Below are 53,972 nucleotides of genomic sequence, written 5' to 3' on the forward strand. Positions count from 1 at the left end.
TCGGCATCATGAACATCATGCTGGTCAGCGTCACCGAACGCACGCGCGAGATCGGCATCCGGCTCGCGATCGGCGCGGTGGCGAACGAGGTGCTGCTGCAATTCCTCGTCGAGGCGGTGGCGCTGTCGTGCCTCGGCGGGCTGATCGGGCTGCTGATCGCGCAGGCGGTGATCGCCGGGCTGACCCCGCTGCTCGACGTGCCGTGGACGTTCGATCCGCAGATCAACATGATCGCCTTCGCGATCTCGGCGGTTATCGGGGTCGTCTTCGGCTATTTCCCGGCCCGGCGCGCCGCGGCGCTCAATCCGATCGACGCACTCCGCCACGAATAGAGCGATCCGAAAAGCCCTTCGCGTGAGGTGATTGTGCTCCTGCGAACGCAGGAGTCCAGAGCCAAGTAGAACAACGCCTTATGGTGTGTGCAACCCTGTGCTCCTGCCGTCGCAGGAGCACAGAAGAGGAAGTCGCAAGCACCGCATCGATCCCCCGGCCCATGAAGGCGAGGGGAGACGTAGCACTCACGCCGAAGCGCGGAGCGCCGCCACCCCCGCACGCTCGACCCGGTTCCGCCCGTCGCGCTTGGCGCGATACAGCGCGGCGTCGACATGGCTGAACAGGTCGTTGGCGGGCTGCGGATCACGGAAGGTGCCGACACCGATCGAGATCGTCACCTTGCCATGCGGTGAATTGCCCTCGTGCGTCAGGTCGAGGCCAGCGACCGCGGCGCGCAACGCCTCGAAGAAGGCGACCGCATCGCCTTCCTCCGCCACGCGGCACGCGATCAGGAATTCCTCGCCGCCGATCCGGAACGCCATATCGTCGACATGCCCGATCCGCTTGCGAAGCAACGCGCCGATCTGCCGCAGCACCAGATCGCCCGCGGCATGGCCGTACAGGTCGTTATACGCCTTGAAGTTATCGACATCGACGATCCCGATCGACCGCACGCTGCCATCGGGTGCGGCCTCGGCGAAGGCGGGAAAGTCGATCGAATAGGCGCGCCGGTTGGGAATGCCGCACAGCGGATCGAGCCGCGCCGACCGTGCGTCGGTGACGTCGGAGAACACCCATAAACGTCCCGCGAATTCGCCGTCGGTGACGAAGGGTACGCTCCGTCGCATCAGAATTCGCCCGTCGCGCAGCAACAACTCATCCTCGACTGGCTCGGTGGTCGGCGTGACGCGGTCGACTTCGTTCAGGAACTGCGCCGGATCGATGAGTTGCTGGCAGGCGCAACCGAGCATCAGATGCTCGTCGCGCGTCGCGGCGATCTCTTTGGGAACGCCCCATTGGCGAATCAGCGCGGCGTTGCTGTAGATCACGCGCCGATCGGCGTCGATCAGCACCACGCCGTCGGGCAGTGCATCAAGTGCCAATTCAAACAATGACTTGCTGACGTTGATACCGGGATTGCTCATCGAACGTCTGCCGTTTCCGCCAAATTGGGAGGGTCGTCGGCAGCAAGCAGTAAAACTACGATATACTTGGGTAAAGAGGTTGACGCATATCTCAGGCGAGCTTGTCGATCGCCGCCTGGCGCTGCTCGCTCGATCCGGCGCGCAGCAGGTGGGCGTCGGGGCGCACCAACGCCTCGGGCGCATGGACCAGTTCACGCAACCGCTCCAGATCCGCTTGCGTGTCGACGTCGATCAGTTCGGCGGCATTGGTGACGACATGTCGCCCGGCCTGGATCAGGTCGCGCGCGCCCTGGTCGCCGGTGATCGCCAGCACGTCCTCGAACCGGTCGCGTCCGAACAGCACCGGCGGGCGCGGCGTGGTACCGTCGCTCGACGCCACCACTGCCTGGCCATCGAGATCGGCGGCGGCATCGAACAGGCGGTAGATGTGCGCCGCCGTCACGCGCGGCATATCGGCCAGCGCGATCAGCACCGCCGCCGCGTCGTGCGCGCGCGCGCACTCGACGCCCATCCGTACCGACGATGCCATGTCGCGATCCGGCGCGGCATTGTGCAAGACTTTGAAATGATGCGCCGCGTAATCGATCGTGCATCCATCGACGACGACGATCCGCTCGCGGAACGGCATGTCCTCCAGCGCGACCGCGACATGCAGGCCCAGCGGCCGCGCGAGGAATTGTTCCTCCAGCTTGTTGACCTCGCCGAAGCGATCGGAGCGGCCGGCGGCCAGCAGGATCAGGACGGTCTCTTCAACGGCGATCATGAAAGGCTCCCACCATCGCGGCGGCGATCGACAAAGCGATTTCCGCCGGGCCGATCGCGCCGATATCGATTCCCACCGGGCCATCGATGCGCTCGAGTTGATCCGCACCAACGCCCGTCGCCGCCAGTCGCTCCCGCCGCGCGGCATGGCTGCGGCGGCTGCCCAGCGCACCGACATAGGCGGCATCGCTCGCCAGCGCGGCGATCAGCGCGGGATCGTCGATCTTGATATCGTGGCTGAGCGTCACGACCGCGGTCGCGCGCCCCGGCTTCCACGCCGCGACCGCTTCGTCGGGCCAGCGATCGTCGAGCGTCACGCCCGGAAAGCGCTCCTCGGTCAGGAACCGCCCGCGCGGATCGATCACCACCACCTCGATCCCCAGCGTCGACGCGAGCGCGGCGAGGCTCTGCGCGATCTGTACCGCGCCGACGACCAACAACCGGCGTGGCGGGTCGTAGCGGTTGACGAACACCTCTCCGGTCTCTTGCGGGCGCAGGTCTGCGTGGCCGGTGGCAAGATCGGTGGACACGGTCAACGATTGACCCGCCGCACGCGCCTCGGCGATGCGATCGAACAATTCGGGATCGAAGCCCTCGGCGCCGACCGGCTGGACCATCACCGAAATCTCGCCACCGCACGGCAAGCCGACCTGCCATGCGCTGTCGTCCGCGACGCCATAGATCTTCACCGCGAAGGGCGCGCCCGCGATCACCTGCGCGGCGGTGTCGAGGATATCGCCCTCGACGCACCCGCCCGACACCGAGCCTTCGAACCGCCCATCGGCATGGACGAGCATATGGCTTCCACGCGGACGCGGCGCCGAACCCCACGTCGAGACGACGGTAGCGAGCGCCAGCGGCTCGCCCTTCCAGGCGGCAGCGGCGGCGAGGACGGAATCATTGTCGGCCATTGTTGTCTTTCAGAAGCCGTCGTCATTGCGAGCGGAGCGAAGCAATCCAGTGTACCGCGAGACGCCCTGGATTGCTTCGCTATGCGCGCGTTGACGAATTAGACCGCCGGCAGATCCGCCAGCAACTTGTCACAGGTAATCGGATAGTCGCGCACCCGCACACCGGTCGCATGATAGATCGCGTTGGCGATCGCTGCGCCTGCGCCAGAGATACCCAGCTCGCCGATCCCCTTGGCATGGATCGGATTGGCGTGGATATCGCGCTCGTCGAGGAACGCAACCTCGATCTGCGGAATATCGGCGTTCACCGGGACATGATATTCGGCGAGATCGCGGTTCACCACCTTGCCGTTGCGCGGATCGTGGACCAGCTCCTCGGTCAACGCCGCGCCGATCCCGAACGTCATCCCGCCAAGACATTGCGACCGCGCCGTCTTCTCGTTGAGGATTCGCCCCGCCGAGAACACGCCGAGCATCCGCTCGACGCGCACCTCGCCGGTGGTCACGTTCACCTTCACCTCTGCGAAATGCGCGCCATAGCTGGCCTGGCGGTGCAATTTCTCCTGCTTGCCTGGCGCGATCGTGCCGGTGACGCTCAGGCCGTCGCCGACCAGGTCGCCGATCTCGACCGCCCGGTTCTCGGCGATCGCGCGGCCATCCTTCAGCGTCATCGCGTCCACCTCGACGCCCATCGCCTTGGCGAGTTTCTCGCGCAGCCCTTCGCACGCCAGATAGACCGACGATCCCGAAGAGCCCGCGCCCCACGATCCGCCGGACCCTGCCGAAGGCGGGGCGGCGCCATCGCCGAGCTGCACCGTGACGCTCGTTAGCGGCAGCCCCAGCGTCTCGGCGGCGATTTGTGCGAGGATCGTATAGGTGCCGGTGCCGATATCGGTCATGTCGGTCGACACGATCGCGCGCCCCTCCGCCGTCAGCTCGACCGTCGCCGACGATTTCTGGAGCATGTTCGACCGCACCGCCGCCGCGACGCCGACGCCGTGCAGCCACTCGCCGCGTCGGTCGCTCGCCGGTTCGGCCTTGCGGTCCGACCAGCCGAACAGCTCCGCGCCCTTGTCGAGGCACGGCATCAATAGCCGCGTCGAGAACGGCACGTCGTTGGTTGGATCGATCGTCGGCTCGTTGCGGCGGCGCAGTTCGATCGGGTCGATGCCGACCTGATAGGCCAGCTCGTCCATCGCGGCTTCCAGCGCCAGCATCCCGACCGCCTCGCCCGGCGCACGCATCGATCCCGCCAGCAACCAGTTCAGCCGCACCAGCTTGTGATCGATCAGCCGGTTCTCGGCGGCATAGGCGAATTGCGTGCCGATCCCGGCCGGCTCGAAATAATCCTCGCCCGGCAGATTGCTGGCCAGCGTCTCGTGACCCAGCCCGGTCAGCTTGCCATGCGCATCCGCCGCCAGCCGGATTCGCTGCTCGGTATTCGAGCGGCGGACGGTGGCGTCGAACACCTGCTGGCGCGCCATCGCGACCTTCACCGGCCGATCGAGCCGCTTCGCCGCGATCGCCGCCGCCACGCTCTCGGGCGCGATCCCCAGCTTCGACCCGAACCCGCCGCCGACATAGCGCGAGATGATCCGCACCTTGTCCTTGCCGACCCCCAGTGCCGCCGCGAGCTGCATCTGGTCGGACGCGATCATCTGATAGCTGCCGTGCAGCGTCAGCGCGCCGTCCTTCCACTCCGCGATCGAGGCATGCGGCTCCATCGCCGCCGAATTCTGGCTGGGCGTGGTATAGGTTTCGTCGATCGAGAACGCCGCGTCGACCATCGCCTTGTCGAGGTCGCCCTTCGCGATATGCGCCGGCATCTGGTCGGCGGGCGGACGGTCCGCCTGATCGCGATGCGCGGCGAAGACATATTGGCCCTCGGCCGGCTCGTACGCGACCTTCACCTGCGCCGCGGCATCGCGCGCCGCCTCGAACGTCTCGGCGACGACGATCGCGACGATCTCGCCGTGATAGTCGACCTTCTCGACCCCTTGCGTGGGCGCCTTCTTCTCGCCGCCCTGCTGCGGGTTGCGGATGAAGCTGGGGTAGTCGGTGATGACGTCGATCACGCCCGGCAGGCGGCGCGCCGCGTCCGCGACCACGTCGGTGATCTTCCCGGACCCGAACGGCGCACGCACCAGCACGCCGTAGCTCAGCCGCTCGATCGGATATTCGGCGGCATAGGTCGCCTTGCCCGATACCTTCAGCGGCCCCTCGACGCGGTCGAGCGGCTTGCCGATCACGCCCTGCGTCCCCGCGTCCAGCCAGCTGTGCGGATGCGGCTCGTTCATCGTCAGGCTGCGCGTGTCCTCGCGCCCGAGTACCTTGTCGATCAGCGTCATTGCGTCACCTCGCGCAGGCTGGCGATCAACGTACGCCGCGCCAGCGGGATCTTGAAGTCATTGGTGCCGAAGCCCTTTGCGCCATCGAGCAGCGCATCGGCAGCGGCGTTGAAGGTGGCGTCGGACGGTGCCTTGCCGACCAGCGCCGCCTCGACCGCCGGGTTCCGCCACGGCATGTGCGCGACCCCGCCGAACGCCAGCGCAGCCCTGGCGATGACACCGTCCTCGACCGTCACCACTGCCGCGACCGAGAACAAGGCGAACGCATAGGAGGCCCGGTCGCGCACCTTGCGATACAAATGCCGGCCGCCGGCCGGTGCCGGCAGCTCGACATGCGTGATGAGTTCGCCCGCCTCCAGCACATTCTCGATATGCGGCGTGTCGCCGGGCAGCCGGTAGAAGTCGGCGATCGGCACGCGGCGCTTGTCGCCGTCGGACTTCTGGGTGACGATCACCGCGTCGAGCGCGCGCATTGCCACCGGCATGTCGCCGGGGTGCGTCGCGATACACTGGCCGCTGGTGCCGAGGATCGCATGGATGCGGTTGAACCCGCCGATCGCCTCGCACCCGCTGCCCGGCTGCCGCTTGTTGCAGCCCGCCGCAGTGTCATAGAAATAATAGCAGCGCGTCCGCTGGAGCAGGTTGCCGCCGGTCGTCGCCTTGTTGCGCAACTGCCCCGAGGCACCCGCCAGCAGTGCGCGGCTCAGCACCTCGTACTTCGCGATCACGCGCTTGTCCGCGGCCAGATCGCTGTTCGGCACCAATGCACCGATCGTCAGGCCACCATCCTCGCGCTCCTCGATCGTGTCGAGATCGAGCCGGCTGATGTCGACCAGCTTGTCGGGCGTCTCCACCTGCAATTTCATCAGGTCGAGCAAGTTGGTGCCGCCGGCGATGAACCGCCCGCCCGCGCGCGTGGCATCGGCGATGCTGTCGGCCCGCGCATAGTCGAAGGTCTTCATGCGTCCACCTTCGCGTTGGAGTCCGCGACCTCACGGATCGCGTCGACGATATTGGGATAGGCGGCGCAGCGGCAGATATTGCCGCTCATCCGCTCGCTGATCTCGGCATCGTCCAGCGCGGCGCCGGTCAGATCGGCGGAAGCATGGCTCGGCCAGCCCTTCTTGACCTCGTCGAGCATCCCGACCGCCGAGCAGATCTGCCCCGGCGTGCAATAGCCGCATTGATAGCCATCGTGACGGACGAACGCCGACTGCAGCGGGTGGAGGTTCTCGGGCGTACCCAGACCCTCGATCGTCACGATCTCGTCGTCCTGATGCATCACCGCCAGCGTCAGGCAGGAATTGATCCGGCGTCCGTTGACCAGCATCGTGCATGCGCCGCACTGGCCATGGTCGCAGCCCTTCTTGGAGCCGGTCAGCCCCAGATGTTCGCGGCACAGGTCGAGCAACGAGGTACGGACATCCACCTCCGCGTCGAACGACTGGCCATTAATCGTGAAATGCATGGAATCCGCCTCTTACTGACCCGCCAAGAACGTCGGCGGAGACGGGGAGGGTCCGTGCGAACGATTCTCATAGGTTTCGTTCAGCTTTGCGCTGCTATGGGGACGCGAAAGGGCGGGAGGTCGAAATGATGCGCAAAGTGATATTCGTGCTGGCGGTGGCGCTGTCGACCAGCGGCTGTGTGCGCACCGCGTGGAACGTCGCGACACTGCCGGTGAAAGCCGTCGGCAAGACCGCCGACCTAATGACGACCAGCCCCAAGGAGCGCGACGAAAAATACGTCCGCAAGATGCGCAAGGAACAGGAACGTCGCGACAAGGAATGCCGCAAGCATCCCGAGACATGCGAGGCGGATGGCTATCAGGGACAGCGCTTGCCGGCCGGCTACTGATTCATCGTCATTGCGAGCGTAGCGAAGCAATCCAGGGCGTCCTGGTCCGACCCTGGATTGCTCCGCTACGCTCGCAATGACGAACAGGCTCGGTCACCTTACTCCGTCGACGGCGCATTCGGCTGATGCCCGTCCTTTTCTTCGCCGGCCTGACTGCCGCCGTGATAGCCGCGGTCGCTTTGCCCGCCCTGGAAGTGCCCGCCGTCCTTCCCGGTATGCGGGTTGGGATAGGCGCCGCCCTGGCTTTCGCCGCTGCTGTCGCGCCGGCTCGCCACTTCGCCGCTGCCATCGGGATCGTGCGGCGCGGTGCCTTCGCCATCGGCCTGCATCGGTTGCTTGTCGGTCATGACATCCTCCAGACCTCACCTACGCACCGACACGACAAAGGGTGCGTCAGGCGTTTGATCTGAATGACTTGGACCCGACGTCGCCTCGGCATGATGTCCTCGCGCGATTCCTCCGTCGCCCCGGCTCAAGGCCGGAACAACGGAGGCGCCGGATCACACCAATTCGGCCAGCGCGCTCGCCTCGAAGCCCTTCAGCCCTGCCGCATCGCCCGCGCGCACCTTTGCCACCCATTCCGGATCGCTGATCAGCGCACGTCCGACCGCGATCAGGTCGAATTCGTCGCGCTCCATCCGCGTCACCAGCCGATCGAGATCGGTGCTGGTCGACCCTTCGCCGCCGAACGCCGCGAGGAACTCGCCCGAGAGCCCGACCGACCCAACGCTGATCGTCGTCGCGCCCGTCAACTTCTTGGCCCAACCCGCGAAGTTGAGGCCCTCCGCGCCGTCCAGCTCGGGGAACTCGGGCTCCCAGAAGCGCCGCTGCGAGCAATGCAGCACGTTCGCGCCGGCCTCGACCAACGGCAACAGCCAGTCGGTCATCGCCTCCGGCGTCTCGGCGAGCCGCGCGCGGTAATCCTGCTGCTTCCACTGGCTGACGCGCAGGATCACCGGCATGTCGGGGCCGACCGCCGCGCGCACCGCCTTGACCACCTCGCCCGCGAACCGCGACCGCTCGCGGATCGTCGCCCCGCCGTAAGGGTCGTTGCGCTGGTTGGTGCCGCCCCAGAAGAACTGGTCGATCAGATAGCCGTGCGCGCCATGGATCTCGACCGTGTCGAAGCCGAGCGCCTTCGCCTCCGCCGCCGCGCGCGCAAAGGCGGCGATCGTGTCGGCGACATCCTCGTCGCCCATCGCCTGTCCACGCGCTTCCTCGGGCGCGTTATAGCCCGACGGGCTCTCGACGGGCTGCGGCGGCGCCCAGTCACCGGCGGGCGGCCCGTTAGTGGCGCCGGTGTGCCAGATTTGCGGCCCCATCTTGCCGCCTGCCTCATGCACCGCGTCGATCACGCCCTTCCAGCCCGACAGCGCGGCGTCGCCATGGAAGAACGGGATACCCGGATGGTTGCGCGACGACGGTCGGTCGATCACCGTTCCCTCGGACAGGATCAGCCCGACGCCCCCTTCGGCGCGGCGGCGATAGTAAGCGGCATTGGCCTCGCCGACCACGCCGCCCGGCGCCATCGTGCGCGTCATCGGCGCCATGACGATGCGGTTGGGCAGCTCCAGCGAGCCGAGCGAGAAGGGACGGAACAGCGTATCGACCGAAGCGGAGGACATCCACGGAGCCTTTTCTTGTGATTGCGGCCCTTCAGGTATATATTGGAAACCTGAGGTCAATAACGCACCTGAGATCGACTAGGTATACTCATGGAAACCACCACCCTGACGCCGCCGCACGTGTGCCAGCATTTTTCGGTCGATTGCCCCAGCCGCGCGCTGCTCGACCAGATCGCCGACAAATGGTCGATGATGGTGCTCACCGTGCTCGACGCCGGGCCGATGCGCTTCAACGCCGTACGCCGCCATCTCGAAGGCGTGACGCAAAAGGCGCTGACGCAATGCCTGCGCCGGCTGGAGCGAAACGGTATGGTCTCGCGCCGCGTGATCCCGGCGTCGCCGGTCGCGGTCGAGTACGCGATCACGCCGCTCGGGCGCTCGCTGCACCAGCCGTTCAAGGCGCTGTACCGCTGGACGATCGAGAACATGCCGCACGTCGAAGAGGCGCGTCGCAGTTTCGATGAGAAGGTGGCGGCATAATCATCCCTACGTCATTGCGAGCGGAGCGAAGCAATCCAAGGCGTCCTGGTCCGACTCTGGATTGCTTCGCTCCGCTCGCAATGACGAGCATTCTTACGGACTGAATCCATGAAAAAGATCGGCTTCCTCTCCTTCGGCCACTGGTCGGACGCGCACGGCTCCGCCACGCGCTCCGCCAGCGACGTCCTGCTCCAGTCGATCGACCTCGCCGTCGCCGCGGAGGAACTCGGCGCGGACGGCGCCTATTACCGCGTCCACCATTTCGCGCAGCAGCTCGCCTCGCCGTTCCCGCTGCTTGCAGCGGTCGGCGCGCGGACGCGCTCGATCGAGATCGGCACCGGCGTCATCGACATGCGGTACGAAAACCCCTTCTACATGACCGAGAATGCCGGCGCGGCAGACCTGATCGCGGGCGGTCGCCTGCAACTCGGGATCAGCCGCGGCTCGCCCGAGCAGGTGATCGAAGGCTGGCGCTATTTCGGCTATGCCCCCGCCGCCGGGGAGAGCGACGCCGACATGGGGCGCCGCCACAGCGAAATGTTCCTGCGCCTGTTGCAGGGCGAGGGCTTTGCCAAGCCCAATCCGCAGCCGATGTTCCCCAACCCGCCCGGCCTGCTCCGGCTCGAACCGCACGCCGCGGGCTTGCGCGATCGAATCTGGTGGGGCTCGGCGTCGAACGCCACCGCCGTGTGGGCGGCGCAGAGGGGATGAACCTGCAAAGCTCGACGCTGAAGGCCGACGAAAGCGGCGAGCCGTTCCACGTCCAGCAGGCCAAACAGATCCGCGCCTATCGCGAGGCGTGGAAGGCGGCGGGCCACACCCGCACCCCGCGCGTCTCGGTGTCGCGCTCGATCTTCGCGCTGACCGACGATCGCGACCGCGCCTATTTCGGGCGCGACGGTGGCGGCGACCAGATCGGCGTGATCGACAACATGCGCGCGGTGTTCGGCCGCTCCTACGCCGCCGAGCCCGAGCGGCTGATCGAACAGCTCCGCGCCGATGAGGCGATCGCCGAGGCGGACACGCTGCTGCTGACGGTGCCCAACCAGCTCGGCGTCGACTATAACGCGCATGTGCTGGAGAACATCCTCCGCCACGTCGCGCCTGCTTTGGGCTGGCGTTAATTCCTCTTCCCGTCATTGCGAGCGTAGCGAAGCAATCCAGGGCGTCCTGGGCCGACTCCTGTATTGCCGCGCTACGCTCGAGATGACGGGTGAAACCACAACATTCGCCTCGCCCAACGAACCCCGCTAAAGCCCCGCCGCCATGATCCGCATCACCGACCTGAAATTGCCGCTCCACCATGCCGACGAGGCGCTGCCCGCCGCGATCGTCAAGCGGCTGCGCATCACCCCGCGCGACCTGATCCGTTTTGCGGTCGCGCGGCGCGGCAATGATGCGCGCGAACATGGCAAGATCCAGCTCGTCTACACCATCGACGTCGCGGTGAAGAACGAGGGCACCGTGCTCGCGCGCAACCGCCGCGATCGCGACGTCTCGCTCACCCCCGACACCCGCTACCGCGCTCCAGAGTCTGCAAGAGACGGCGCGCCGCGCCCGGTGGTGATCGGCGCCGGCCCGTGCGGGCTCTTCGCCGCGCTGATCCTCGCGCAGGCTGGCTATCGCCCGATCGTCCTAGAGCGCGGCAAGGTGGTGCGTGAGCGGACCAAGGACACCTGGGGTCTGTGGCGGCGCAGCGTCCTCAACCCGGAATCGAACGTCCAATATGGCGAGGGCGGGGCGGGGACCTTCTCGGACGGCAAGCTCTACAGCCGCATCAAGGACCCGCGCCACCTCAACCGCAAGGTGCTGACCGAATTCGTCAAGGCCGGCGCGCCCGAGGAGATCCTCACCGAAGCGCACCCGCACATCGGCACCTTCCGGCTGGTGACGATGGTCGAGAGCATGCGCGCGACGATCGAGGAACTCGGCGGCGAATACCGCTTCTCCACCCGCGTCACCGGCTTCGACGTCGCGGAGAGTGGCGGCGAACGCCGTATCCGCGGGCTGCACCTCCACGACGGCGGCTATCTGGAGGCCGAGCATGTCGTGATGGCGATCGGCCACAGCGCGCGCGACACGTTCGGGATGCTGGTCGAGGCCGGTGTTCATGCCGAGGCCAAGCCCTTCTCGATCGGCGTCCGCATCGAACATCCGCAATCCTGGATCGACCGCGCGCGCTTCGGCCCCGATGCCGGCCATCCCGTTCTGGGCGCGGCCGAATATCACATCTCGCACCACTGCTCGAACGGCCGGACGGTCTACAGCTTCTGCATGTGCCCCGGCGGCACCGTCGTCGCCGCGACCAGCGAGGAAGGCCGCGTCGCCACCAACGGCATGAGCCAATATTCGCGCAACGAGCGCAACGCCAATTCCGGCTTCGTCGTCGCGATCGACCCCGAACGCGACTATCCCGGCGACCCGCTCGCCGGGCTGGCGCTGCAACGCCGGATCGAGGCGCAAGCCTATGTCGCGGGCGGCTCCAATTATCACGCCCCCGCGCAGCGCGTCGGCGACTTCCTCGCCGGTCGCGCCTCGACGACGCTCGGCAGCGTCGTGCCCTCGTACAAGCCCGGCGTCACCCCCACCGACCTCGCCGAATGTCTCCCCGACTTCGCGATCGCGGCGATGCGTGAGGCGATCCCGGTGTTCGGCCGCCAGATCAAGGGCTACGACCACCCCGATGTCGTGATGACCGGAGTCGAGACGCGCACCTCCTCGCCGGTGCGCTTCACGCGCGGCGAAGACATGCAGAGCCTCAACACCCGCGGCCTGTATCCGGCGGGGGAGGGCGCGGGCTATGCCGGCGGCATCCTCTCGGCGGCGGTCGACGGGATCCGGGTGGCGGAGGCGGTGGCGCAGCAGATCGCGCGCGCATGACGCTGATCCTGTTCAACAAGCCATATGATGTGCTGAGCCAGTTCACCGACCGCGGCGCGCCCACCACGCGCTCGACGCTCTCCGACTATATCGACCTGCCCGGCGTCTATCCCGCCGGACGGCTCGACCGCGACAGCGAGGGGCTGTTGCTGCTCACCGACGATGGCCGGTTGCAGGCGCGGATCGCCGATCCGAAATTCAAGCTGCCCAAGACCTATTGGGTGCAGGTCGAGGGCGTCCCCGACGATGCCGCGCTGGCGGCGCTCCGCACGGGCGTGATGCTCAAGGACGGCATGACCCTGCCTGCCGAGGCCACGCGCCTCGACGCCCCCGCCATCTGGCCGCGCACCCCGCCGATCCGCTACCGCGCGAGCATCCCCGACAGCTGGATCGCGCTGACGATCCGCGAGGGGCGCAACCGGCAGGTCCGCCGCATGACCGCGGCGGTCGGCCACCCGACGCTGCGGCTGATCCGCTGCCGGGTCGGCGAGTGGTCGCTCGGCGACCTTGCGCCGGGGAGTGGCGGCAGGCGTGAAGATTTTCTTCGACGGCGGCTATTCGCCCGCCGGGATGGAATATGCGCTGGTCGCGGGCGGGCGGACCTACATGCGCCGCGACCTCGGCGCGGGCAGCAGCATGGAGGCCGAATGGCTGGCGCTGATCGCTGCGCTGACGCTCGCGAACGATCTCGCGCTTGGCGAAGCGGTGCTGCTCGGCGACGCCGCGGCGGTGATCGCGCAGGCACACGGCGCGATCCGCTGCCCGCCGGCCTATCGCGACCATTATGAGCGTTTCCAGTCGCTGCCCCGCCCCGCCGGACGGCTGCGCATCCGCTATATCAAGCGTACGCAGAACCTGGCCGGCATTGCGCTGGAAGCGGTGCAGCAGCGGAGCATGTCCTTCCTCCACCCCCGTTCGCCCTGAACCTGTCGAAGGGCGTGTTCCAGGCACGTGCTTCGACAACCTCCGCACAACCGGAGCAGGTGCGGCGGCCTGACCGACCGATACCCCGCCACGTTGCCGCCCCCTTCGCGGATGCCGCTTCAACCGTTCCCCGTCATTCCCGCGAAGGCGGGAATCCAGAACCTCTGACGTACCGCCCCTATCGACAGACCTGCGCGTCTGGATTCCCGCCTCCGCGGGAATGACGGAAGACGGGCCGTCTTGCCGGATCAAGGCCGGGGCGACGGACGCGCGTCAGCGGAAACCCCCGCTACTCCGCCGCCGCCCTTTCGCGGATGCCGCTTCCACCCTTGCCCGTCATTCCCGCGAAGGCGGGAATCCAGAACCTCTGACGTATCGCCCCTATCGACAGACCTGCGCGTCTGGATTCCCGCCTACGCGGGAATGACGGAAAATTGGCGGTCTTGCCGGATCAAGTACGGAGCGACGGACGCACGTCAGCGAAAACCTCGCGCTACTCCGCCGCCAACCGCTCGCACGTCAGGAACGCGACGAACCGGTTGGTCGACCCATGCAGGTCGCGCGCGCTGGTCGCCAGCGCGCTCGCGCTGTTGCGCACCGTCGCCGACAGGGTCGAAGCCTTGCCGACCGTTTCGACCAGCGCCCCGATCCCGCCGCCGATCGCCTCGGCCATATCCGCCGCGCGCGCCGCGCCGCCATCGACTTCCATCGCGCTGTGGCGCTGCTCGTCGGCGGCCACCGCGATCCCGCGCGCCGCGCACGACACTTCGGCAACCGCCTGGGTCACGCTGCGGAGTTTCTGGCCGGTTTCCGCCACTCCCTCGCGGATCCCCGCGATCAGCACGCCGATGCGGTCGCTGGCGCGCGTCGTGTCGGCCGACAGCGCCTTGACCTCGCCCGCGACCACCGCGAAGCCGCGCCCCGCCTCGCCCGCACGCGACGCCTCGATCGTCGCGTTCAGCGCCAGCAGGTTGGTCTGCGCCGCGATCCGTCGAATGTCCGCCAGGAAGCCCTCGATCTGCACCGCCTGCTCCTCCAGCATTGCGGCGGTCTGGACGCTGCGCTGCGCGGCGGTGCTGACCCCGTCGGTCAGGTGCGACTGGAGCTCGGCGGCGACCGCGATCGTCTGGATCGACTGGGTCAGGTCGCGGATCGACGCGGCGACCTGAGCGATATCGGATGCCGCCTCGACCGCGCTCGTCGCCGCCGACACGGCGTCGCCGCGCGCGGCGGTGGTGCCGCCTTCGAGCTGGATCGCCGCCTGTTCGAGCCGCTCGCTCGCCTGCGCGATCCCGCCGACGATCGAGGTGACCGAGCGTTCGAACTCACTCGCCAGCATCATCAACTCGCCGCGGCGCTCCTGTGCGACCTGCGCTGCCTGTTCCTCGCGCCGTCGCCGCTCGCGCGCGGCCCGGTCTTCGGCGAGCCGCGCTTGCTCTAGCGCGTTTTCGGTGGCCCGACGGCCGTCCTCGGCAATCGCGATCAGCTCGCGCGCGCGTTGCAGGCTGCGCTCCTGCGCGGCGAACAGCCGCTCCAGCATCAGCGTGACCACGGTCAGCGCGCCGAACTGCAATCCGACCGCGACGACATGGAACAGCACCCGGCCGAGATCGCCATTGCCGTCGAACACCCAATCGGGCGCGAACCATTCGAGCAAGAGGTGATGCACCGCGGTCAGCCCGGTCGCGATCAGGATCGGCCGCCAATCGGCGAGGACCAGCAACGCCGCCATCGCGACGAAGAAATACATATGCGCGTCCATCTGCCAGGCGCGTCCTTGCAGGACGAACACCAGCAGCGCCGGCAGCACCGACGCCAGCGTGCCCATCGTGGCGCGCGCCGCCGCATCGTAGCGGCCGAGCACCATCATCGCCGTCGGCCCGATATTGGCGAGCAGCCCGACCGCAAGGATCACCGGCAGCTTGCCCCCGCCGATCACCAAGTCGCCCGCGCACAGCCCGGCGAGCACGATCCAGCCCGCCCATGCCCAGCCCCTGACGCCGTACATGCGCATCCGGTCGAGCGGATCGGTCGGCGTGCTCATGCGACGTTGGCCTGTCGCGAGGGGGTGCCGCATCCGGCGGGCGGGGCGGCGAGCATCAGGATCTGCCACGGGTGAATTACCGTCGCCATCTGCGCCCTGCTGCCCACCACCACCAGCGATCCGGGCAGCGGCCCTTCGCCGAGCAGCGCCGCACCAGAGGACAGCGCCAGCCGCGCCGTGGCGTTGACGTCGTGATTAAGCACCGGGACCAGCAGGATGCGCCCCTCGGCGGGCGGATACAGGCTCATGACGGCAAGCGCCGCGATTCCCGCGGTCACCTGTGCAGCGAGGAAGAGCCGGTCGGAAGGGTGATCCATTCCGCACCTTGTAAGATTTGGTGCTTAACGGAGTGTAATTGGTGCGCTTTTTCGCGCGTGACATCATCGCCTCGATCGATCGAGGCCCTGGGGTTTGATTCAGCTGGCTTCAACCACCTCTATCTGTACCCCGGCGAAGGCCGGGGCCCAGTTGGGAAGGTCCAGAAGATGAAGCGCGACGCACATCAGTAGCGTCCTCAACTGAGCCCCGGCCGTCGCCGGGGTACACGTCAGGATTGATGAACAGCACGCTAAAGTGCGATGACACAACGTCGAACCGGAGCCGTCATTGCGAGCGCAGCGAAGCAATGACGAACGTGGGTCGGCCCACGTCATCCTGGTCGAAAGGGAAAGTCTAACCTCTGTCTATCCCGCCCTAAGCCTCACCGAGCCGGGCGAACGCGGGCGCATGGGTAGCGGCCCCACGCTCGCCGCAGGGTATCAACCCGCCCTGGATCGGCAGCGCCATCAGATGCTCGCCCGCATAAGGCGAAGCGAAGTTCTTGGCATAATCACCGTGGAAGCCGAACCGCGTGTAGAAGGCCGGCTCACCCAGTACGAAGCACAGCACGACGCGCGCCGCCTCGATCCGCTCGATCCCGGCATGGATCAACGCCTCGGCGACGCCCTGCCGACGATAAGTCTCCGCGACCGCCACCGGAGCGAGCGCGACCGCCGCAATCGCCTTGCCGCCGACATCGACCGCCATCCGGCTGAACGCGACCGCGCCGACCAGCGCGCCACGCTCCTCATCCACAGCGACCGTCATCAGCACCATGTCGCCATCGACGCAAAGCTGCCGCACCAGATCGGCCTCGTCCGCGCGCGTAAAGACGGCCCGAAGCAGCGCGTCGATCGCGGCGACATCGCCGCCGGCCGCCGGGCGGACCGCGATCGTCACGCTCCCAATGCTCGCACCTTCAACGCTCACGCCAGCGCGATGTCGGGCGCGTCCTCGGCCTTCATCCCGATCACATTGTACCCAGCGTCGACATGGTGGATCTCGCCGGTCACGCCGCTCGCCAAATCGGAGAGCATGTACAGCCCCGCACCGCCGACGTCCTCGATCGTCACGGTCCGGCGCAGTGGGGCGTTCAGCTCGTTCCACTTGAGGATGTAGTTGAAATCGCCGATCCCGCGCGCCGCCAGCGTCTGGATCGGCCCGGCCGAGATCGCGTTGATGCGGATGTTGTCGGGGCCCAGATCGACCGCGAGATACTTGACGCTCGTCTCCAGCGCCGCCTTGGCCACGCCCATGACGTTGTAGTGCGGGATCACCTTCTCCGCGCCATAATAGGTCAGCGTCAGGATCGAGCCGCCCTCCGGCATCATCCGCCGCGCGCGCTGTGCGACCGCGACCAGCGAATAGGCGGAGATGTTCATCGTCATCAGGAAGTTGTCGAGCGTCGTGTCGTAATAGCGTCCGCGCAGCTGGGACTTGTCAGAGAAGCCGATCGCATGGACCACGAAGTCGATCGTCGGCCATTCTTCCGCCAGCGCCGCGAAGGTCGCGTCGAGCGCGTCCATATCCGACACGTCGCAATCGAACAGTCGCGCGACGCCCAGTTGCTCGGCGAGCGGCCGCACGCGCTTCTCCATCGCCGCGCCCTGATAGGAGAAGGCGAGTTCGGCACCGGCCTCGCTCAGCTTCTTGGCGATTCCCCAGGCCAGCGACTTGTCGTTGGCCAGCCCCATGATGAGCCCGCGCTTGCCCGCCATCAATTCGTTCACGCGTGTACCTGCATTATTATTCACCCTGTCCGGTCCCCTCTACAACCGGTTCGGGCGGCTCCGCCAGTGCCGCGTTGAGGTGCGCGCCGAAGACCAGTCCCAGCCCGATCAGATAGAAGAACAACAGCATCACCACCACACCCGCCAGGCTGCCATAGGTCAGGTCATAGCCGCCGAGCTGCGACAGCGCCCAGGGCAGCCCGGCGGTCATGCTCACCCACCACAGGGTCGTGAACAAGGCGCCGGGCCATTTGCGCGCATCGCTGCGGCGATATTTGCCGGGCGTCACCGAATAGAACAGCATGTAGAGCGCGCCGAACATGATCGCCGCCGGCACCAGCCGCGCGATATTGAGCCATTCGGCGACATGCTGCGCGACCGGCAGCAGGCGATAGATGAACTGCTCGGCGGCGGTCAGGATGCCCTGCACCAGAAACGCGAACAGGGCGATCACCACCGAGGCGATGATCGCGATGCTCAGCCCCAGCCGCGCGCGCCACAACGACTGCGACGAGCGCGTGCCATAGGCTTTGCGGAAGATGTCGCGGATCGTCTCCGCGAAGCTGCCGACCGTCCACAGCCCGACCAGTGCACCGAACCACAGCAGCGGCCCCGTGCGCGCTTGCAGGACATTGGCGATCGGCGTCCGCAGCACGTCCGCCACGTCGCGCGGCAGCACCGACAGGAAACTGGCCAGCCCGTGCTGCACCTCGTCGCTCTGCCCGAACAAGGACGCCACCGCCGCCGCGACGATGAAGAACGGAAACACCGTCATCAGCGCGAGATAGGCGAGGTTGCCCGCATAGATGAACCCGTCGGTCCACACGCCGATCACCGCGCGCTTGAACACCTCCCAGGCATAGGCGCCGGGGCGGAGGTGAGCGAGCTGTCGGTCGAGCCGGCGACGCGCGGCGCCGTGGTGGCGCCCGCGGTCTTCAGGCGTCAGCGATAGCGGGGCGTCGGTCACGCACGATCAGACGCCCATCGCCGCGCGGGGGTTCCCGCCGCCGTCCCAGCCGGCCACGAACGCCTTCAGCGCCGCATCGTTCGCGGGCACGTCGACCACCAGCGTCACCAACTGATCGCCACGCTCGCCGCCCTTGCGGTGGAAGCCCTTTCCCTTCAAGCGCAACGTCTTGCCGGAGGTCGCGCCGGTGGGGACGGTGATCATCACCGGATTGTCGACCGTCGGACACTTCACCTTGCCGCCCTCGACCGCTTCCTTGAGCGTGATCGGCAGGTCGAGGCGCACGTCGTCGCCGTCCCGCGTGAAGAAGCGGTGCGGCTGCACCTCGATCGTCACGATCGCGTCGCCCGCGCCGCCGGGACCGGTGTCGCCCTTGCCCGCCAGCCGCATCTGCGTGCCGGTATCCACCCCGGCGGGCAGCTTGAGATCGATCGTCGTCCCACCCGCCAGCGTCACGCGCTGCGGGGCGAGCGTCGCGGCGTCGGTGAACGGCACGCGCAGCGCATAGGCGACATTGCCGCCCTTCGCCGGCGGCTGCCGCCGTCCGAAGCCGCTGGCGAACCCGCCAGCACCGCCGCCGCCGCCGCCGCCGCGCGCGCGCCGCCGCCGAACAGCCCCTCGAAGATGTCGCTCATGTCCGGGCCGCCCGCGCCGCCGCCCATCCCGCTCATGTCGAAGCCCTCAGGCCGGAACCCGCCGTTGCCCGCCTGTCCGCGCCCGCCCGCGCCGAAGCCGAACGGCGCGGCCGGGTTGCCGTCGCCGTCGATCTCGCCACGGTCGAAGCGCGCGCGCTTGTCCTTGTCGGTCAGCAGGTCATAGGCGCTGGTGACCTGCCCGAACTTCTCCGCCGCCTTCGGATTGTCGCGGTTGCGGTCGGGATGCAGCTCCTTGGCGAGCTTGCGATACGCTTTCTTGATGTCCGCCTCGCTGGCGCCGCGCGCCACGCCCAGCGTCGCATATGGATCGGCCATGTCGTCCCCGGTTGGTGTGTTACTCGCCTATGTGGGGCAGTGTCGCGCGAAGCGCAATCGTTACGCTGGCTCCGCGATCGCCTCGACGATGCCCTCGACGATCGGCGCCACGTCGACGCTGACCTCCATCGCCTGCGCCCCCGATCCCAGCACCACGCCGTCGACCGGCGCGATCTCGGCATAGTCGCGCCCGATCGCGACGACGATATGGTCGCCTGCCATCCAGATGCCGTTGGTGGGATCGACCCCGACCCAGCCGCGCACCGGCCCGCACCAGATCAGCACCCAGGCGTGCGTCGCATCGGCGCCGACCAGCCGTTCCTGCCCGGGCGGCGGGATGGTGCGGATATAGCCCGAGGCATAAGCGGCGGGCAGCCCGGCGGCACGCAGCCCGGTCAGCATGATCTGCGCGAAATCCTGACAGACGCCGCTGCGCTTGGCGAACGCCTCGTGCGGCGGCGTGTCGACCAGGGTCGCCGTGGGATCGAACGCAAAGTCGCGCTGGATCCGCCGCGCCAGCGCGATCCCGGCCTCCAGCACGTTGCGGTCGGGCGACAGATCGGGCGCGCAATAATCGGCGATCGCACGGTCGAGCGGGATCAACGGCGACGGGAACAGATACGCCGCCGGCCCCGCCGCCGAGACGTCGCCGGACGCACGGGCGAGCGCGCAGACCTCGGCGATCGAGAGATCGCTCGCGTCGGGCACCGGCACCAGCCGGTCGACCGTCAGCCGCGCGACACTCTCGATCGTCAGCCGCCGGACCCGCTCGTCGACCACCAGCCGGGTGACATGCGCCAGCCCCGCTTCGGCATGTGCCTCGGTGGTCCGCCCGGAGGGCGCGACATGGAGCGCATATTCCTCCAGCTTCTGCCCCGGCCAGTCGATCGGCTTCAGCCGCAGGTTGCAGCGCGCGAACTTGACCGCATTGCCATAGTCGAAGCGGGTGATGTGGCGGATGTCATAGCGCATCGATCAGGCCGTTCCTCTCGCCGCCACACCCGTTCGCCCTGAGGAGAGGCTGAGCGAAGTCGAAGCCTCGTCTCGAAGGGTACGCGCGATGCTTCGAGACGGCATTTCGACTGCGCTCAATGCCTCCTCAGCACGAACGGAGGGGTAGGGGGCGAGCGGGCTCACGCCAGCGTCAACCCGCTCGCCCGCAACGGCTCCGCACCCTGCAGGAAATACCGCCGCGCGATCGCCTCCGACAGCCGGAACAGCCGATTCTCGACCTCCGACAGCGTCTCGGGATCGAGCAGTGCCGCCTGCGCCGGGGCGACCAGGGCGTGCAGTTCGGTCGCCTCGATCTGCTGCGGCTCGGCCATGCCGTCGTCGTCGAGCACCGGCAGCGCCGCCAGATGCTCGCGGATCCGCTCGACCTGGAACGCCAGCGCGCGCGGATTGCCGGGATCGAGTACCGTCAGATCGACCACCGGCACCCGCGCGATCCCGGTCAGATAGCGCTGGCGATAGCTGATCTGGCTGTCGGCGAGGTCGAGCAGCGTCGACAGATCGCCGGCCGACGCGCCGCTCATCCCGAAGATCCGCGCCGCGCGCGTGATCGCCCGCGCCCGCTCGATCCGCCGCCCGAGATCGTGGAACCGCCACGCCGCGGTCCGCCCCATATGCTCGGCCGACAGCCCGGCGATCGCGGCATAGCGGCGCTGGAGCGACCCGGCGCGGTCGAGCATCCCGCGATGCGTCGGGAAGGGCGCGTCGAGCAACCGCACCATGTCCACCGACAGCCGGTCGCGCGATCCGCCGGCGATCCGCTGCGCATGGGTGTTGATCGCCGCCACCGATTGCCAGCCGTCGCGCGCTTCCATCGCGGTGCGCGCGAAGGCGATCAACTCGGCGCGGCGGAAGCCGGTCGGGGCAGGGGCCGCGCCGCTGTCGACGATCTCGGCGACCAGCTTGGCGATCGTCGCGTCATCGGGCGCCGCGCCGGTATCGGCGTCGATCGAATGGCCGAGCATCACCCGGATCGCCGCCAGCAACGCCTCGCCGCGATCCAGATAGCGCCCGAGCCAGAAGAAATTGTCCGCGACCCGGCTCGGCAAGGTGCCGGGATTGCGCCTTATGTGGAGCGAGTCCGGCGCGGGCAGCAACGAAACCGGCGAAACCGGCTCCGCACCGTGGACGCAGACGTCCGCAGACCACGTCCCTTCGCCCAGCACCGCGGCCCGCGGGTCGGGATGCTCGCCGATCCGCGCGAAGCCGCCCGGCAATACCTGCCAATTGCCCTGCGCATCGCGCGCCGCGAACACCCGCAGCGTGAACGGGCGTGGCTCCAGCCGGTCCTCGATGATGACCGGCATCGTCGACAGCCGCACGATTTCCTGCCCGACGTAATCCTGCGGACGCCGCGTGAGATCGTCGAGGAATGCGGCGCGCTGCTCCTGCGTCAGGTCCGCCCCCGCGACCGGTGCCTCGCCCGGCAGTCCCAGCGTTCGCGCGCCGAACGCCGGCGACAGCAGCATCGACCCGAACTCGCCCGCGACATGCGCCGCCTCGCGCGGCTGCCCGCACCACCAGGTCGCGATATTGGGCAGGATCAGGTCCGCGCCGGTCAGCCGCGTGCTGAGTTGCGGCAGGAACGCCCCGAACGCCGGGCTTTCCAGCACCCCGGCGCCGGGCGCATTGGCGAGCACGACATTGCCCTGCGCCCAGACGTCGATCAGCCCCGGCACCCCGATCCGCGAGTGCGAATCGAACGCCAGCGGATCGAGCAGCCGCGGATCGAGCCGCCGCCACAGCGCATCGACACGCTTCAGCCCGCCGATCGTGCGGACGTACAGCCGATCCTCCAGCGCGGCGAGATCGTCGCCTTCGACCAGCAACAGCCCCAGATAGCGCGCCAGATGCGCCTGTTCGGGGTAGCTGGGATTGTAGCGCCCAGGGGTCAGCAATCCGATGCGCGGATCGCTGCGCCGGCACGCCGCGGCCAGCCCCTCGCGGAACGCCGCGAAGAACGGCGCGTGGCGACGCACGTTGAGCCGCGCCTGCAGCCCGCCTAGCGTGCGGCTGACCGCAAGCCGGTTCTCCAGCGCATAGCCCGCCCCGGTCGGCGCACGCAGGTGGTCGGCAAGCACGCGCCACTCGCCCGACGGACTGCGCCCCAGGTCGATCGCGACGAAATGCAGATGGTGCCCGCCGGGTGGCGCCAGCCCGACCAGCGGGCGCAGGAAGAACGGGCTGCCGGTGACGAGCGTCGCGGGAAAGTGCCCGCGTTCCACCAGCTTCGACGGGCCGTACAGATCGGCGAGGATCGTCTCGAACAGATCGGCGCGCTGGACGATCCCGCGCTCGATCAGGGACCATTCCTCCGCCTCGATCAGCAGCGGCATCGGGCTGACCGGCCACGGCCGCTCGCTGTCCTCGCCGATGATGCGGAAACCGGTGCCGATATCGATCGCGTGCCGCTGCACCCGCTCGCGCGCATGGCCGAGATCGTCGCCCGCGACCGCGGACAATTCCTCGAGCACCGCCAGCCACGGCGCGCCGGCACCGGCGCGCATCGTGTCGGACGACGTGCCTGCGTAATCGTCGAAGCGGCGGCGGGCGAGGGTGCCGGTATCGAAGAGGGGCTGCGTGGCCAGCGTTTCCTCCTTCAGCCAACCGGGGCGACCCTAATGCCGCGACCGGGTTAAGCAATCGGAATCGACCGCGCCGCTTAGGGTCTGTACTCAATCGCAACAAGGATCGTGATCGCCTCTGGAAGGCCGCCCACGAGGAGCGAAGCGCAGTCGGGTAGCTGCGCTACCCGCAAGCAAGCGACGATGCTGGGCGGCCTTCCAGGGGCGACCGCGAAGCGGCGGGCGGATTTTGGCGCCAGGCGGCGTCGCGCGTCGGTCACGATGCTTGGGCATCGCTCCCTCCTTGCTCCTAGCCTGGCGCCAAAATCCGCTCCGTCACGACCTTGTTGCGATTGGGTACAGACCCTAAAGGTCGGGCAGCACCTGATCGGCGACGCCCCACTCCTTCAGCGATCGTCCATTGGCGCGCGCGATCAGCGCCTCGGCATCGCCGACGTGCCAATGCGCGGCGCTGTCGAGATCGCGCAGTTCGGTCCACGATACCGGCGCCGCGACCGGCGCACCGGCGCGTGCGCGCGCGGCATAGGGCATGATCGCGGTCGCGCCGCGCTGGTTGCGCAGATAGTCGATGAAGATCCGCCCCTTGCGCTTGGCCTTGCTCATGACGGCCACGAACCGCTCGGGATCGGCATGCGCCAGCGCGCGCGCAAACCGCTCCGCGAAGTCGCGGACCGCCGGCCATTCGGCCTTGGGGGTCAGCGGCACGACGACATGGACGCCCTTGCCCCCCGACAGCAACGGGAAGCTGACCAGCCCCAGTTCGGCGAGTTGCTCTTTCAGGTGTACGGCGGCGCGCTTGGTTTCCTCGAAGCCCAGCCCTTCGTCGGGGTCGAGGTCGAACACCAGCCGGTCTGGTCGTTCAAGCGCATCGATGCGCGATCCCCAGCCGTGGAACTCGATCGTTCCCATCTGCACGCACGCGACCAGACCGTCGGCGTCGTCGACATACAGATAGTTCTCGGTGCTGCCGTCCTTCTCGCGGATCGGCACCTGATGCACGGTATCGCCGAACGATCCGGCGTCGTGCTTCTGGAAGAAGCATTGCCGCGCTCGCCCTTGCGGGCAACGCACCAGGCTGACCGGCCGATGCCCCGCCCATGGCAGCATGATCCCCGCGACCGTCGCATAATAATCGGCGAGCTGCCCCTTGGTGACGTCGCTCTCGGGAAAGATCACGCGATCGCGATTGGTGACCTTGATCTGCGACTCGACCTTCGGCGGCGCTGCCGGCCGCTCGGCGACCACCTCCGCCGCCGGCTTGTCGCCGCGCAACCCGATGAAGCTCGAATGGCGCAGCACGCCGTCGGGCGTCGTCTCGGCGAAGGCGACCTCCGCCACCAGCTCGGGCTTTACCCAATGCGCTCCTTTTACCGCCGCACGCGGTGCCTCGACCGTGGCGGTCTTGCGCGCCAGTTTGTCGAGCCGCGTCCGCAGCTCGTCGATCATCGCGGCGTCGAATCCGGTGCCGACCTTGCCGGCATAGCGCAGCGTGTCGCCGTCATGCACGCCGAGCAGCAACGACCGCAGCCCGCGCGACTTGGTGGAGGGCAGCCAGCCGACGATCACGAACTCTTGCCGCCGGATACACTTGATCTTCAGCCATGCGGACGTCCGCTTCCCGCGATACGGCGCATCGGCGCGTTTGGAGACGACGCCCTCATAGCCTTCGCGGCACATCGTCTCGAACAATTCCTCGCCGGCGCCGACGATATGCTCGGCAAAGCGCAGCCGCTCCTCGCCGCCGCCGACCAGTGCACGCAGCCGCTCCTTGCGCGCGACATTGGGCTGGTCGCGCAGATCCTTGCCATCCACTTCTAGCAGGTCGAACGCAAACAGCGTCATCGCGCCCCCCGCGCCGATCGCATCCTTGAGCGTCGAGAAATCGGGCCTGCCCTGCTTGAACGCGACGATTTCACCATCGATCAGCGCGGTCGTGGCGGGGAGCGCGGCGGCGGCTTCGGCGATGCCGGGGAATTTGTCGCTCCAATCGAGCCCGCTGCGGGTAAAAACCTTCGCCTTGCCGCCCCCGACCGCGATCAACGCGCGATAGCCGTCGTATTTCACCTCATGTATCCACTCCCCGCCGCCCGGAACGTGGTCCACGAGCGTACAGAGCTGTGGCGGCTCGTAGACGGGCGGCTTGCCCGATTTGCGCTTCCGGGCCGGTTTCCCACCCTTGCCGTCGGCGATTTCCTGCATCGTCCGCCCGGTCGCGACACTGGTCAGCGCCGTCTCCACCAGCGTGTCGGTGCCACCCGCCGCGGCATCCTCGATCTTGCGTAACAGCCAGTTTTCGCGGCGTTCTTTGCCGCGCGGGCGCAGCCGGATCAGCAGCCACTCCCCCTTCATCCGCTCGCCATCCAGGACGAAGTGCAGATGGCCCTTGTCGATGTCGGCGGCACTCTTGCCCTTGACCGGCGACCAGGTGCCGCGGTCCCACAACATCACCGTCCCACCACCATATTCACCCGCCGGAATGGTCCCCTCAAACGTCTGATAAGAAAGCGGATGATCCTCGGTCCGCACCGCCAGACGCTTCTCGTTCGGGTCGAGACTCGGGCCGCGGGTGACGGCCCAGCTTTTCAGGACGCCGTTGACTTCCAACCGGAAATCCCAGTGCAATCGCGTCGCATCGTGCTTCTGCACGATGAAGCTGTTGCCTTTCCCGGGCGCGAGCGTCCCGGCCGGCTCGGCGGTCTTCGCGAAATTGCGCTTGGCATTATAGGGGGCGAGCGGGTCGGTCATTTGGCAGCCCCGTCAACGGGATGAAGCTCAAGCACTTTTCTTCGTCTTCGCCGCCGGTTTGCGGGCGGCAGGCTTGCGCGCCGGAGTCTTCTTCTCCGTGGTGCCGCCCTTGCCCTCCATCGACTTTTTGAGCGCCGCCATCAGGTCGACGACATTCGAGCCCGACCGCCCGCCGTCATCGCCCTTGTCCTCGATGATCTTGCGACCCTTCGCCTTGCGCTTGCGCTCGATCAGGTCCTTGAGCGCATCGACATAGCGGTCGTGGAACTCGGCCGGATCGAACGCCGCGGCCTTCTTCTCGATCAGCGCCTCGGCGAGGTCGAGCAATTCGGCGTCCGGCTTGTCGTCGGGAATGTCACGGAAATATCCCTGCGCGCGGTGAACCTCGTCGGCATAGCGCAAGGTTTCGAGGATCATGCCACGCCCGCACGGCTTCAGGCTGACCACATATTCGCGACCGCGCATCGCAAGTTGCCCGAGCCCGACCTTCTTCGTGCGACGCAACGCCTCGCGAAGCACGATGAACGCTTCCTCGGCGAGGTCGTCGGCGGGGACGACGAAATACGGCTTCTCGTAATAGAGCACGTCGATCTCGTGCGCGTCGACGAACTGGGTGAGCTCCAGCGTCTTCTTCGACTCGAGCTTGACCGCGTCGATCTCATCCTGTTCGAGCAGGACATATTCGCCCTTCTCGATCTCGAAGCCCTTCATGATCTCGTCGGTATCGACCGGGCCGACACCGGGCGCGACCTTCTCGTATTTGATCCGCTGCCCGCTCGGTTCGTGGATCTGGTGAAAGGCGACCTGCGCACCGGACTTGGTGGCGGAGTAGATTTCGACGGGGATCGACACCAGCGCCAAACGGATCTGCCCCTGCCAGTATGCGCGCGCCGCCATCGGATAAGCCTCTCGTTGCGAGAGCGATTCAATCATCGGGCGCGGCGGGGGTTCCGGGGCTTAACGTGCATCTAACACAGCGCCGAGATCGCGTGCACCATGGGCGAAGGCGAGTACCTGGATATCGTTCGCGCGAACTTCGTAGAAGATTGCATAATCGTTGTGATTCAAGCGCCGGATTTCGCGAGCGGAATGATGTGGCCATCGTGGGTAGATGCGCGGATAGATCGCGAGGGCTGCACAGGCATCAAGCAATTCATCGATGTAGCCGACTGCGCGGCCCGGATCGTCGCGTGCGATCCACTCGCCGATTGCACCAAGATCGTCCCACGCTCCGGCAGCAATCGCGACCTTCATGCCTGCGGCTTGAAGCGCCGGTGGAAGTCTGCGCGAACCTCGTCGATGGTAAAAACCCGTCCGGCATCGACGTCGGCGAGACCGCGGTCGACCTGCGCCTGAACCATCGCCAGCCACGATTCGCGTTCGTGGACAAGCCGCACCCCTTCCCGCAGCACCTCGCTACGCGAACCATAGCGGCCCTTCTGCACTAGTTCGTCGACATAGCTTTCCAGCCGGTCGCCCAGTTTCACGCTGCTCGCCATGATCCACCTCCACGGTGATAATAATCAATACCGCTATGAACGACAATGATGACCTTTCCAGCCGATCGCGGTAAGAGCGCCGCCATGGCCGACGATCCCTTTTCCTTGTTCGACCGCTGGTACGCCGAGGCGCGCGAGAGTGAGCCGAACGACCCGAATGCGATGGCGCTGGCGACCGCGGATGCGCGCGGCCGGCCGTCGGTGCGGATGGTGCTGTTGAAGGGGCACGGCCCGGACGGCTTCGTCTTCTATACCAACCGCGGCAGCCGCAAGGCCGGCGACCTAGCGGTCAATGCGCAGGCGGCGTTGCTCTTCCACTGGAAATCGCTGCGCCGGCAGATCCGGATCGAGGGCGCGGTGACCCACACCACCGATCAGGAAAGCGACGCCTATTTCGCGACTCGCGGGCGCGACTCGCAACTCGGCGCGTGGGCGTCCGAACAATCGCGCCCGCTCGACGATCGCGCGACCTTCGAGGCGCGTTTCGCCGAGATGACAGCGCGCTTCGACGGACAGCACGTGCCGCGTCCACCCAATTGGGGCGGTTACCGCGTCACGCCCGACCACCTCGAATTCTGGCATGACCGTGCGCACCGGCTGCACGAACGGCGCGTGTTCGCGCCCGATGCGCAGGGTGGCTGGCGCGAAGGATTGCTGTTCCCATGACGCGCGACGAACGCCGCCGGATCATCCCGCTCGCGATGCGCGCCGCGCTGGCGAGCGTGGCGATGGCCTGCACCTTGTTGATCGTGAAGGGCTATGCCGCCTGGCATACCGGATCGATCGCGATGCTGGGCAGCCTTGCGGACACCGGGCTCGACCTGCTCGCCAGCCTCGTCACGCTCTATGGCGTGAAGCTCGCCGCCGAGCCTGCCGACCACGACCATCGCTTCGGCCATGGCAAGGCGGAGGCGCTGGCGGCGCTGTTTCAGGTCGTGCTCATCACCGCTTCGGCGATCGGGATCGCGGTACAGGCGATCCGGCGCTTTTCCGATCCGGTCGCCAATGAAGACGCCGGGCTGGGGATCGGCGTGTCGATCGCGGCGATGGTCGCGACCTTCGCATTGCTCGCTTATCAGCGCAGTATCATCCGCCAGACCGGCTCGATCGCGATCATGGCCGACAATGTCCATTATCAATCGGACATGCTGCTCAACGTCGCGGTGATCGCGGCGTTGGTGCTCGATCAATATGTCGGCATCTCGGGGGCCGATCCGGTGTTCGGCATCGCGATCGCCGCATGGCTGGCATGGGGCGCGTTCCAGGCGTCGAGCCAGGCGATCGACATGCTGATGGACAAGGAATGGTCGGAAGGGCAGCGTGCCGCCTTCATGGAGGTCGCCGCTCGCCAGCCGGGCATCCGCGGCATTCACGACTTCCGTACCCGCCGCGCCGGGAGCCACGACTTCGCGCAATTCCACATGGAGGTCGACGCCAATCTGTCGGTTCGCGCGGCGCATGACATCGTCGAGCGCGTCGAACGCGCGCTCCGCGACACCTTCCCGCGGGTCGAAACGCTGATCCATCTCGATCCGGAAGGGCATGTTGATACCGACAATCCGTTGGTGGAGGCGGACGTCACGCCGCACTGGTTCTCGAAGCGCCTGTAGGAGGCCCGCCAACGATGCGCATCCCGTTCACGCAGGTCGATGCCTTTGCCGACCAGGCGTTCGGCGGCAACCCGGCGGCGGTGATGCCGCTGCCGACCTGGCTCGACGATGAGACGCTGCTGCGGATCGCGCAGGAGAACAACCTGTCGGAGACGGCTTTTCTGGTGCCGGACGACGGTGAGACCGCGGAGTACGAGTTGCGGTGGTTCACACCCGCCGCCGAAATCGCGCTCTGTGGCCACGCGACGCTCGCCGCCGGCCATGTCGTGCTGGCGTCGGACACCGATCGGCCATCGGTGCGGTTCCGTACCCGGCAGTCGGGCGTGTTGCAGGTCACCCGCGACGGCGCGGGATATGCGTTGTCGCTGCCGGCGTTGCGCCCCGCATCGAAGGAACTGCCCGCGATCGTCGCGGCGTTGCGGGTCGAAGCGGTGGAGACCTTGTGGCATGACGGCGGCTATGCGGTCGCGGTCCTCGCGGACGAAGCAGCAGTGCGCGCCTGTGCCCCCGATCAGGTTGCGCTCGCCACGCACGGGCGTTTGCTGGTGATCGTCACCGCCCCCGGCGACACGAGTGATATCGTTAGCCGCGCGTTCACCCCGGCGTTCGGCATTCCCGAAGACCCCGTAACCGGCGGTGCTCACGCCGTCGTCGTGCCATATTGGGCGGAGCGGCTGGGGCGCGACCGTTTCTCTGCCTATCAGGCAAGCGCGCGGGGGGCGGCTCGGCTGCCGCCTCGACGGTGATCGCGTGGTGCTCAGCGGCACCTGCATCACGATCATCGAAGGCACCTTCCTGCTGCCGTGATGGTCAGATCAACCCCTTGGCGCGCAGGCTGACCGTTGAGACCGACGATCAGATGATCGTGGACCGCGATATCGAGCGGCTTGCCCGCCGCGATGATCGCGCGGGTGATGTCGATATCGGCGCGGCTGGGTGACGGATCGCCTGGCGGATGGTTGGCTCCTAAAGCCCGACGCTTGCGCCGCCTTTCGCTGACGCACCCAACGATGCAACCGAGCCGCCGAACGCGATGACCGGTGTGGCCTGCTCGCCGCTGGAGCCGACGTGCGCCATCAGAAAGTTGTTGCTGACGCTGGGGCTTGAGCCGATCGCACAAGCGTAGGGCCGTCGCCGTTGATGATCCTCGCTTCGGTCCTGAGCGTGACTCCCCAACGCCATCCATCATCGCAGTCATGTCGGGGTGAATGAGCATGGTCTTGCCCGCTGCATAGGCGCAATCGTCGCGGTGCTGCCGGACGCTCAAGACAAACGTGTGGAGGATCATGCAACGCATAGTCCCGCGACTACGGAAGGGCGCTGTAAGGACTTCCTGGCGCGATCCTGAAGCTATTCGGAGGCGATCCTGCGCGCAGCCAGCACGTCAAGGTCGATCCGCAAGCCCAGCGTTCGCCTTTACCTCGCGGAGGAGTACCTCGCCCCTATTGGCATGAAGACAGCCGGTTTGTCGCTTTGCCCAAGATACGAGCCGGCCGTCACAGGGAAGACCTTCCTTGACTGGCTTACTGTTGACGATAATACTGCCTATCTCTGGGGGCAAATTATGTTAACTGAATTCTATAAAGCATTGGTTTTTATGACTTCTTTGCTGATAGGATCTCTAATTGCTATCAGTCCTGCCAACGCGGGCGCGACGAGGTACTACGGATTCAACACGTCGGTGCCGGACGATAGCGGGAGGGTGTTCAGTGGTTCATTCGCTGTAAGTAGTGCCGCAAACGTCTACACCTTAAAGGCGTTTAATGGCTCATACGATAACCATCAATATGACTTAAGCAACACCGTGCTCGAGAGGGCTGGAAACGGTATCATCATTGGCGGCTACAATTATGGGGCAGGTGTTCTTAAGCGTGGAACTGATGATTTCTCGCTCGGCTATTTTAATTTTGGCGATACACAATCAAGTTATACCCTATCTAGAAGTTTGATGAATGGCTTCAAGTCCGGAACTTTGAGCCTTATTGAGTTAGAGAATATCACGAAGTATAATTTCAACACTATTGTGAGCGGGGATAAAAACAAGATTTTCTCGGGCTCTTTTTCGGTTCGCGAATTTGGCGGCGCGTATTCGCTTACGTCATTCGATGGATCATACGATGGATTTAGTTACGGCCTATCCAACGTTGTTCTGGAAGCGGCAGGTGATGGAATAATCATAGGAGGGTCAAATTCGGGAGCCAATGCTGTTAAGAGAGGCATCAACGATTTTTCACTTGGATATTTCTCTTTAGACGCGGATGTTGCAAAATACACATTGACAAGAAATGGGTATAATAGCTTCTTTTTCGGAAACGTCGAGTTGAGCAAGGTTGGCGTGGTGCCCGAACCAGCCTCTTGGATGATGATGCTTGCAGGCTTTGGCCTTATCGGTGCGGCCGTTCGCCGGCGCCGCATCACGTCGCAGAGCATCCGGCGCTTCCGCGGCGCCTGACCAACATTGGAAATTAGATCAAGGCAGCGTTCCGGTGGCGTGGACAACGTCTCGCGCTACCGTGAGGCGCTGACAAGACGCATTGTCGTCTCCGCTTTGTCGGCCGCTATTCGAGATTGATCTTGCAAGCGGCCAGCACGTCGAGGCCGCGCCGCGCAGCAATCCGATTTTCGCCGCCGAGCATCATCCGCTCATCGCCGGCGGCAGCAAGAGCACCGCCAAGACAAGGCGCGGCGACGTCGCACTGGCCGCGCTGGATGCCGGGGCCAAGCGGTGCTCTCCGGCAATGTCCACGCCCGTTCGACATGCCCTATGAGCGCAACGGATGGCGGCTGTGGTTGATCGGCGCCGGCACACTGTCGAAGCGAACCCCCAACTTCCCCAACTGCATTCAACGAGATCCGGGTGACGGGGGTCCGCTTCGCAACGCTGAGGCGGACGATTAACCACCAGCCGGCGCACCTGATCAGCTCGGGAGCCGGGGGCGGGACAGTAGGGGCGACCTCACCGCCATCGGTCCTGCTTTCCGCTGGCCCTAGGCGTTTCGAAGAGCAACCGCCCCTATATCAACCCCTTGGCGCGCAGGCTGACCTGTCCATTGAGCCCGACGATCAGATGATCGTGGACCGCGATGTCGAGTGGTTTGCCCGCCGCGATGATCGCGCGGGTGATGTCGATATCGGCGCGGCTGGGTGACGGATCGCCCGACGGATGGTTGTGGACGAGGATCAGCGCCGCCGATCCGAAATCGAGCGCACTCTTGATGACTTCGCGCACGTGCACCGCCGCTTGGTCGATCGTGCCGCGGCTCATCTTCTCGTCCCGCATCAGCATATTGCGGGTATTCAGGTGTAGCACGTGGAACTCTTCGACCATGTTGTGCGCCATATGCGCATGAAGATAGTCGGAGAGCGCCTGCCAATTGGACAAGACAGGCGCCGCCTGCGCGCGGGCGCGCACCAGCCGAATCGCGGTCGCGTGCGCGATCCGGATCGCCGCGACGCTGGTGTCGCCGGCGCCTTTGACTTGCGCCAGAACGGCAGGATCGGCGGAGAAGATCGCCGGCAAACTGCCGAATCTCGCCAGAAACCGCTTGGCGAGCGGCTTAGTATCCTGTCGCGGGATCGCCAGCGCGAGCAGATATTCGAGCAGCTCGTGATCGAGCAGCCCGTCCGGGTCGGCGAGCAATCGCGCGCGCAACCGGGCGCGGTGCCCTTTCGCATCCAGCGCGCGCGTCTCGTCGTGGGCCATGCGTGTCGGAGTAGGTCGGTCCGCCGCGCCGCGCAATTGCGTGGCCCGCGCACGCTGCCCTATGGTGGCGAAACCATGAGCGAGGCAGGCCAGCAACCGACAGGGTGCGCGTGAGCGACGCAGGCCGGCGCATTGCGATGGCAGTATCGGTCCTGGCGCTCGCGGCCGGGGGTGGATTGTGGCTGTCGCGCGTCCCGATCGCGACGCGCGTGATCGACAAGGAACTGGCCGCGAAGGGCGTCCCGGCGCGCTATCATATTTCCAATCTGGGGCTGGGGCGGCAGCGGCTGACCGATGTCGTGATCGGCGATCCGGAGCTACCCGATCTGGTCGCCGATTGGGTCGAGACGCAGACCGACCTGACACTGTCCGGGCCGAAGCTGATCGCGGTGCGCGCCGGGCATGTGCGGCTGGCGGCGCGGCTGCGCGACGGCAAATTGTCGCTGGGCGCGCTCGATCGGCTGATGCCCAAGTCGTCGGGCGGACCGGTGACATTGCCCGCGCTCGACGTCGACGTGGCCGATGCGCGGATCGCGCTCGACTCGGTATATGGCCCGGTGGTCTTGCGGCTGAGTGGACGCGGCCGGCTCAACGATGGCTTTCGTGGACGGCTGGCGGCAACCGCACCGCTTCTCTCGATCGGAGGATGCCGGATCGGCGCGCTCCGGACCGACATGGCGCTGCGCGTGACGGCGACCGCACCGCGTCTTGCCGGACCGGCGCGCGCTGCGGCGGTCGCCTGCGACGGCGTGGCGGCACGGTCACTGGCCGGCGACCTCGACCTCGGCCTGTCGCCGCATTTCGATCGCTGGTTCGGACGGACGCAAGTGACGGCGGCTGGTCTGCAAACCGCGGCGGCGACACTCCGCAACGTCAATCTGGCGACGCGCTTCCGCGGCGATGCCGATCGCACGACCGGGCTGGCGACCGTGATGGTGGACGCCGTGCGGACCGCGACGGCGAGTAGCGGCGCCACCGACTGGCGCGGCCAATGGCGGCTGGCGAACGGTCGCGCGACGCTGGCGGGCCGGCTCGTCGCGCAGCATGTCGCGCTCGCCGCCGCGGAGCAGCGCCGGATCGCGACGCTCGGCGATGGGGCGGTAGGGCTTCCGGTCGCGCCGCTGCTGGCAGGTGCGGCGCGCGATGCGGCGCGCGCGAGCCGCGACATGCAGGTCGCCGCCGAGCTGGCGGTGACGACAGGTGAGCGCACCTTGCTGACGATCGAGCGCGCGACGCTGACCGCGGCAAGTGGCGCGCGCGCCGCGCTCGACGACGGTGCGATAACGATCGGGCACCCGGCCGGAGTGCAGCTCGCCGGGCGGATGACGCTCGGTGGTGGCGGGCTCCCCAGCGCGACGGTGCGCCTCGCGCAGGCGGCGCCCGGCGCGGCGGTCAGCGGAACGGCGGAGATCGCGCCCTACGCCCGCGACGGGGCGGCACTGACGCTGACCCCGGTTCGCTTTACGACCGGCGGGCAGGCCGCGACACGGATCACGACCGATGCGACGCTCAGCGGACCGCTGGCCGGCGGCCGCGTCGAGCGGCTGCGCGTACCGATTGCGGCATTGTGGGACCGGCGCGGGCGGCTGGCCGTCAATCCTGATTGCACGCCGGTCGCTTTCGACCGGCTGGCGGTTTCCAGCCTGATGCTGGTGGACGGCAGGCTGCGGCTCTGCCCGACCGATGCGGCGCTGATCGAGATCGCTGGCGGCCGCGTGCGCGGCGGCGCACGACTGGGCGCGACGCGGCTTGCCGGGACGCTCGGCGGATCGGCCTTCCGGCTCGATACTGGCGGCGCGACGCTGGCGCTTGCGGACCGTCGCTTCGCGCTCGGCGACATCGCCACGTCGATCGGCACGACCCGCATCGCCGCGACGCAGTTGGCGGGCCGGATCACCGCCAGCGGTGCGCAGGGCACGTTCGCGGGTGCCGGCGGGCAGATCGGGACGGTGCCGCTGCTGATGAGCGCGGGCGAGGGCAATTGGCGGTTCGATAGTCGCCGGCTGGCGCTGGACGGTGCGTTGCGCGTCGCCGACACCGCCGCGCCGCCGCGCTTCCAGCCTATGGCGGCGCGGGACATCGCGTTCGTGCTCGACGGCGGGACGATTCGCGCGACCGGCCAATTGGTCGAGCCGACCACGAGCACGCCGGTCGCGACGCTGGCGATCGATCACCGGCTGTCGAGCGGCAGCGGCACGGCGACGCTGACGGTGCCGGGGATCACCTTCGCCAAGGGCTTCCAGCCTGAGCTGTTGACGCGACTGACCTTCGGCGTGATCGCCGACGTCTCGGGGACGATGCGCGGGCAGGGCGAGATCCGCTGGACGCCGGAGGGCGTCGACAGCACCGGCACCTTCTCGACCGACGCGATGAACCTCGCCGCCGCATTCGGCCCGGTGACCGGTCTGGCGGGGACGATCCGCTTCACCGATCTGCTCGGGCTGGTGAGCGCACCCGAGCAGGTCGCGACGGTCACGTCGATCAATCCCGGGATCGCGGTCACCGACGGGCGGATCGTCTACCGATTGCTTCCCGACCTGAAGGTGAAGGTAGAGACGGCACGCTGGCCGTTCGCAGGCGGCGCGCTGACGCTCGATCCGACCTTGCTCGATTTCGGCTCGGACGCCGCACGGCGGATGACCTTCCGGGTCGACGGGATGGATGCAGGCAAGTTCCTGCAACAGTTCGATTTCTCGAACCTCAACGCCACCGGCACCTTCGACGGCGTGCTGCCGATGATCTTCGACGATCAGGGCGGACGGATTGCCGGCGGGCGGCTGACCGCGCGCGAGGCCGGCGGCTCGATCGCATATCTCGGCGAGCTGACGAAGAAGGATCTCGGCGTCTGGGGCAACCTCGCCTTCCAGTCGCTGCGTTCGCTCACCTATCGCAGTCTGGACGTGCAGATGAATGGGCCGCTGGCGGGCGAGATGGTGACCGGGGTGAGCTTCACCGGGATCAAGCAAGGCGAAGGCGCGAAGAGCAACTTCCTGCTGCGCCGCCTGACGCGCCTGCCGATCCGCTTCAACATCACGATCCGCGCGCCCTTCCGCGGGCTGATCGATTCGGCAGCGAGCTTCTACGACCCGCAGCGGCTGGTGAAGCGCAACCTGCAAGCCTTGATCGAAGAGCAGAACCGAAAGACAGGCGTTCAGCCGCCCGCAAGCGAGAACAAGCCATGATGCCGACAGGATTGACGAACGCGATGCGCCCCACGACCTATGCCTTCACGGCGATGCTGACACTGGGAACCGGACTGGGAGGGTGCGTGAATATTTCCGCCCCCGACAAGCCGATCCAGATCAACCTCAACATCAACGTGACGCAGGAAGTGGTGTACCGTCTTGACAATGACGCCAAGTCGCTGATCCAGCAGAACCCGGGGATTTTCTAAGCCATGCGTATGAAGAGCCTTGTCCTGATCGCCGCCCTGGCCGCGGTTGCGGTGCCGGTGGCTGCCTGGGCGCAGCGCGACCCGGCCTATGCCGCCGCACGCGCGGCCGGCGAAGTCGGCGAGCAACCCGACGGCTATCTCGGGGTGGTCGGCAGCGGGTCGGCATCGCTGCGCGCGCTCGTCAGCAACATCAACATCCAGCGCAAGGCCGCGTACACGCAAAAGGCGCAGGCATCGGGCGCGACCGTCGAGCAACTCGCCTTCACGAGCGGCTGCAACCTGATCGCCCAGACCAAGCCGGGCGAGAAATATCGCGCGCCCGATGGGTCGTGGGAGACGCGTGGCGCCGGCGCGCCGCAACGCGACCCACGCTGCGTCTGACGGCAAGGAAAGGCGAAGGGCGGTCCGGTCCCATCCCGTCGCCCCAGCGACGGCAGGGCTTTGCGGAACCGGCAGGTCTTTCGCAACGGTTGACACCCCTTAACCCCCGTCTAACCGGACCGGGCCTTGGCGGGGCTGCTCGCCGCTTGCGCGCACCCTTGTCCCCGGCGAGAAAAACCAGGGTGAGGGTGGCTGCGTGGCGGAGAACGGTTCCGGACGGGATTTCCACGACGCGGACGACCCGCGCCTGACTCAGCTCGATCGTCGACTGGAACAGGCGCGCCGGGACGAAGCGATTCGGCAGGGAACGGTACGTGACGATGCGGATGCAGGGTATTCGCTCGGCAATCGCGTGCTCGCCGCCCTGATCGGAAGTCTCGTCGGATCGGCGCTGATCGGCTGGTGTATCGACCGCTGGATCGGCACCGCGCCGTGGGGACTGATCGTCATGCTGTTCCTCGGAATCGGGGTGGCGTTCAGGCAAATCATTCGGTTGACGAGCAGGCGCCCGGGCGATCCGGGCGCTTGACGTATGTGAGAAACGGGAACCTCGCAGTGGCGGCAGAAGGCGGCAAGATCGATCCGATGCACCAGTTCCTGATCGAGCCCGTGCTCGGTCGGCCCTGGGTGGTGGGCGGCTATGATCTGTCGTTCACCAATTCGGCGTTGTGGATGGTCATCACGCTGGTCGCGTTGTGGCTGTTCATGCTCGGCGGGATGAAGCGCGAGCTGGTCCCCGGTCGTTGGCAGGCGGCGGTGGAGGGCTTCACCGGTTTCGTCCAGAACATGCTGGTCTCGAACGTCGGGCCTGAGGGTAAGCGCTTCGTCCCCTACGTCTTCTCGCTGTTCATGTTCATCCTGTTCGCCAACGTGCTGGGCCTGATGCCGGTCGGCATCGTGCCGGGGTGGCATCCGTTCACGATCACCAGCCACCTGACCGTCACCGGCGTGCTGGCGATCATCAGCTTCTCGATCGTGCTGATCGTCGGCTTCGGCAAGCACGGCTTCCACTTCTTCAGCCTGTTCGTACCGCACGGCACGCCGCTGCCGATGATCCCGCTGATCTTCGTCGTCGAGCTGCTGAGCTTCCTCGTCCGTCCGTTCTCGCTGGGGCTGCGACTGTTCGTCGCGATGACCGCGGGGCACATCCTGCTCAAGGTGCTGGCGGCGTTCGTGATCAACGGCATCAATCTCGGGCCGGGCTATATGGCGATCGTCTCGCTGCCCAGCTTCGTGCTGATGATCGGCATCACGCTGCTGGAGCTGCTGGTCGCGGCGATCCAGGCCTATGTTTTCGCACTGCTGACCAGCGTCTATCTGAACGACGCGGTCAACCTGCACTGAGTTTCCTTTTCCACCACTGAATTTCAACGGGAGTATTATCATGGACGCAAACGCCGCAAAGCTGCTCGGCGCCGGTCTCGCTGCAATCGGCATGGGCATTGCCGCGCTGGGCGTGGGCAACGTGTTCGCCGCGTTCCTCGAAGGCGCGCTGCGCAATCCGGGCGCTGCCGACGGCCAGCAGGGCCGCCTCTTCATCGGCTTCGCCGGTGCCGAGCTTCTGGGCCTGCTCGCTTTCGTGACGATGATCATCCTGGTGTTCGTCGCGTAATCACTCCGACGATATGGCCCCGTCCGCATTGGGCGGGGCTGACCTAGGAAGCGGACACCATGCCCCAAATCAGTCAGATCGCCGCCACCTACGCCTCACAGTTCTTCTGGCTGCTCATCACCTTTGGCATCCTGTATTTCGGGATCGGCAAGATGATGGTGCCCAGGGTTCAGGGCGTGATGGAATTGCGTGAGTCGCAGATCGCACAGGACCTTGCCACCGCCGAGGCGGCTCGGGTCGAGGCCGATCGGACCGAAGCGGCGTGGAATGCCGACATGGATGCCGCGCGTGCGGCGGCGCAGGCCGAGGTCGCCGCTGCCAAGGCGAAGGCTCAGGCTGCCGCCGAGGCGCAGCTGCGCAGCGCCGACGCGGATCTGGCAGAGCGTATCGCGCATCACGACATGGCCATCGGCAATGCCAAGGCGGCGGCGATGGTCAACGTACAGACGATCGCGACCGAAGCCGCGCAGGAGCTGGTGCAGCGCCTGTCGGGCGTCGCAATCCCCACGGACGCCGCCAACGAGGCGGTCCGCAGGCAGCTGAATCATGGCTAATCCCTCTTCGACGCTGGCGCAGGATATCGAGTCGCAGCCGCTCGAGCATCAGGACATGGCGAACGGCAGCGGCATCCATGCCGGTACGAGCGCTGGTGACGGTGAGTCGCACGCCGCGCCGACGGCCTTCGGCCTTAACGATACCGGTTGGGTCGGTGTCGCTGCGCTGGTCGTGTTGATCGGCATGGTCGTATGGAAGGTGCCGGCTGCGATCGGCGCGATGCTCGACAAGCGTATCGGCGAGATCCGCCACCAGCTCGACGAAGCCGCCGCGCTCCGCAAGGAAGCCGAGGCGCTTCGCGACGAATATGCCGCGCGCGCCCGTGGCGCCGAGGCCGATGCCGCCAAGATGCGCGACAATGCGCATCACGAGGCCGCCGAGATCGTCGCCAACGCCAAGCATGACACCGAGGTGCTTATGGAGCGTCGCACGCGCATGGCCGAGGACAAGATCGCGGCCGCAGAACGCGCCGCGATCGCCGAGGTCCGCGCGCGCACCGCCGAGGCGGCGACCGCCGCCGCGGCGTCGCTGATCGCCGAGCGTCACGACGCCGGCGCCGACCGCGCGCTGGTCGATCGCGCGATCTCCGGCGTGGGACGCCTAAATTGATCTGACTGTGTTCGGGATCGACGAGACGGAGCGGGCGCCATCGGCGCCCGTTTTCGTTTTGATCGGTCGAGGTGCGCCATCGCTCTCTGTCGGCAGCCAGAAGGGCGTGGCGTTGACAATAAGCCTTCTTGCGTCATTGCGAGCGTAGCGAAGCAATCCAGGGCAGGGTCAGGACGCCTTGGCTTGCGCCGCTACGCTCGCAATGACGGATTCGGCTGAGCGTCATCTGATCCCGAAGGAAGCCCGACGATGCGTTTCTCGATCACCGCCGCTTTGCTGCTCGCCTCGGTCGCTGCACCCACGATGGCGCAGGCGCCCGCTGCCCCCACCGCCGCACCGACCGGCGCCGACGCGCGGCTCCGTCAGCTCTTCCACGACAGCGACGAGGGCAGCCTGCGCCGCAATCCGGTGCAGGCGCTGTTCCGCGGCGACATGCGCTATGCCGACCAGCTCGGCGACTTCTTCTCCGACGCGCATCTCGCCGCCGAGGAAGCGGCGACGCGCCAGGACCTTGTCACGCTGGCGACGATCGACCGTGCGAAGCTGACCCCGGTCGACCAGATCGCCTATGACGTCTTCAAGCAGCAGTCGGAACTGAACCTGCGCGGCTACGCGCCGGACCTGATCGCGACGCAGATCGTCCGCCCTCTCGACCATTTCTACGGCCTGCACACCTTCTATCCCGAACTGGCGTCGGGGCAGGGCGCGGCACCGTTCAAGACCGTCGCCGACTACGACAACAACCTGAAGCGCAACGCGCAATATGCCGCGCAGATCGACGCCGCGATCGCGCGCTTTCGCCAGGGCATGAAGAGCGGGATCGTCCAGCCCAAGCTGGTGGTCCGCAACATGATCGGCCAGCTCGACAACCTGCTCGCGGGCGGGGTCGAGGCGTCGCCGTTCTACGGTCCGGTCAAGACCTTCCCCGAAGCGATCCCGGCTGCCGACCAGACGCGGCTCCGCGCTGCCTACACGCGCCAGATCACCGAGGTGCTCAACCCGGTACAGCAGCGGCTCCGCGATTTCCTGCAGAACGACTATCTGCCGGTCGCGCGCGACAGTGTCGGGCTGTCGGCGATGCCGGGCGGGGCGAAGCTCTACGATTATCTGATCGAATCGAACACGACGCTGCCGCTCAAGGCCGATGCGGTCCACAAGCTCGGCCTGTCGGAGGTCGCGCGGATCACCCGCGAGATGGAGGCGCAAAAGGCCAAGGTCGGCTTCAAGGGCACGCTGCCCGAGTTCTTCGCCTTCCTGCGTACCGACAAGCGCTTCCAGCCGTCTTCGGCGACCCAGCTCCGCGAAGGCTATGAAGCGATTGGCCGCCGTGTCGATTCGCGCGTGCGTGAGCAATTCTCGCTGGTCCCGAAGACGCGGCTGGAGATCCGTCCGGTCCCGGCGTTCAAGGAGAAGACCGACGCCGGCGGCTCGTACCAGTCGGGCACCCCGGATGGCTCGCGGCCGGGCGTCTTCTATTACAACACCTACGACCTGCCGACGCGCTACATGTGGGAGATGGAGACGCTCTACCTCCACGAAGCGGTGCCGGGACATCATTTTCAGATCAGCCTCGCGCAGGAAAACGACGCGCTGCCCGCGTTCATGCGCTTCGGCGGCAACACCGCCTATGTCGAGGGTTGGGCGCTGTACTCCGAGACCTTGTGGCCGCAGCTCGGGATGGAGACCGATCCGTATCAGCGAATGGGCGGGCTCAACGACGAGATGCTGCGCGCGATGCGGCTAGTGGTCGATACGGGCATCCATGCCAAGGGTTGGACGCGCGATCAGGCGATCGAATACATGCTCGCCAACTCGCCGATGTCGCGCACCGACGCGACCGCGGAGATCGAGCGCTATATCGCGATTCCGGGGCAGGCGCTGGCGTACAAGATCGGGCAGCTGACGATCTCGCGCGTGAAGGCGGATGCGCAGAAGAAGCTCGGCGCGCGCTTCGACCCACGCAAGTTCCATGCGCAGGTGCTCGATACCGGCGCACTCCCGATGCCGGTGCTGGAGAAGAAGATCGCCGACTGGGTCAAGGCCGGGGGCAAGTAAGCTCGCCTGACGCTGCTTCCTTCCGCGATCCGGGGCGACGGTGTGTGGACCCACAACCGTTGCCCCATCCCGCCGCACTACCTAGATCGCGGGGGATGACAGGCAGCTACGGCCCCCCGACCGCTTCAACGAGGAAAAGGCCACTTACGCGATCCGCGGCGCCGACGCGCCCGATCTGGAAGGCGGGGTGGCGGCGATCCGCAACGTGCTCAAGACGCTGCCGCTCAAGCCCGGCGTCTACCGGATGCACGATGCCAAGGGCGACGTGCTGTACGTCGGCAAGGCGCGCGCGCTGAAGAACCGCGTCGGCAATTACGTGCAGGTCGACCGGCTGTCCAAGCGGCTGCAGCGGATGGTCGCGCAGACGCGCTCGATGACGATCGTCACGACGAACAACGAGGCTGAGGCACTGCTGCTCGAGGCGCAGCTCATCAAGCGCTACCGCCCCGCGTACAACGTGCTGCTGCGCGACGATAAGTCGTTCCCGTTCATCCTGCTGCGCGCCGACCATCAGTTTCCGCGCATCCAGAAGCACCGCGGCGCGCGCCGCGCCAAGGGGGATTATTACGGCCCGTTCGCCAGCGCCGGCAGCGTCAACAACACGCTCAACGCGCTCCAGAAACTGTTCCTGCTCCGGTCGTGCACCGACGGCTTCTTCAAGACCCGCGACCGTCCGTGCCTGCTGTACCAGATCAAGCGTTGCTCGGCGCCGTGCGTCGGGCGGATCGACGAGGCGGCCTATGCCGAGCTGGTCGGCGATTCCAAGAAGTTCCTCGCCGGCAAGGCCACCGACGTGCAGGCCAAGCTCGGCGCCCAGATGGAGGCCGCCGCCGCCAATATGGACTTCGAACTGGCCGCGATCCTGCGCGACCGGCTGAAGGCGCTGACCTTCATCCAGGGCACGCAGTTCATCAATGCCGAAGGGGTCGGCGACGCCGATATCTTCGCATTGGCGTGCCATGAAGGGCTGATCGGGATCGAGGCGTTCTTCATTCGCGGCGGGCAGAATTGGGGCCATCGCAGCTTCTTCCCCGCGCACACCGCCGATGTGCCGGAGGACGAGGTGCTGACGCAATTCATGGCGCAATTCTACGAGGAAGTGCCGCCCGCCCGGATGATCCTGATCGACCGCGTGCTGCCCGATGCCGAGGTGCTGATCGAGGCGCTCTCCGAGCAGGCCGGGCGCAAGGTCGAGATGACGGTTCCGCAACGCGGGGTGCGCAAGCGCCTGCTCGATCAGGCGACGCGGAACGCCAAGGAAGCGCTGGAGCGCCGCCTCGCCGAGAGCACCACGCAGGCGCGGCTGCATCGCGAGCTGGCGGAGCTGTTCGAGTTGGGCGACCCGCCCGACCGGATCGAAGTCTACGACAACAGCCATATCCAAGGCACCAACGCGCTCGGCGCGATGGTCGTCGCCGGGCCGGAGGGGTTCCGCAAGGGGCAGTATCGCAAGTTCAACATCAAAGAGGCGGCGACCGACGACGATTACGCGATGATGCGCGAGGTGCTGACGCGCCGGTTCGCACGCGCGCTGGAGGAGGATCCCGATCGCGACGGCGAGACCTGGCCCGACCTGGTGCTGCTCGACGGTGGGCACGGGCAGCTCAACGCCGCCAAGGCGGTGCTTGAGGATCTCGGCATCGAGGATGTCTGTCTGGTCGGCGTGGCGAAGGGACCGCATCACGGCCGCGAGGGCCGCGAGGTCTTCCACCTCATGGACGGGCGCGAACTGACGCTGCCGGTCAATGCGCCGTTGCTCTTCTATCTCCAGCGCTTGCGCGACGAGGTACACCGCTTCGCGATCGGCGCGCACCGGGCGAAGCGTGCGAAAGCGATCGGCGCAAGCCCGCTCGACGAGGTGCCGGGGATCGGACCCGCGCGCAAGAAGGCGCTGCTGATGCACTTCGGTACCGGACGTGCGGTGCGGAATGCGTCGCTGGAGGATTTGCGCAAGGCGCCGGGGGTGAGTGCGGCGGTGGCGCAGCAGGTGTACGACTTCTACCATGCGCGGTGAGGGGTGATGGGGTGGGTGGCCTCCCCACTCCGTTCGTCATTCCCGCGGAGGCGGGAATCCAGACGCGCAGGTGCATCGACAGAAGCGCAACCGTCGGAGGTTCTGGATTCCCGCCTGCCCGGGAATGACGGACGGGCATTGCCGTGCACCTGACAGCCGACGCCATCCTGCTTTCCGTTCGCGCACACGGCGAGCATGGCGCGGTGGCGCGAGCGTTGACGCGCGACGATGGCGTTCGCCCCGGCTACGTCCGCGGCGGTCACGCGCGCGGGCTGCGTCCCGTCCTACAGCCCGGCAATCTGATCCGCGGCGAATGGCGCGCGCGCACCGAGGAACAACTCGCCGCGCTCACCTGCGAGCTGATCCACAGCCGCGCGGCGCTCCACGAATCGGCGCTCCCCGCGGCGGGGCTCGACTGGCTGACCGCGCTGACCGCGTCGGCGCTGCCCGAGGCGCAGCCCTATCCCTACCTCTACGACGCGCTCGGCGGCGCACTCGACGCGATCGAGGCCGCACCCAGCGCGCGTGGCTGGGCGGCGGCGATGGCGCGCTACGAATTGCTTTTGCTCGCCGAACTGGGCTTCGGGCTCGACCTGACGACGTGCATCGCGACCGGCGACACTGACGACCTCACCTTCGTCAGCCCGAAGAGCGGTGCGGCGGTGTCGCGCGGCGCGGCGGCGGGCTATGAGGCGCGGCTGTTCCCACTGCCGGCCTTCCTGCGTGACGGGGGTGCCGCTGACGGCGCGCAGGTGCTGGAGGCGCTGGCGATCACCGGCCATTTCCTTGCGCGCGACGTGCTGCTCGAACGTCGCCGTGATCCGTTGCCGGCGCGCGCGCGGCTGGTCGAGCGATTGAAGAGGGCGGTTGCGTGAGCGCGCTCTCCGCGCCATGCGGTGCGGCCATGACACACGGCAAGCTCATCGCAATCCTGCCCGGCGACGGGATCGGCCCCGAAGTGACCGCCGAGGCGCGGCGCGTGCTCGACGCGCTCGATCTCGGGCTGGTGTTCGAGGAAGCGCCGGTCGGCGGCGCGGGCTATCGCGCCAGCGGCCATCCGCTGCCCGAGGCGACGCTGGCGCTCGCCAAGCGCGCCGATGCGGTGCTGTTCGGCGCGGTCGGTGATCCGGAATTCGACTCGCTCGAACGCGCATTGCGCCCCGAACAGGCGATCCTTGGGCTGCGCAAGAACCTGACGACCTTCGCCAATCTGCGTCCGGCCAAGATGTTCGCCGGGTTGGAGGACGCCTCGACGCTCAAGCCCGAGGTGGCGAATGCGATCGATCTGGTCATCGTCCGCGAGCTGAACGGCGACGTTTATTTCGGCGCCAAGGGACGCGGCACCACCGACGCCGGACTGCGCGAGGGTCATGACCTGATGCGCTACGACGAGAGCGAAGTCCGCCGCATCGCGCATGTCGGGTTCCAGACCGCGGCGAAGCGGCGCGGCAAGCTGTGTTCGGTCGACAAGGCCAACGTGCTCGAAACCTCGCAATTGTGGCGCGACGTGGTGATCGAGGTCGCGGCGGAATATCCGCAGATCGAATTGACGCACATGTATGTCGACAATGCCGCGATGCAGCTCGTCCGCAATCCGGGCGCGTTCGACACGATCGTGACCGGCAATCTGTTCGGCGACATCCTTTCGGATCAGGCGAGCATGTGCGTCGGATCGATCGGGATGCTGCCCTCGGCATCGCTCGATGCGCGCGGCAAGGGGTTGTACGAGCCGATCCACGGTTCCGCGCCCGACATCGCTGGGCAAGGCAAGGCCAATCCGTGCGCGGCTATCCTGTCGGCGGCGATGATGCTCCGCCACTCGCTAGGCGCTGGCGAGGTGGCGGACCGGATCGAGGCGGCCGTCTCGGCCGCGCTGGCGACCGGCGCGCGCACCCCCGATCTGGGCGGCACCGCGACGCCGCGTTCGATGGGCGATGCGGTGCTGGCGGCGCTCTGATTTCTTTCACCACCCCGGCGGACGCCAGGGCCCAGTTGGGAATGCCGTGTTGGTTGAACGCTGCGTCCTGCCACGAACGGTCTCCAACTGGCTCCCGGCGTTCGCCGGGGTGGTGGGTAAAACTAATGCTCGACCTCGCGGTCGTCGTCCCGACCTTCAACGAGCGCGATAATGTCGCCACGGTGGTGGCGCGGCTGGCGGCGGCGCTCGACGGCCTCGACTGGGAAGTGCTGTTCGTCGACGACGACAGCCCCGACGGCACCGCGCAGGCGGTGCGTGACCTCGCGTTGCACGATCCACGCGTCCGCGTCATCCAGCGGATCGGCCGCCGCGGGCTGTCGAGTGCATGTATCGATGGGATGTGCGCCACCGCCGCGCCGGTGGTGGCGGTCATGGACGGCGACCTTCAGCACGACGAGACGCTGCTGCCGCGCATGGTCGCCGCGCTACGCGACGACCCGACGCTCGACCTCGCGATCGGCTCGCGCTTCGTCGCGGGCGGCGGGACTGGCGAGTGGGACCGCGACCGCGTCGCAAAGTCCGCGCTGGCGACCCGCATCGCCGCACGGGTGGTGCGGACCGAATTGAGCGATCCGATGAGTGGCTTCTTCGCGATCCGCACCCATGTGTTGCGCGGGCTGGTCCCGCATCTGGGCGGGATCGGCTTCAAGATCCTGCTCGACATCATCGGTGCCTCGCGGCGCCCGTTGCGCTTCGTCGAATTGCCCTATGTCTTTCGCACCCGCGCGGTCGGCGAGAGCAAGCTCGATCACGTCGTGGCGATGGAATATCTGATCGCGCTCTACGACCGAAGAGTGGGGCGCATCGTGCCGGTGCGCTTTGCGATGTTCTCGATGATCGGCGCGCTCGGGGCGGGGGTGCATATGAGCGTGCTGTCGCTGCTCTATGTCGTCGCGGGATCGACGTTCCTGACCGGGCAGATCGTCGCGACCTTCGCGGCGATGACCTTCAACTTCTTCCTCAACAACGCGCTGACCTATCGCGACCGACGCCTGCGCGGTGCGCGCGCGTTGCTCGACGGGTGGGTGGCGTTCTGCCTCGTCTGCTCGGTCGGGGCGGTGGCGAACGTCGGGGCGGCGGCGTTCCTCCACGACGTGCGGCAGGGGGCATGGGCGGCGTCGGCGCTGCTCGGCGTGCTGGTCGGGGCGGTCTGGAATTACGCGCTGTCGTCGCGGTTCACCTGGGGACGGTATCGATAGCGCCATCGCCCCGGACGTCGTCCGGGATCAAACCCAGCTATTGAACCATGTGAACCGATGGAACGCCGCCGGGTTGGCGAGAGCTTGCGCGCTGAGCACCGGCAGGAAATACAGCCAGAGCGCGAAGACCAGCAACAGGAACAGCTCGACCCACCGCCCGATCACCGCGCGATGGTGATCGATCGCCACTGCCAGCACGACGCACAGCAGCACGCTCGACGGATAGTAGTAATAATAGAAGCCGAGCGACTTCGGGATGATCGCGAAGATCGCCACCGAGAAGGTCCACAGCGCCGCCGGGGCGAGCAGCCGCGCCGCGCCGGTCCGCACCCACGCCTGATAGCAGGCGATCACCGCGACCAGCCCGCCCCACATCACCGCCGGATTGCCGAGCAACAGGATGCCACGTTGCGCGCCGTCGACGGGTTCGTAGAGATACCAGATCGGGCGGATCAGGAACGGCCATGTCCACCATGCCGACTGATAGGTGTGCGGCGGCAGCTTCTGCGTCTGACGCAGGTACATATCCCATTGAAAATGCGGCAGCGTATGCAGCGTCAGCGCGTCATTGGCGTAGAAGAAGGCGGGCGCGAAGGTCAGGAAATAGGTAATGACCGACAGGCCGCCGAGCAGCGCCAGCGCCGGGACGGTGCCAAGCCCTGGCCAGCGCTGCGGCCGTTCGCGGCGCATCAGCACGAAGGTGATCGCGGCTGCGGCCACATAGGGCGCGGCGGTCCATTTGCAGGCGGTGGCCAGCCCCATCAGCACGCTGCCCGCGCTCCAGCGTACGACGCTGCCGTCGCGGATCGCGGAACTGAGCAGCACGATGCCCCAGAGCAGGAACGCGACCATGAAGGTGTCCAGCATCGCGATCCGCGCCTGGATATAGATCGTGAAGCCGAGCAGCGCGAAGACGGTAGCGAGCAGCGCCGGTCGGACACGCTGCGTCAGCAAATGGGTCAGCGCGGAGACGCCCGCGACCGTCGCGGCGCCCGCCAGCGTCGAGGCGATGCGCCATCCGAACGGCACGTCGCCGAACAGATGGATGCCCGCCGCGATCAACTCCTTGGCCAGCAACGGATGTTCGATATTGGTCGGCCCCGACAGCGCGAGCAGCGCACGCGCGGCGGGGAGGTAGTGGACCTCGTCGAACACCGGCTTGGCCGGCACCGACAGGCGGAAGACGAACATCAGCCAGCTGAACACGGCGATGCCGAGCATGAGCAGTCGCGGCGTTCCCTGCTGTCGTCCCACCCTCGTCACCGCCGCAAATCCTCCGCCACGCCCCGCGTCCGCTTGCGACAGGCACGCGGCGGCGACAAGCCCGATGGTGACGGTTTGACTTGTTCTGGCGGGTGCGCGGAGGCTAAGCGGGGGCATGAAGCGGCACAGCGGACAGGATCGGTCGATCACCCAGAACTGGCGCCCAGCGACCCTTGCGGTTCGCGGCGGCACCGCCCGGTCGGAATATGGCGAGACATCCGAGGCGATGTTCCTGACCTCGGGCTATTGCTACGATCGGGCCGAGGATGCGGCGGCGCGCTTTGCCGGCGAACAGTCCGGCATGACCTATTCGCGGCTCCAGAACCCGACCGTTGAGATGCTCGAACAGCGGATCGCGCTGCTGGAGGGTGCCGAGGCGTGCCGGACGATGGCGACCGGCATGGCGGCGATGACCGCGGTGCTGCTGTGCCAGCTGCAACAGGGCGATCACGTCGTCGCCGGGCGCGCGGCGTTCGGTTCGTGCCGCTGGCTGGTCGATACGTTGCTGCCGAAATTCGGTATCCAGACCACTACCGTCGACGCGCGCGATCCGCAGGCGTTCGAGGATGCGGTGCGCCCGAACACCAAGGTGTTCTTCTTCGAAACCCCCGCCAATCCGACCATGGACGTGGTCGACCTGCGTGCGGTCTGCGGGATCGCGCGCGAACGCGGGATCACCAGCGTGGTCGACAATGCCTTCGCCACCCCCGCGCTCCAGCGGCCGATGGAGTTCGGCGCCGACGTCACCGCTTATTCCGCGACCAAGATGATGGACGGGCAGGGCCGCGTGCTCGCCGGGGCGGTGTGCGGGACGCAGGACTTCATCGATAACACGCTGCTGCCGTTCACGCGCAACACCGGCCCGACGCTCAGCGCGTTCAACGCCTGGGTGGTGCTCAAGGGGCTGGAAACGCTTGATCTTCGCATCCGCCGGCAATCGGAGAACGCGCTGGCGGTCGGTCGCTTCCTCGAGGCCCGCGTTCCGCGCATCCTCCACCCCGGCCTGCCCAGCCACCCGCAGCACGAATTGGCGATGTCGCAGATGGCCGCGGTCGGCGGGATCTTCGCGTTCGAGGTCGCCGACCGTGCGCAGGCACATGCTCTGCTCAACGCGCTCGAATTGATCGACATTTCGAACAATATCGGCGACTCGCGTTCGCTGATGACTCATCCGGCATCGACCACCCATTACGGCGTCGCGGCCGAGGCGCGTGCCGAGATGGGCGTTACCGAGGGGTTGCTGCGCCTCAACGTCGGGCTCGAAGATCCGCAGGACCTGATCGACGACCTCGACCGGGCGCTGCGACAGGTCGGGCTGTGAGCATCACCACCGGAATGGAGGCGTTGTTCACCGACGCCGCCACGACCGAGGACGTCACCGTGCGCGTCTCGGTCAGCTATCTTGCCGAACAGTCCGAGCCGGCGCGCGGGCGCTGGTTCTGGGCCTATCACATCCGCATCGAGAATGACGGCGCGGGCGCGGTGCAGCTGCTGACGCGGCACTGGATCATCACCGACGGCGGCGGCGCGCGCCACACCGTCGAGGGTGAGGGCGTCGTCGGCGAGCAACCGGTGATCCGCCCCGAGGGCAGCTACGACTATGTCTCCGGCTGCCCGCTTTCGACGCCGAGCGGCGCGATGCAGGGCAGCTATCGCATGGTCGCCGAGGACGGGCGCGTGTTCGACGTCGCGATCCCGCGCTTCGCGCTCCATGCGCCGGCGGTGGCGGAGTAGCTCGGTGAAGCGGACGCATCTTCCGCTCAACGGGCTGCGCGTGCTCGACGCCGCCGCCCGTCACCTGTCCTTCACCCGCGCCGCCGACGAACTGGCGGTGACGCCCGCCGCGGTCGGTCAACAGATCCGCGCGCTCGAGGATACGCTGGGCGTGGTGCTGTTCCGTCGCACCACCAAGGGGCTGGAGCTGACTCCCGAGGGCGAGGCGGGGCTCGCGCCGCTGCGCCAGGCGTTCCTCGAATTCGAGGAGGCGGTGCGCGCGATGCAGGCCGGGCAATCGTCCAAGTCGCTGACGATCGCGGCGCCGCGCGACGTGACCGAGAAGTGGCTGCTCCCCCGGCTGGCCGAGATCGCCGCCGCCGATCCCGATCTGCGCTTCGTGCTGGTCGCCGCGGACGAGGGGATGGACTTCACCGAGGCCAACCTCGACCTCGCGATTCGCTGGGGCGAGGGCCCCGGCACGCATGAGGGCGAGGCGATCGAGAGCGAAGGGCTGGTGACCATCGCGCGCCCCGGTGGCGCGGCGGACACCGCGATCCTCTGGCCGGGCGCGCCCGAGCCGGACAGCGCCGGGCAGGTGCGGGTCGGCGACGCCGGGCTGGCGATCGACGCCGCCGCCGCCGGGCTGGGCCGCGCAACGGTGCCCGAGATGCTGGCGGCGCGCGACATCGCCGCCGGTCGCGTTGTGGTGGTCGGCGAGGCGCAGCCGTCGCGGCTGGGCTATTGGCTGGTCGCGCCGACCCCGCAGTGGCGGCAGCGCAAGGTGCAGGTGCTGGTCGAGGCGCTCGGGCGCTAGGTCACGTTGACATGGGAAGCGACCTACGTCCGTCATTGCGAGCGTAGCGAAGCAATCCAGAGCCGGATCAGGACGCTCTGGATTGCTTAGCTACGCTCGCAATGACGAGTCCGGTTCCACATGAAGTCATCGCGCTCCAGCGGTATCGAAGCGCGCGGGCAGGCGCGCTGCTAGGCTCGCAATGACGGACGATCCCGCCCCCGCCGCAACGGCACGATCAGCACCCCGCCCGCCAGAGTCAACGCGGCGAGCACCACCAGCAGCAGCGTGAAATCACCCGGCGTCGCCAGCGCCCAGGTCAACAACGGACCGAGCAGCGACGGTACCGTGTTCGACAGGTTGATGAGCCCCAGGTCGCGCCCGCGATGGCGGGGGTCGGGGAGCAGTCGCACCGCAAATGCCTGATGCAGCGCGAGGAACACCGCCGCCGCGACCGAGTAGGTGACGAACCCGATCGCCCCGACCACCGGATGTGCGACCATGGCCATCGCCAGCAACCCGAGCGTCGCCGCCACCGCCGCGCCGACCAGAAACGGCGTGCGCCGCGCCGCCTGATCGGAGAGCCGCCCGGCCATCACCGCGACGGGTAACGGCAGGATGTAGCTGATCGTCAGCAACGTGCCGACGCGCGTGGCGAGCGTCCGGGGCGGGACGCTGCCGGCGATGCTCTGGAAATAATAGAGCAAGTACAGCGACAACGCGCCCCCGGCGAGCTGGACCAGTAGCCGTGCGATGCTCGCGACCCACAGGCGATGCGCGGGCGCTGGGTCGGGTGCTCGTGGCGGGGAGGGCACAGGCGCGCGCCGGACGAACAACAGCGGCAACACCGCCGCAACCGTCAGCCCCAAGATCAGTACCAGCTGCGCCGCCTCGCTCCGCCCCGCATCGGCGACCAGGAATGCCGAAACCGCCCCTGCGGCTGGCGGTCCGATCGCGAGCAATCCGCCCGCCAACCCGCGTTGATCGTCGGGAATCTCGTCGGCCATGATCGCCATCATCGGCGCGAGGACCGCGTTGACCGCGCATTGGAACGCCAGCACCGCTGCGATGAGGAACGCTGGCTGCGCGGCGACCGCGATCGCGGCGTAACTGAGCAATAGCGCGACCAGCCCGCCCGCGATCCACCCGCGCCGACCGCCGCCGCGCGCCACCGACCGGTCGCTGAACCAGCCGAACAGGATGTTCGCGCCGCTGGCGGTCGCCGCGCCAAGCACGATCGCTACCGTCAGCCAGCCGATCCGCGCCTCGCCCGCCAGCCGGTCGATCTTGAGCGGGAGCAGCAGTGACAGGAACGGCAGATAGCCGATTACCGCCCCGGCATGGGCGAGCGAAAAGGCGGCGAGTAACCGGTAGGTCGGAGAGAAAGCACGCGGCATCAGCGGCGCGCGCTAGCATGGATGCGCACGGCCCCGAAACCGCGCTGCGGTGGATCAGGCGGCGCGTCGTCCGATGATCCGCACCGCTTCGGGCGGCAGCGCGATCGGCAGGGGTTCCGAGAAGAGATAGCCCTGCATGTGCTCGCACCCCATCCGCAACAAGGTTTCGAGCTGGTCGGCGGTCTGCACCCCCTCGGCGACGCATTCCAGCGAGAGCGCGCGGCACAGCCCCATCATCGCCTCCACCACCGCGCGGCCGCGCTGCGGCTGAAGGTCGCTGATAAAGCTGCGATCGATCTTCACCTTGTCGAGAGGAAGCTGGCGCAGGTTGCTGAGGCTGGAATGCCCGGTGCCGAAATCGTCGAGTGCGATCTTCATGCCGAGCCGACGCAGCCGCTGCAGCGCCCGCCGCGCGGCGGCGGGATCGCGCATGGCGGCGGTTTCGGTAACCTCGATCCAGATCTCGTGTCGGCGCGACCCCCGACGCGAGCAACTGGCGTTTGATTTCGGTCAGCGTGGCCGGCGAATGAAGGTCGCACGCCGAGATATTGAACGACAGCGCGATGTCGGGCGGCAGCAGCTGCGCGGCTGCCAGCCCCTTGCGGAACATCGCCAGCGTGATCCCGTGGATCAGGGTCGACCGCTCCGCGATCGTGATGAAGTCGCACGGCGACACCTCGCCGATCAGCGGGCTGTGCCACCGTGCCAGCAGTTCGACCGCTTCGACCCGTCCGGTGCGCGCGCCGACGATCGGCTGGCCATAGAGTCGCAATTCCTCGTCGAAGACGCAGGCTTGCAAGGCCGCCTCGATCGCGCGTTCGCGTCGGATCGCGGTTTCGAGATCGAGGGTGAAGATGCACATCCCCCCGCCCTGGACGCGCTTGGCATGATAGAGCGCGTAATCGGCGCGATCGAACGATTCGGTCGCGGCCAGCCCGGCCTCCGGAAAGGACGCGATCCCCAGCGAGCCGCCGACCGTCACGGTAAGCTCGCCGATGACGAAGGGCGCCGTCATCGCGCCGCACAGTCTTTCGCCGACGATCGCCGCCGCATGCGGGCCGCCCGCGACCAACAGCCCGAACTCGTCCCCGCCGAGCCGATACAAGGTCGCACCCGGCGCGAGCAGGCGCTGCACCCGCTCCGCCAGCTGCACCAGCAGGATGTCGCCGACATGGTGACCGAAGGTGTCGTTGACCGGCTTGAAGCGATCGAGGTCGAGCAGCCCGACCGCAAAGGGCATCGCATTCGCGCCGGTCACCAGCTCGGCGAGATCGTCGTGGAAGCGGCGGCGGTTGGGAAGCCCCGTCAGGCTGTCGGTATGCGCCAGCCGCTCGTTCTCGCGATTGAGCCGGATCAGCTCCTCGTGTTGCCGTTTGAAGCGGGTTTGCGAGATCACCTGCCGCCGGAATTGGTCGAAGCCGTTGAACAGCACGCGCAGCAACACGGTGAGGACCACCGCGACGTACACCGCCATGACGGTGCACATCCGGTCCTGCCGCGCCAGGCAGACGCCGACGAAGGCAGGCATCACGATCAGGCCCATCAACATCGCGGCCTGTGGCAGCGCGCTGAGGCAGAACATGCAGCCGATCGCGGTGGTCGTGACATAGATGATCATATGCGCCTTCTGGGCCGCGTCACCGTACCCAAGAAGCGCGATCGCCCAACCCGTATAGGCGAGCGCCAGGCCGGTCCCGACCATCGTGATCCTGCGCAGCTGGTCCCGCGCCTTGGCCGGGGTCAGCGTCTCGCCGCCGCGCGCCCGGCGCGTCCAATATATCAGCCGCACGATGCTGAACACGCAAAGCGCCAGTGGGACCGAGGTGCTGAGCGAGATGGGGGCGGCAACGCGGTGGGTCGTGACGATCACCAATGAATTGATGAGCAGCACCGCATACATGAAGGGCAATTGTCGTTGAATAGCGGTGGCTTGGGCGAAGGCAAGCCGTGGGTTGCTCCCGACGTCGGCGTACCATCGGTACAATCGACGAAGTTTTTTCCCAGCACGCGCTTCCCCCGCAGTGAAATTCCCCGCCTGCGAGTTTATCGTATGTTGGTTATTAAGGCATCAACTCGGGTTACTACTGTAAGAAATAAGTTCCATCTTTTGCGGCCTCGTCCCTATGTCGATGTTTTCTATGCGAAACCGCCGCAGCAACACGGTCAGGGTCGAACTGCGCGCGCCGTAAGCCACGCGGGGCGAGGCAACATGGGCAAAGCAGTTGAAGAAGATTCGGCCGTCCGCGATCGAATCGATGAATACCTTGGGCGCGGGATCGTCGAGGATGTCGGGCTCGGCGGCGAACGTTTCGGCGACGATGGCGCTCACGCGGTCGGCATCGATCTCCAGCGGCACGGAGAACTGGATCTGGATGCGGCCGAGCGGTCCGGACAACGTCTTGTTGAGCACCGATTTGGTGATCAGCTCGGAATTGGGGACGATCAGCGTCGAATGATCGGCGAGCGCGATCTCGGTCGAGCGGACGCTGATCCGCTTGACGTCCCCCTCGTCGGTGCCGACGCGGATCCAGTCGCCGATCTTGATCGGGCGCTCGGCGAGCAGGATCAGCCCGGAGACGAAATTGGACGTGATGGCCTGCAGGCCGAAGCCGATACCG

51 protein-coding genes and 4 pseudogenes (2 of these 55 only partly in view) are annotated in these 53,972 nt (G+C 67.1%); 29 read left to right on the top strand and 26 right to left on the bottom strand.

The window, feature by feature from the left end:
• Window positions 1-332, top strand: partial view of an ABC transporter permease gene (locus QP166_RS01585; protein WP_333914325.1) — the end only. 877 nt of this gene lie to the left of the window's left edge; 332 of the gene's 1,209 nt are visible here — the last part of the coding sequence; its start codon lies off the left edge, out of view; its stop codon occupies window positions 330-332.
• Between the two features lie 186 nt (window positions 333-518).
• Here QP166_RS01585 and QP166_RS01590 read toward each other — a convergent pair whose 3' ends face one another.
• The 6 genes from QP166_RS01590 to QP166_RS01615 form a co-directional block, all read right to left on the bottom strand.
• The gene (locus QP166_RS01590) at window positions 519-1,418 is read right to left on the bottom strand and encodes a sensor domain-containing diguanylate cyclase (RefSeq protein ID WP_333914326.1); all 900 of its coding nucleotides are present in this window, start codon (window positions 1,416-1,418) and stop codon (window positions 519-521) included.
• Between the two features lie 91 nt (window positions 1,419-1,509).
• On the bottom strand, window positions 1,510-2,181 hold the full coding sequence (locus tag QP166_RS01595; protein WP_333914327.1) for a nucleotidyltransferase family protein: 672 nt from the start codon (window positions 2,179-2,181) through the stop codon (window positions 1,510-1,512).
• Complete coding sequence (locus QP166_RS01600; RefSeq protein WP_333914328.1) at window positions 2,168-3,091, bottom strand: XdhC family protein; 924 nt, start codon at window positions 3,089-3,091, stop codon at window positions 2,168-2,170. Before QP166_RS01600 ends, QP166_RS01595 begins: the two co-directional genes overlap by 14 nt.
• Before the next feature lie 98 nt (window positions 3,092-3,189).
• Window positions 3,190-5,439 (bottom strand): xanthine dehydrogenase family protein molybdopterin-binding subunit, encoded by a 2,250-nt coding sequence (locus QP166_RS01605; RefSeq protein ID WP_333914329.1) that lies wholly within the window; start codon window positions 5,437-5,439, stop codon window positions 3,190-3,192.
• Entirely contained in the window at window positions 5,436-6,401 is a 966-nt protein-coding gene (locus QP166_RS01610; RefSeq protein WP_333914330.1) for an FAD binding domain-containing protein, read from the bottom strand. The genes QP166_RS01605 and QP166_RS01610 overlap by 4 nt, the downstream gene beginning before the upstream one ends.
• The gene (locus QP166_RS01615; protein WP_333914331.1) at window positions 6,398-6,907 is read right to left on the bottom strand and encodes a 2Fe-2S iron-sulfur cluster-binding protein; all 510 of its coding nucleotides are present in this window, start codon (window positions 6,905-6,907) and stop codon (window positions 6,398-6,400) included. Before QP166_RS01615 ends, QP166_RS01610 begins: the two co-directional genes overlap by 4 nt.
• 128 nt (window positions 6,908-7,035) lie before the next feature.
• On the opposite strand from QP166_RS01615, the gene QP166_RS01620 reads away from it, so the two are divergent.
• Window positions 7,036-7,296 (top strand): hypothetical protein, encoded by a 261-nt coding sequence (locus tag QP166_RS01620; protein WP_333914332.1) that lies wholly within the window; start codon window positions 7,036-7,038, stop codon window positions 7,294-7,296.
• A 98-nt stretch (window positions 7,297-7,394) separates the two neighbouring features.
• On the opposite strand, the gene QP166_RS01625 is transcribed toward QP166_RS01620, so the two are convergent.
• Window positions 7,395-7,643 carry a hypothetical protein gene (locus QP166_RS01625; RefSeq protein ID WP_333914333.1) on the bottom strand — a complete coding sequence of 83 codons (249 nt, stop codon included), beginning with the start codon at window positions 7,641-7,643 and terminating at the stop codon, window positions 7,395-7,397.
• A 153-nt stretch (window positions 7,644-7,796) separates the two neighbouring features.
• Complete coding sequence (locus tag QP166_RS01630; protein WP_333914334.1) at window positions 7,797-8,921, bottom strand: NADH:flavin oxidoreductase; 1,125 nt, start codon at window positions 8,919-8,921, stop codon at window positions 7,797-7,799.
• A gap of 90 nt (window positions 8,922-9,011) precedes the next feature.
• Between QP166_RS01630 and QP166_RS01635 the strand changes: the two genes are divergently transcribed.
• The 6 genes and pseudogenes from QP166_RS01635 (at window position 9,012) to QP166_RS01660 (ending at window position 13,205) form a co-directional block, all read left to right on the top strand.
• A complete protein-coding gene (locus QP166_RS01635; protein WP_333914335.1) occupies window positions 9,012-9,401 on the top strand; it encodes a winged helix-turn-helix transcriptional regulator in 390 nt (129 codons plus the stop codon).
• A 108-nt stretch (window positions 9,402-9,509) separates the two neighbouring features.
• A complete protein-coding gene (locus tag QP166_RS01640) occupies window positions 9,510-10,112 on the top strand; it encodes an LLM class flavin-dependent oxidoreductase (protein WP_333914336.1) in 603 nt (200 codons plus the stop codon).
• The gene (locus tag QP166_RS01645; RefSeq protein WP_333914337.1) at window positions 10,109-10,525 is read left to right on the top strand and encodes a hypothetical protein; all 417 of its coding nucleotides are present in this window, start codon (window positions 10,109-10,111) and stop codon (window positions 10,523-10,525) included. Before QP166_RS01640 ends, QP166_RS01645 begins: the two co-directional genes overlap by 4 nt.
• Before the next feature lie 142 nt (window positions 10,526-10,667).
• On the top strand, window positions 10,668-12,281 hold the full coding sequence (locus QP166_RS01650; RefSeq protein WP_333914338.1) for an NAD(P)/FAD-dependent oxidoreductase: 1,614 nt from the start codon (window positions 10,668-10,670) through the stop codon (window positions 12,279-12,281).
• A pseudogene (locus tag QP166_RS01655) lies at window positions 12,278-12,799 on the top strand (pseudouridine synthase); the annotation flags it as partial. The gene QP166_RS01650 and the pseudogene QP166_RS01655, both read left to right, overlap by 4 nt.
• Window positions 12,800-12,812: 13 nt before the next feature.
• Window positions 12,813-13,205 carry a reverse transcriptase-like protein gene (locus QP166_RS01660; protein WP_333914339.1) on the top strand — a complete coding sequence of 131 codons (393 nt, stop codon included), beginning with the start codon at window positions 12,813-12,815 and terminating at the stop codon, window positions 13,203-13,205.
• A 493-nt stretch (window positions 13,206-13,698) separates the two neighbouring features.
• Here the strand turns inward: QP166_RS01660 and QP166_RS01665 are convergent, their stop codons facing one another.
• From QP166_RS01665 to QP166_RS01720, 12 genes and pseudogenes are all read right to left on the bottom strand, one after another.
• Complete coding sequence (locus QP166_RS01665) at window positions 13,699-15,249, bottom strand: methyl-accepting chemotaxis protein (RefSeq protein WP_333914340.1); 1,551 nt, start codon at window positions 15,247-15,249, stop codon at window positions 13,699-13,701.
• Complete coding sequence (locus tag QP166_RS01670; protein ID WP_333914341.1) at window positions 15,246-15,566, bottom strand: hypothetical protein; 321 nt, start codon at window positions 15,564-15,566, stop codon at window positions 15,246-15,248. Before QP166_RS01670 ends, QP166_RS01665 begins: the two co-directional genes overlap by 4 nt.
• A 376-nt stretch (window positions 15,567-15,942) precedes the next feature.
• Complete coding sequence (locus tag QP166_RS01675; protein ID WP_333914342.1) at window positions 15,943-16,467, bottom strand: GNAT family N-acetyltransferase; 525 nt, start codon at window positions 16,465-16,467, stop codon at window positions 15,943-15,945.
• A gap of 26 nt (window positions 16,468-16,493) precedes the next feature.
• On the bottom strand, window positions 16,494-17,297 hold the full coding sequence (gene fabI, locus QP166_RS01680) for an enoyl-ACP reductase FabI (RefSeq protein WP_333914343.1): 804 nt from the start codon (window positions 17,295-17,297) through the stop codon (window positions 16,494-16,496).
• A gap of 16 nt (window positions 17,298-17,313) precedes the next feature.
• Complete coding sequence (locus tag QP166_RS01685; protein WP_333914344.1) at window positions 17,314-18,264, bottom strand: YihY/virulence factor BrkB family protein; 951 nt, start codon at window positions 18,262-18,264, stop codon at window positions 17,314-17,316.
• 6 nt (window positions 18,265-18,270) lie between these two features.
• A pseudogene (locus QP166_RS01690) lies at window positions 18,271-19,235 on the bottom strand (DnaJ C-terminal domain-containing protein).
• A gap of 60 nt (window positions 19,236-19,295) precedes the next feature.
• Window positions 19,296-20,207 (bottom strand): transglutaminase family protein, encoded by a 912-nt coding sequence (locus tag QP166_RS01695; protein WP_333914345.1) that lies wholly within the window; start codon window positions 20,205-20,207, stop codon window positions 19,296-19,298.
• Window positions 20,208-20,368: 161 nt separating this feature from the next.
• Window positions 20,369-22,753, bottom strand: coding sequence for a circularly permuted type 2 ATP-grasp protein (locus QP166_RS01700; RefSeq protein WP_333914346.1), 2,385 nt, complete (start codon window positions 22,751-22,753; stop codon window positions 20,369-20,371).
• A gap of 423 nt (window positions 22,754-23,176) precedes the next feature.
• Window positions 23,177-25,576 (bottom strand): DNA ligase D, encoded by a 2,400-nt coding sequence (gene ligD / locus QP166_RS01705; RefSeq protein ID WP_333914347.1) that lies wholly within the window; start codon window positions 25,574-25,576, stop codon window positions 23,177-23,179.
• Window positions 25,577-25,603: 27 nt separating this feature from the next.
• Window positions 25,604-26,473 (bottom strand): non-homologous end joining protein Ku, encoded by an 870-nt coding sequence (ku, locus tag QP166_RS01710; protein ID WP_333914348.1) that lies wholly within the window; start codon window positions 26,471-26,473, stop codon window positions 25,604-25,606.
• Between the two features lie 60 nt (window positions 26,474-26,533).
• Window positions 26,534-26,830 (bottom strand): type II toxin-antitoxin system RelE/ParE family toxin, encoded by a 297-nt coding sequence (locus QP166_RS01715; protein ID WP_333914349.1) that lies wholly within the window; start codon window positions 26,828-26,830, stop codon window positions 26,534-26,536.
• A complete protein-coding gene (locus QP166_RS01720) occupies window positions 26,827-27,075 on the bottom strand; it encodes a type II toxin-antitoxin system ParD family antitoxin (RefSeq protein ID WP_333914350.1) in 249 nt (82 codons plus the stop codon). Before QP166_RS01720 ends, QP166_RS01715 begins: the two co-directional genes overlap by 4 nt.
• Before the next feature lie 84 nt (window positions 27,076-27,159).
• Between QP166_RS01720 and pdxH the strand changes: the two genes are divergently transcribed.
• The 3 genes and pseudogenes from pdxH (at window position 27,160) to QP166_RS01735 (ending at window position 29,492) form a co-directional block, all read left to right on the top strand.
• Window positions 27,160-27,741 (top strand): pyridoxamine 5'-phosphate oxidase, encoded by a 582-nt coding sequence (pdxH, locus tag QP166_RS01725; RefSeq protein ID WP_333914351.1) that lies wholly within the window; start codon window positions 27,160-27,162, stop codon window positions 27,739-27,741.
• Window positions 27,738-28,685, top strand: coding sequence for a cation diffusion facilitator family transporter (locus QP166_RS01730; RefSeq protein WP_333914352.1), 948 nt, complete (start codon window positions 27,738-27,740; stop codon window positions 28,683-28,685). The genes pdxH and QP166_RS01730 overlap by 4 nt, the downstream gene beginning before the upstream one ends.
• Window positions 28,686-28,699: 14 nt before the next feature.
• Window positions 28,700-29,492: pseudogene (locus QP166_RS01735) on the top strand (PhzF family phenazine biosynthesis protein).
• Here the strand turns inward: QP166_RS01735 and QP166_RS18895 are convergent.
• Window positions 29,464-29,973, bottom strand: a complete 510-nt coding sequence (locus QP166_RS18895) for a JAB domain-containing protein (RefSeq protein ID WP_443027178.1) — start codon at window positions 29,971-29,973, stop codon at window positions 29,464-29,466. The pseudogene QP166_RS01735 and the gene QP166_RS18895 overlap by 29 nt on opposite strands.
• A gap of 162 nt (window positions 29,974-30,135) precedes the next feature.
• Here QP166_RS18895 and QP166_RS01745 point away from each other — a divergent pair, with 162 nt between their 5' ends.
• Both QP166_RS01745 and QP166_RS01750 read left to right on the top strand, forming a co-directional pair.
• Window positions 30,136-31,137, top strand: coding sequence for a PEPxxWA-CTERM sorting domain-containing protein (locus QP166_RS01745; protein WP_333914353.1), 1,002 nt, complete (start codon window positions 30,136-30,138; stop codon window positions 31,135-31,137).
• Window positions 31,138-31,219: 82 nt separating this feature from the next.
• Complete coding sequence (locus QP166_RS01750; protein ID WP_333914354.1) at window positions 31,220-31,453, top strand: hypothetical protein; 234 nt, start codon at window positions 31,220-31,222, stop codon at window positions 31,451-31,453.
• Window positions 31,454-31,698: 245 nt separating this feature from the next.
• On the opposite strand, the gene radC is transcribed toward QP166_RS01750, so the two are convergent.
• On the bottom strand, window positions 31,699-32,388 hold the full coding sequence (gene radC, locus QP166_RS01755) for a RadC family protein (RefSeq protein WP_333914355.1): 690 nt from the start codon (window positions 32,386-32,388) through the stop codon (window positions 31,699-31,701).
• A gap of 137 nt (window positions 32,389-32,525) precedes the next feature.
• Between radC and QP166_RS01760 the strand changes: the two genes are divergently transcribed.
• From QP166_RS01760 to QP166_RS01820, 13 genes are all read left to right on the top strand, one after another.
• Window positions 32,526-35,570, top strand: a complete 3,045-nt coding sequence (locus QP166_RS01760; protein WP_333914356.1) for an intermembrane phospholipid transport protein YdbH family protein — start codon at window positions 32,526-32,528, stop codon at window positions 35,568-35,570.
• A gap of 23 nt (window positions 35,571-35,593) precedes the next feature.
• Window positions 35,594-35,782: a YnbE family lipoprotein gene (locus tag QP166_RS01765; RefSeq protein WP_333914357.1), complete on the top strand. Its 189-nt coding sequence runs from the start codon at window positions 35,594-35,596 to the stop codon at window positions 35,780-35,782.
• Between the two features lie 9 nt (window positions 35,783-35,791).
• A complete protein-coding gene (locus QP166_RS01770) occupies window positions 35,792-36,163 on the top strand; it encodes a YdbL family protein (protein WP_333914358.1) in 372 nt (123 codons plus the stop codon).
• Between the two features lie 196 nt (window positions 36,164-36,359).
• Entirely contained in the window at window positions 36,360-36,692 is a 333-nt protein-coding gene (locus tag QP166_RS01775; RefSeq protein WP_333914359.1) for an AtpZ/AtpI family protein, read from the top strand.
• Between the two features lie 26 nt (window positions 36,693-36,718).
• Window positions 36,719-37,507 carry a F0F1 ATP synthase subunit A gene (locus QP166_RS01780; protein WP_333914360.1) on the top strand — a complete coding sequence of 263 codons (789 nt, stop codon included), beginning with the start codon at window positions 36,719-36,721 and terminating at the stop codon, window positions 37,505-37,507.
• A gap of 40 nt (window positions 37,508-37,547) precedes the next feature.
• Window positions 37,548-37,775, top strand: coding sequence for a F0F1 ATP synthase subunit C (locus QP166_RS01785; RefSeq protein ID WP_019515901.1), 228 nt, complete (start codon window positions 37,548-37,550; stop codon window positions 37,773-37,775).
• A 59-nt stretch (window positions 37,776-37,834) separates the two neighbouring features.
• Window positions 37,835-38,329 carry a F0F1 ATP synthase subunit B family protein gene (locus QP166_RS01790; RefSeq protein WP_333914361.1) on the top strand — a complete coding sequence of 165 codons (495 nt, stop codon included), beginning with the start codon at window positions 37,835-37,837 and terminating at the stop codon, window positions 38,327-38,329.
• Window positions 38,322-38,939: a F0F1 ATP synthase subunit B family protein gene (locus QP166_RS01795; RefSeq protein WP_333914362.1), complete on the top strand. Its 618-nt coding sequence runs from the start codon at window positions 38,322-38,324 to the stop codon at window positions 38,937-38,939. Before QP166_RS01790 ends, QP166_RS01795 begins: the two co-directional genes overlap by 8 nt.
• A 249-nt stretch (window positions 38,940-39,188) precedes the next feature.
• The gene (locus QP166_RS01800; RefSeq protein ID WP_333914363.1) at window positions 39,189-40,994 is read left to right on the top strand and encodes a DUF885 domain-containing protein; all 1,806 of its coding nucleotides are present in this window, start codon (window positions 39,189-39,191) and stop codon (window positions 40,992-40,994) included.
• Window positions 40,995-41,079: 85 nt separating this feature from the next.
• Window positions 41,080-43,008, top strand: coding sequence for an excinuclease ABC subunit UvrC (gene uvrC, locus QP166_RS01805; protein WP_333917227.1), 1,929 nt, complete (start codon window positions 41,080-41,082; stop codon window positions 43,006-43,008).
• Between the two features lie 143 nt (window positions 43,009-43,151).
• A complete protein-coding gene (gene recO / locus QP166_RS01810; protein WP_333914364.1) occupies window positions 43,152-43,883 on the top strand; it encodes a DNA repair protein RecO in 732 nt (243 codons plus the stop codon).
• 29 nt (window positions 43,884-43,912) lie between these two features.
• Window positions 43,913-44,965 carry a 3-isopropylmalate dehydrogenase gene (leuB, locus tag QP166_RS01815; RefSeq protein ID WP_333917228.1) on the top strand — a complete coding sequence of 351 codons (1,053 nt, stop codon included), beginning with the start codon at window positions 43,913-43,915 and terminating at the stop codon, window positions 44,963-44,965.
• A gap of 125 nt (window positions 44,966-45,090) precedes the next feature.
• Window positions 45,091-46,185 carry a glycosyltransferase family 2 protein gene (locus tag QP166_RS01820; RefSeq protein ID WP_333914365.1) on the top strand — a complete coding sequence of 365 codons (1,095 nt, stop codon included), beginning with the start codon at window positions 45,091-45,093 and terminating at the stop codon, window positions 46,183-46,185.
• 27 nt (window positions 46,186-46,212) lie between these two features.
• On the opposite strand, the gene QP166_RS01825 is transcribed toward QP166_RS01820, so the two are convergent.
• A complete protein-coding gene (locus QP166_RS01825; RefSeq protein ID WP_333914366.1) occupies window positions 46,213-47,406 on the bottom strand; it encodes a glycosyltransferase family 39 protein in 1,194 nt (397 codons plus the stop codon).
• A 157-nt stretch (window positions 47,407-47,563) separates the two neighbouring features.
• On the opposite strand from QP166_RS01825, the gene QP166_RS01830 reads away from it, so the two are divergent.
• Genes QP166_RS01830 through QP166_RS01840 form a run of 3 tightly spaced genes read left to right on the top strand, consistent with a single transcriptional unit; the run spans window position 47,564 to window position 49,978 of the window.
• Window positions 47,564-48,769 (top strand): trans-sulfuration enzyme family protein, encoded by a 1,206-nt coding sequence (locus QP166_RS01830; RefSeq protein ID WP_333914367.1) that lies wholly within the window; start codon window positions 47,564-47,566, stop codon window positions 48,767-48,769.
• 14 nt (window positions 48,770-48,783) lie between these two features.
• Window positions 48,784-49,182, top strand: a complete 399-nt coding sequence (gene apaG, locus QP166_RS01835; protein WP_333917229.1) for a Co2+/Mg2+ efflux protein ApaG — start codon at window positions 48,784-48,786, stop codon at window positions 49,180-49,182.
• A gap of 4 nt (window positions 49,183-49,186) precedes the next feature.
• A complete protein-coding gene (locus tag QP166_RS01840; protein ID WP_333914368.1) occupies window positions 49,187-49,978 on the top strand; it encodes a LysR family transcriptional regulator in 792 nt (263 codons plus the stop codon).
• 170 nt (window positions 49,979-50,148) lie between these two features.
• Here the strand turns inward: QP166_RS01840 and QP166_RS01845 are convergent, their stop codons facing one another.
• The 3 genes and pseudogenes from QP166_RS01845 to QP166_RS01860 form a co-directional block, all read right to left on the bottom strand.
• Entirely contained in the window at window positions 50,149-51,354 is a 1,206-nt protein-coding gene (locus QP166_RS01845) for an MFS transporter (RefSeq protein ID WP_333914369.1), read from the bottom strand.
• 54 nt (window positions 51,355-51,408) lie between these two features.
• Window positions 51,409-53,254: pseudogene (locus QP166_RS18900) on the bottom strand (putative bifunctional diguanylate cyclase/phosphodiesterase).
• Between the two features lie 168 nt (window positions 53,255-53,422).
• On the bottom strand, window positions 53,423-53,972 hold the end of the coding sequence (locus QP166_RS01860) for a DUF3772 domain-containing protein (protein WP_333914372.1). The gene runs 1,808 nt beyond the window's last position; 550 of the gene's 2,358 nt are visible here — the last part of the coding sequence; its start codon lies beyond the right edge, outside the window; its stop codon occupies window positions 53,423-53,425.

The sequence above is a fragment of the Sphingomonas sp. LR60 genome (genome assembly GCF_036855935.1).
In the GTDB taxonomy this organism is placed as follows: Bacteria; Pseudomonadota; Alphaproteobacteria; order Sphingomonadales; family Sphingomonadaceae; genus Sphingomonas.

What these genes read in the sequence shown, in the direction of transcription:
- ligD (WP_333914347.1), bottom strand. Translation starts at nt 25,576, where the DNA reads ATGACCGACCCGCTCGCCCCCTATAATGCCAAGCGCAATTTCGCGAAG.
- QP166_RS01795 (WP_333914362.1), top strand. Translation starts at nt 38,322, where the DNA reads ATGGCTAATCCCTCTTCGACGCTGGCGCAGGATATCGAGTCGCAGCCG.
- QP166_RS01700 (WP_333914346.1), bottom strand. Translation starts at nt 22,753, where the DNA reads ATGCGCGCCGGTGCCGGCGCGCCGTGGCTGGCGGTGCTCGAGGAATTG.
- QP166_RS01785 (WP_019515901.1), top strand. Translation starts at nt 37,548, where the DNA reads ATGGACGCAAACGCCGCAAAGCTGCTCGGCGCCGGTCTCGCTGCAATC.
- apaG (WP_333917229.1), top strand. Translation starts at nt 48,784, where the DNA reads ATGGAGGCGTTGTTCACCGACGCCGCCACGACCGAGGACGTCACCGTG.
- QP166_RS01765 (WP_333914357.1), top strand. Translation starts at nt 35,594, where the DNA reads ATGCGCCCCACGACCTATGCCTTCACGGCGATGCTGACACTGGGAACC.
- QP166_RS01600 (WP_333914328.1), bottom strand. Translation starts at nt 3,091, where the DNA reads ATGGCCGACAATGATTCCGTCCTCGCCGCCGCTGCCGCCTGGAAGGGC.
- QP166_RS01720 (WP_333914350.1), bottom strand. Translation starts at nt 27,075, where the DNA reads ATGGCGAGCAGCGTGAAACTGGGCGACCGGCTGGAAAGCTATGTCGAC.
- QP166_RS01670 (WP_333914341.1), bottom strand. Translation starts at nt 15,566, where the DNA reads ATGGATCACCCTTCCGACCGGCTCTTCCTCGCTGCACAGGTGACCGCG.
- QP166_RS01590 (WP_333914326.1), bottom strand. Translation starts at nt 1,418, where the DNA reads ATGAGCAATCCCGGTATCAACGTCAGCAAGTCATTGTTTGAATTGGCA.
- QP166_RS01630 (WP_333914334.1), bottom strand. Translation starts at nt 8,921, where the DNA reads ATGTCCTCCGCTTCGGTCGATACGCTGTTCCGTCCCTTCTCGCTCGGC.
- QP166_RS01800 (WP_333914363.1), top strand. Translation starts at nt 39,189, where the DNA reads ATGCGTTTCTCGATCACCGCCGCTTTGCTGCTCGCCTCGGTCGCTGCA.
- QP166_RS01695 (WP_333914345.1), bottom strand. Translation starts at nt 20,207, where the DNA reads ATGCGCTATGACATCCGCCACATCACCCGCTTCGACTATGGCAATGCG.
- QP166_RS18895 (WP_443027178.1), bottom strand. Translation starts at nt 29,973, where the DNA reads ATGATCCTCCACACGTTTGTCTTGAGCGTCCGGCAGCACCGCGACGAT.
- QP166_RS01615 (WP_333914331.1), bottom strand. Translation starts at nt 6,907, where the DNA reads ATGCATTTCACGATTAATGGCCAGTCGTTCGACGCGGAGGTGGATGTC.
- QP166_RS01640 (WP_333914336.1), top strand. Translation starts at nt 9,510, where the DNA reads ATGAAAAAGATCGGCTTCCTCTCCTTCGGCCACTGGTCGGACGCGCAC.
- radC (WP_333914355.1), bottom strand. Translation starts at nt 32,388, where the DNA reads ATGGCCCACGACGAGACGCGCGCGCTGGATGCGAAAGGGCACCGCGCC.
- QP166_RS01760 (WP_333914356.1), top strand. Translation starts at nt 32,526, where the DNA reads ATGGCAGTATCGGTCCTGGCGCTCGCGGCCGGGGGTGGATTGTGGCTG.
- QP166_RS01715 (WP_333914349.1), bottom strand. Translation starts at nt 26,830, where the DNA reads ATGAAGGTCGCGATTGCTGCCGGAGCGTGGGACGATCTTGGTGCAATC.
- QP166_RS01595 (WP_333914327.1), bottom strand. Translation starts at nt 2,181, where the DNA reads ATGATCGCCGTTGAAGAGACCGTCCTGATCCTGCTGGCCGCCGGCCGC.
- ku (WP_333914348.1), bottom strand. Translation starts at nt 26,473, where the DNA reads ATGGCGGCGCGCGCATACTGGCAGGGGCAGATCCGTTTGGCGCTGGTG.
- QP166_RS01825 (WP_333914366.1), bottom strand. Translation starts at nt 47,406, where the DNA reads ATGCTCGGCATCGCCGTGTTCAGCTGGCTGATGTTCGTCTTCCGCCTG.
- QP166_RS01635 (WP_333914335.1), top strand. Translation starts at nt 9,012, where the DNA reads ATGGAAACCACCACCCTGACGCCGCCGCACGTGTGCCAGCATTTTTCG.
- QP166_RS01645 (WP_333914337.1), top strand. Translation starts at nt 10,109, where the DNA reads ATGAACCTGCAAAGCTCGACGCTGAAGGCCGACGAAAGCGGCGAGCCG.
- QP166_RS01745 (WP_333914353.1), top strand. Translation starts at nt 30,136, where the DNA reads ATGAAGACAGCCGGTTTGTCGCTTTGCCCAAGATACGAGCCGGCCGTC.
- QP166_RS01845 (WP_333914369.1), bottom strand. Translation starts at nt 51,354, where the DNA reads ATGCCGCGTGCTTTCTCTCCGACCTACCGGTTACTCGCCGCCTTTTCG.
- QP166_RS01770 (WP_333914358.1), top strand. Translation starts at nt 35,792, where the DNA reads ATGAAGAGCCTTGTCCTGATCGCCGCCCTGGCCGCGGTTGCGGTGCCG.
- QP166_RS01620 (WP_333914332.1), top strand. Translation starts at nt 7,036, where the DNA reads ATGCGCAAAGTGATATTCGTGCTGGCGGTGGCGCTGTCGACCAGCGGC.
- QP166_RS01730 (WP_333914352.1), top strand. Translation starts at nt 27,738, where the DNA reads ATGACGCGCGACGAACGCCGCCGGATCATCCCGCTCGCGATGCGCGCC.
- QP166_RS01650 (WP_333914338.1), top strand. Translation starts at nt 10,668, where the DNA reads ATGATCCGCATCACCGACCTGAAATTGCCGCTCCACCATGCCGACGAG.
- QP166_RS01625 (WP_333914333.1), bottom strand. Translation starts at nt 7,643, where the DNA reads ATGACCGACAAGCAACCGATGCAGGCCGATGGCGAAGGCACCGCGCCG.
- QP166_RS01790 (WP_333914361.1), top strand. Translation starts at nt 37,835, where the DNA reads ATGCCCCAAATCAGTCAGATCGCCGCCACCTACGCCTCACAGTTCTTC.
- QP166_RS01665 (WP_333914340.1), bottom strand. Translation starts at nt 15,249, where the DNA reads ATGAGCACGCCGACCGATCCGCTCGACCGGATGCGCATGTACGGCGTC.
- leuB (WP_333917228.1), top strand. Translation starts at nt 43,913, where the DNA reads ATGACACACGGCAAGCTCATCGCAATCCTGCCCGGCGACGGGATCGGC.
- QP166_RS01830 (WP_333914367.1), top strand. Translation starts at nt 47,564, where the DNA reads ATGAAGCGGCACAGCGGACAGGATCGGTCGATCACCCAGAACTGGCGC.
- pdxH (WP_333914351.1), top strand. Translation starts at nt 27,160, where the DNA reads ATGGCCGACGATCCCTTTTCCTTGTTCGACCGCTGGTACGCCGAGGCG.
- QP166_RS01820 (WP_333914365.1), top strand. Translation starts at nt 45,091, where the DNA reads ATGCTCGACCTCGCGGTCGTCGTCCCGACCTTCAACGAGCGCGATAAT.
- QP166_RS01605 (WP_333914329.1), bottom strand. Translation starts at nt 5,439, where the DNA reads ATGACGCTGATCGACAAGGTACTCGGGCGCGAGGACACGCGCAGCCTG.
- QP166_RS01610 (WP_333914330.1), bottom strand. Translation starts at nt 6,401, where the DNA reads ATGAAGACCTTCGACTATGCGCGGGCCGACAGCATCGCCGATGCCACG.